Genomic DNA, 55,099 nt, shown 5'->3' on the forward strand with positions numbered 1-55,099 from the left:
CTTTTCCTCTGAGTTCTGATGCCGAGATTCTGACAGAACAGCAAATTCCTGAAGCTTGTGAATGCTGTCCCGTGATAACTGTTCCCTGCTGATGCGGGCTCGAAGGCTGTTATAGCTGTAGTAGTTGTTCAGGTATCCCGAAGAGGTGTCGCTGAGATGCTTTTTCAGAATCTCCGATGTGTTGCTGTTATTGTCTTTTCCGGGAGGATTCTGGGAGATATCGCAGGAATAGCCGACATTCATGCTCAGAATCCAGAGATCGGAGTATACATGATGCAAATCAGTCTCTATTTCGCTGTCGGGTTTTCTGAAAATTTCCCGCCCGCCGAGACCGTTCATATAGTTATTGAGGTTTTGGGAGCATTTGTAGGGATTGGTAAATTCCTGCATGGCACTAATGCGCACGGCTTCCGGAATCTCCTGGGCGGGATCCAGAGGATAGGCCGGAATCATAACGGCTAAAAGAAAACTGTCGAGAAGCATGGCAGTTACTCCTAAATCGGACTCATATCCTTACTGTCTTTCCAGCCTGATGCTCTCTGGATATATCTCAGTGGAGCATCTTCGGGGATTGATGTCTATGCCGCCTCTCCGGGTATAGCAGGCCCGGACATCCAGATGTTCAAGATCGGCATGGTTTTCCAGATCTGTAAAAATGCGTTCTGCGCAGTGCTCGTGAAATTCCCGGTGGTTTCTGTAAGAGATAATATATCTCAGCAGAGCTTCGTGATTAAGCTGTCTTCCGGTATAGGAAACAATAAGAGTGCCCCAGTCAGGCTGCCCAGTTACCAGACAGTTCGAGCGCAGGAGATGGGTTATCAGAGTTTCTGTTACAGTTTTTCCTGAGTCGTCCTGTTTTAGAAGATTCGGGTTAACCTCGTAGCAGTCTATCGGATCAGTATTCTGTGCCCGGGATCTGATTTCGTCCTCCAGAAGAATACCGGAGGGATACTGTACGGCTAGTTCCTGGGTAGGCTCTGCAGACAGGGGGAAAATTCGTACGGAGACTTCCTTCCCGGCCGCTTTTGAAAGATCCCGGCGGATTATTTCCTGAAAATCGGCCATGCAGGATACCACTGTCATGTTGAAACTGTTGAGATATAGCTTCAGTGACTTTGATTCTATAAGAAACGGTGAGTCCTGAGGAATTACGAATTCTCCCGTAAATACCTGGGGAAGCCCCAGAGGATCCAGACAGGAGAGTTCATAGAAATGCCAGAGATCGTATCCGGAAAACGGGACTCTGATATCCAGAGTGTTTCTGTTAAGAGCGCGGGATACGGGGCATAGAAGTGCGGGATTGTACGGAAAGTCCGCGGGGTTTTCCGGATCTAGACACCGATAGCGTTTTTCTCCATTCCGGAGGATCGGATTTCTGGAGATGTCAGGACGGATCTGCTGTCCGAGAGGTATGTTTGCAGGAAGTTTCTGGGGGAGGTTCATAACAAATAACGTCCGTGTTGTGCTTGATAATATGTATTCTAACAGGATTTTTCCTAAAAATGCCGATACCCCGGGAATACGCTTTTAAATTGCGCGGCTGTTCCCAATGGTGAATCTTCAATGTAGAAATCCTGAAGGGATTTGCTGATGTTCCAAGGACTGGGAACGGTCTTCGGAAGTATGGGAACAGCTGTCCCGGAATTGTGATTTTCAGGGTAGAATAGTCGCATCGGAATGTACATGCAATTTTAGGAGCGGTTTATGGATTTGATAAAGGTTATTGGTCTGGGAGTTGCCGGAAACTTTGCCGGACATCTGGAACAGGCTGGGGAACTGGAAAGCTTTAAGGATGTGAAAGTAGCCGATGCCCGGGCGCCGAAGGCTGTTTTTCCTTTTTATCTTCCGGCCCCCTCCGGCAGAATGTCGGATTCCTTTTTAAAGGTCTTTCCGTTGTCTTCATCAGAAATCCGGATACCGGCCGGAGAACTGGACGCGAACCTGCAGCCGGAACCCGAGGTCGGCGTTCTGACCCGCATTGAATACGACGGGGAACGGCAGGTAAGGACACTGATTCCGGAGTATTTTGGAGCCTATAATGACTGTTCAATTCGCCGTCCGGGAGCAGTAAAGATCAGTACTAAAAAGAATTGGGGGATTGCTACAAAGGGCTTTTCCTCGAACATGATCAGGATTGACTCTTTTTCTCCCGCAGGGAATATTGCCGGTTATCGGATAGCCTCTTTTCTGAAAAGAGATGGCAATCTTTATGAGTACGGGGTTGACAGTGCTGTTAACGACTATAGCTACATGTATGGGGAGCTGATGGCCTGGATTAGAGATCGGATGAACAACCAGAAGGATGAAGGACCGCAGGAGAACATTTCCGAGTATTTGAACCTGACTGGATACCCGGAGTATGCCCTGATTAGCATCGGAGCTACCAGATACACTTCCTTCGGTGAAAGAGAATATGTGCGACTGGGGGATGTCTGCTATGTGGTGCTCTATCCTCAAGGCATGTCCCACAGCGAGATTGCAGAGCTGGTGCGCACTGAAACCTGGGACAGATTTGACTGCATAAGCATGCTGAGACAGGTAGTTGTCCAGGGATAATTTTCAGTGGGAAAAGTAAAGCGGGCGGAACCGAAAAGCGTTACAGGATTCGATTCCGCCCGTTCTTGTTTAGGACCGGGAGGCGCTTCAGATGTTTCCGGCCTCGTGTCTCAGGATCTCTGCCCGATCTATCTGTTCCCAGGGGAATTCCTCTCTTCCGAAATGCCCGTAAGCAGCGGTTTTGAAGTAGAGGGGCCTTTTCAGCTTCAGCATTTCGATGATTCCGTAGGGTCTTAGATCAAAGTTATTGTTTACCAGGGCAATCAGCTTTTCTTCCGGAATGGTGCCGGTACCGAAGGTGTTGATGCTCAGAGAGACTGGTTTTGCTACTCCAATAGCATAGGAGATCTGGATCTCGCACCGGGAGGCCAGTCCGGCGGCTACGATATTCTTGGCTACGTAGCGGGCGGCATAGGCGGCACTTCTGTCAACCTTGGAGGGATCCTTTCCGGAAAATGCTCCGCCACCGTGTCTGGCGTATCCGCCGTAGGTGTCCACGATTATTTTGCGTCCGGTAAGACCGCAGTCTCCCATGGGGCCGCCGATTACAAAGCGTCCGGTGGGGTTTATGAGGAATCGGGTTTTTGGGGATATCCATTTGGCCGGAATGGTCTTTTTGATGATTTCCTCGATTACATATTCGTGAAGCTCTTTGTTGGCCACATCTTCGGAGTGCTGGGTTGACAGCACTACGGTATCAACCCCCTGAATAGAACCGTCATCGTTGTATACGAAGGTAACCTGGCTTTTTGCGTCCGGGCGTAGCCACTTTACAGCGCCCTCTTTTCTGAGCTTTGCCTGTCTCATCACCAACCTGTGGGCATAGGTTATGGGGGCGGGCATTAGAACATCGGTTTCGTTGCAGGCGTAGCCGAACATAAGGCCCTGGTCCCCGGCTCCCTGCTCTTTTGGATCTGCCCGGGATACCCCCTGATTGATGTCAGGAGACTGTTTCCCGATGGCGTTCAGTACGGCGCAGGAATTGCCGTCGAATCCCACCTCGGAACTGTTATAGCCGATATCGCAGACAATTTTGCGTACCAGGCTTTCGATATCCACCCAGGTAGAGGTGGTAATTTCCCCGCCTACCAGTACCATTCCGGTTTTTACAAATGTTTCGCACGCGACATGTGCTTCGGTGTCGCTTTTAAAAATTTCGTCAAGCACGGCATCGGAGATCTGGTCCGCAATTTTGTCGGGATGTCCTTCCGATACTGATTCTGAGGTAAATAATCTGGTCATAGCTTCTCCTGAAATTTGCCGGTGAGTCCGGATAATCCGGTACATTGTCGCCGGCATTAGTTTTTCTGCAGTGATTTTATCATGAAAAGCCCTGCTGCGGTTTTTCAGAAAAAGCCGCGCAAAACAGGCATTTCGGGAAGTAATACACAAAAACAGGGGATCTCCTGCAGGTCTTCTTTGAAAAAATAACGGAAATTTTCCGATAATTAACGCCGTGCCGTGCTGTGCGGCTTTACTGTGACGTTTTTGCCGGTTTCGGAGATTTCCGGAATTCAGAATTTCGTTTCGTAGCCGGTGTTGCTTTTTTTGCAATTGTTTCAAGGAGAATTGCCATGCCTTTTATTGATGTCAGGGTTGCCGGAAAGCTTTCCGATTCTCAGAAGGAGAACCTGAAAAGCGCCCTTGGAAAGGCCGTTTCAATTATTCATAAACCGGAAAGCTATCTAATGGTGGCGATTTCTGATGGGGCTGATCTCTGGTTTGCCGGCAAAAAGCAGCCGGACGGTGCTTTTGTGGCCGTCAGTCTTTATGGAAGTGCATCTTCTCAGAATTACTCCAGGATGACCGGGGAGATTACCAGGATTCTCACAGGCGACTACGGGGTTAACGGTGGGGCTCTGTATATTACCTATACTCCTGTTTCTGACTGGGGCTGGAACGGATCCAATTTCTGATGGTCAGGCCGTGAACCTTTTCTCCGCGGAACCGAATCTGGATCAGGGGTTGTTGTTTCGGGGGAGGGTGCCAATGCCTTTTTTGTGATCGCCGGCAGGCCGGCACTGCCGGCTTAAAGTTATTTCATGACCTGAAAAACATTATTGTTGAGGTTTTTCGGATATACTCTCATCCCGGGTTTGTTTTTTTTCCGCCGGAATTTGTTTCTATGTTTCGCCTCAGTGATTTACGCAACTATCGCCAGACAGTCATAATAGTGGTTATTATGACTGTTATCCTTATGGTGGTTTCTCTGGTGTTCCAGAACAAAATCCGTGAGGTCATGTACGGCGATGTAAAGGAAAATTTCGTAAGACAGTCGCTGATTGAAACCGAAGCAATTAATAAGAGTTTTGCCGGCATTGTGGATGCCATGAAATCGGTGGCTCTGACACTGGGGGACAGTAAGAACATCGGAGGCAGCAGTTCTATAAAGGCGTTGCAGAGCGTTACCGATGTTACCGGTTTTTCCACGGTGGGTGTTGTGGATATCCACGGAGTTACTCTGCACGGAGATATGGTGTCCCGTGATGTTTTTCAGAAAATTTCCGGAGCGTTTCAGGGTAATTCAGTGGTAACGATAGCTTCCTCCAATTCCGGAGGGAGCTATGACGTAATTTTTGCGGTGCCTGTATACAGCGGAGATTACATCAAGTACGTCATGTTTATTCGCTCTTCGGATGATGAGCTTATTGAGTATCTGAATCGGGGCAATAATTTCATTAAGACCGAACGAACGGTCATGACGTATCTGCTTTACAATCTTTCAGACGTGGTCTATGTTAATCATTCCACAGACGGCAGACTGCTACCCTACTTTACCTTCAATGTTCTCAGTCAGCGTTATCAGGTGACATCCCCTGCCGAGATGAAGAACATTATCGAACAGAACGTCAATGAGATCTACAATTACAAGGTGGATCGCTATCCCGAGCATTATCTTTCTATTACGCCTACCCAGTTTGACGGCTGGAGCTATGCCATGCTTATTCCTGTGGATGTGGTGAACAATAATCCTCGGATGGTTATGGGAATGTTTCTGGTGGTAGAGGTGGCCACCATTCTGGTGCTTCTCATTCTTCTTCTTAGCTATGAATTTACTGTCAACCAGAATCAGAAAAGAATTTACAAACTGGCATATCAGGACGAGGTTACCGGTCTGTTCAGCAAGGCCAGACTGCGGGAGGTGTTCGGAAAATTCATTGCCGGAAGCTTTGACGGAAAGGATCTGTTTCTTGTGAAGCTGGAAATGGTGAACCGCCAGTATATAACACGTCTCTACGGTTTTGAGGAAACAGAAAGAATTGAGCTTCATTCCGCGGAAATTTTCCGGCGGGTTACCGATCCCGATGTGTTTATTGCCCGGGTTCAGGATTATTTTGTAATTCTGTACCGTAACGCCGATATTCAGTATGTCAGGGATTATATCGGGGAGTTTTTGAAGGATCTGGAAACTATACCAGGGGTGGATTTTAAAGCTTATTTTGTTGCCGGAATCACCAATTGTGTTTTCGATGACGAAATTGTCAGCGAGGCCAGCGAGGATCGTCTGGACTATGATCTAGACAACTGCACCATTGCTATCACGCAGAAGGCCCTAAATATTCGGTGCCATACCATCACTGTTTATGATAAGGCAATGCGTCTTGAAATTATCAGATCCGAACAGATTGAACATGAGCTACAGCCGGCACTGGATCGAGGAGAGTTTCTGGTATACCTGCAACCGAAGTATGATCTCAAGAATAACCGTCTGTATGGTGCCGAGGCTCTGATAAGGTGGAACTACAAGTTTGAGGGGATCCGGCCGCCGTATCAGTTTATCCCCATTTTTGAGAGAAACGGTTCTATTGCACTAATAGATAATTTTGTCTTCAAAAAGGTGCTGGAATGTCAGCGGCGCTGGAAGGAACTGGGCTACCGGCAGATTCCGATTTCTGTGAACTGTTCTCAGGTTCAGTTCATGAATGCAAATCTGCTTACGGAACTCAAGCGGCAGATCCAGGGGGCTGAGGATCTGGTTCCCTATATTGATATTGAAATTACTGAAAGCGCCACTATTGACGATGTCAGACATGTGCAGGAGGTGCTGCGCGAAATCAAGAAGCTGGGCTTCAAGATCTCCATGGATGATTTCGGAACTGGTTATTCGTCACTTTCCAATCTCTCATTGATGCCATTTGACATAATTAAGATTGACAAGTCATTTGTCGATCGCATTGACGTTCGCAAAAAACGTTCCCAGAGCGTTCTGCTTATCAAGGATATAATTTCGATTGCGCATCACTTCAATATCCATACCCTGGTGGAGGGGATCGAAACCTACGAACAAAAGGAGATTCTCCGGGGACTGGGCTGCGAATACTGTCAGGGCTATTATTATGCCAAGCCCATGCCGCTGGAGGATTTTGAAAAGCTTCTGGCTCAGGATGAGTGTTTTATTGACAAGTGTGAAACAGAGGGGCAGAAGGCGTGAAGAACCCCAAAGAATTTGCTGCATATTATCAGATTCAGGCGATTATGCTCTCCCTGATTGTCATGGGACTGGCAATACTGATTCTGTTTTACTGCGATTTTAAGACCAAGGTGGTTATCGAGGATGCTCTGGCCTCGAAGCAAAAAGTGATGGTAATGCTGCTTGTTAATGGCTTCAGAGGAGACAGTTCATGGGCAGACGCTCATATTGACGGACTTCTTGATGCGGTGAATCATCTGGGACTGCAGTCCGAAATCCATGACAATGTCAATTACCAGAAGTGCGTCAATTACATTGACCGTTTTGTAGAGGCTACTCATGGCAAGGGAGGCCTTATCATGGCACCCAGTTATGAGTTCACTGTTTGTGTGAATGAGAAATCATTGCAGTATCCGCAGTATTTCTTCGCCGGGATTTTTGATGATCGGGTAGAGCAGAGACCGAATCTGTTTTCATACAGCGGCAAGATGCATAATATAAGGTACATTACTGGTATTCTTGCCGGATATGCCGTGGATTCACCGGAATTCGGCTTTATTGCTTCTGAGCGCAATCCTGAAACCTATCGTGATGTAAATGCCTTTGCCATGGGACTTCGCTATGTGCGTCCTGATGCCAGAGTGCACGTGGTAATGGCGAATACCTGGCATGATCACGAGCAGATTCAGGATGCTATCAGAAGGCTTTATCACCGCTATCCGCAGATTCAGGCCATTACCCACAGTATTGACACTGATGATGTGGATTTTTTCTGCTATCACGCCGGTATTCTCTGTATTTCCTACGGCAGTAACGGTGGCCACTATTACCGCGAGAATTCCCTGGCTGAGGCGTCATGGCGCTGGGGTGTCTATTACAAGCACTTTATTTCTTCCGTTAACGAGGGAATGTTCCAGTCCGGGAGTCAGTGGGTGGATTTTCAGTCCGGAAATACTGTAATCCGCCATGTAAACTATAAGCTGCTGCCAGATCGGGCCCTGACCGAAATGGACAAGATTGTTAATCTCATGGTGCAGTCCCGTTTTGACGTGTTTTCTGGCCCGATCTACGATAATAACGGAGAGCTTCGGGTGAAGCGCGGAGAAAAGCTGGATCCTCTGTATATCATGTACAGCATTGACTGGTTTGTGGAGGGGGTTGATGAGCTATGAAGTATGACAGACGGATTCTCTTCCTGTGTATAAATGCGGCGATATTCTCGGTGATGCTCTGGTTTATCATTGATGGCTACAGCTCCTCCATGGGCCATGGCGACGGCTATCGGGAAAGCTATTATTCCGACAGCGGTACCGAAAAGGTTTTGCTGATTCAGAAAGGGCTGTCGCAGATTGACAAAAAGAATTATCTGCATCTCAAGGGCTTTGTGGAATCAGCGCGAAATTTTCCGGCTCTTGAACTTGCCGTAGTGGAGAATGCTCAGCCAGACAATATTGTCAGAATTGTCAGTGAATATGTGTCCAAAGGCTTTCATCATATCTTTATTCACGGCTTCATTTATGATGTGGAGCTGGGGAATCTTTTTCGGGCCTATCCTGCGGTAACCTTCTTCATGTATGACGGAGATTCCCGGGAAAACAATGTTATAAACTACATTCCCCGCACCTACGAAATCAAGTATCTGCAAGGGCTTTTAGCAGGACGAATGACCAGAACCGGACACGTGGGTTACATTTCTGAAATTCATCATAACAACAAGGATCGTTCGGTAAACGCCTTTGCTCTAGGAGTTCAAAGAGTTAATCCCTTTGCCAAGGTTCATCTGGTATGGATAAAGGAAGATCATGCTTTGGGATCCAAGGCCGCTGAAATTCTGATAAAGGAAAACGGTGTTGATATTCTTAACGGTTCCCTGGACAACTGCCAGTGGTGCGAGATTGCCGAGAACGAGGGTATTATGTACTTTGGAGAATTCGGGGACAAGTCCAGCGCTATTCGCAATCTCCGGTTGGCGACATTCAATTACAATATGGGTGTGGTGTATTCTTTCTTCTTTTCTGCTATAAACAACGGCGAGAGAAAAATCTGGCATAATTACTGGTTTGATTACCGCCAGAAGGTGGTGGAATTTACGCAGCTTAACAGTAACGCGCCGGCAGAAAGCAAGATTGAAATCCGCAATGAAGTTGCTCATATGAAGGAAGGAGTTAACAGGATTTTTTACGGGCCGGTTTATTCAAACCGCATGCGTCTTATCATTCCGGCTGACAGTTCGATTTCCGACAGGTATCTCGAAGATATGCCCTTGTGGCTGAATCAGAATATTATTGAGACCGGAGTGCTGGAAGGGGAGGCTCCGGATTCGGAGCATGTTATAGAATATGATTACGATACCGCTATCAGACAGGTGCGGGAAATCGGAGAGCTTTACTATCAGTGACATGGATTATTTTAGGATTAGACAGCCATTTAAACCGTGCTTGAATCAGGATTTTAAATCAGGCGCTTAAATCATGCTACAATAGCGGGCATTGTTTCGGGACTTTTTCGGCAGGCCTTAAGGATGCTGCTTTTTTTATTTTTCAGGAGTTAACAGAGATGGCTACAAAGAAAGATATGGCCAATGCGATTCGCGCTCTCAGTATGGATGCAATTCAGAAGGCAAATTCCGGTCACCCAGGTGCTCCCATGGGTATGGCTGACATTGCGGAAGTGCTGTGGCATGATTTCCTCAATCACAATCCGGCCAATCCGAAGTGGTTTAACAGGGATCGCTTTGTGCTTTCCAATGGCCACGGATCCATGCTCCTGTATTCTCTTCTGCACCTTTCCGGGTACGATCTGTCTCTTGAGGATCTTAAGAATTTCAGACAGCTGAAATCACGTACTCCGGGGCATCCCGAATATGGCTATACTGATGGTGTTGAAACCACTACCGGTCCTCTGGGGCAGGGTATTACCAATGCTGTAGGTATGGCTTTGGCAGAAAAGGTTCTGGGGGCTCAGTTCAATCGTCCTGGCTATGAGGTAGTGAATCATTACACTTATGTGTTTATGGGGGATGGCTGCCTAATGGAAGGTGTTTCCCATGAGGCCTGTTCTCTTGCCGGCACACTGAAGCTCGGTAAGCTTATAGCGTTCTGGGATGACAACGGCATTTCTATTGACGGCAAGACTTCCGGTTGGTTTGCCGAGGACACTGCTTTGCGCTTCCAGGCCTACGGCTGGCACGTCCAGAAGGTTGACGGACACAATCCCGAGGCGGTTGCTGAGGCTGTCAGACAGGCGCAGAATGAAAAAGACAGACCTAGTATTATCTGCTGCAAGACTGTAATCGGGTTCGGTTCCCCGAACAAGGAAGGAACTCAGAAGTGTCACGGTTCTCCCCTGGGGGATGAGGAGATCCTGCTGGCAAAGCAGAAGCTGGGCTGGAACTATGGTCCCTTTGAAATCCCCGAGGATATCTATGCTGCCTGGAATGCCAGAGAATCCGGAGCTGCAAAGGAAAAAGCCTGGAATGACCTTTTTGCAGGATACAAAAAAGAATACCCGGAGCTGGCTTTAGAACTTGAAAGGCGCCTGGCTCGCCGGCTGCCAGCCGACTGGGCTGAAAAGTCTGCCGCCTATATAAGAGATTTGCAGGCGAACCCGGCAAAAGTGGCCACCAGAAAGGCCAGTCAGAATACCCTGAACGCCTTCGGGCCGTTGCTTCCAGAATTCTTGGGAGGCTCTGCAGATCTGGCCCCCAGTAATCTCACCATGTTTGATGGTTCTGTGTCCATCACTCCTGACAATGCCTCCGGGAACTACGTGCATTACGGGGTGCGTGAGTTTGGTATGAGCGCCATTATGAACGGTGTTTGGCTTCACGGCGGTTTTATTCCGTATGGCGCTACCTTCCTGATTTTTATGGAATATGCCAAGAATGCTGTCCGGATGAGTGCTCTTATGAAGCTGCCGGTAATTTATGTATTTACCCATGATTCCATTGGCCTTGGCGAGGATGGTCCTACCCATCAGCCGGTAGAGCAGATTTCCTCTCTGAGACTGACTCCGAACATCAATACCTGGCGGCCGTGTGATCAGGTCGAGTCCGCTGTCTGCTGGAAACTGGCCGTGGAATCTCAGGATCGTCCCAGTGCTCTTATTTTCTCAAGACAGGGACTGCCGCAGATGGAGCGTACTCCTGAGCAACTGGAAAATATAGCCAGAGGCGGCTATGTGCTTCGTGCCGGCTCTGCTGAACCGGATCTGATTATTATCGCCACAGGCTCTGAAGTGGAACTGGCCATGAAGGCCGCCGATGTAATTGAACAGGATGGCAGATCAGTTCGGGTAGTTTCCATGCCTTGCACCGAAATTTTTGATGCCCAGAGTGCAGAGTACCGCGAAAGCGTTCTTCCGGCGTCCTGTCGCAGAAGACTGGCAATTGAGGCCGGAGTTTCTTCATTCTGGTATCGTTATGTGGGGCTTGATGGCAGAGTTCTTGGAATGGATACCTATGGGGAATCTGCTCCGGCAGACAAGCTTTTCAAGTATTTCGGATTTACCGTGGAGAATGCTGTTTCTCTGGCTGACAGCATGTTTTAATAAGGCTGTTTTTCCGTATTTTTGCTGCCGATATACAGACTGGCAGCATTGTGAAGATTGTGCCGGTGTTCATCCGGAAATGTGAATTCTGTGCAGAAAGGGGATTGGGATAATCCCCTTTTTTTTTTTGGAAAATTCTGAAAATTTCTGTAATTCCCTTTTGTTGTCAAAACTCTTTTCGGGGTAATGGATAATTTCTTTGTGAGTAAAGACATGGCGGGCAAAATAGGGTAGAATAAACTCAGTCTGAATAAACCTGTGCCTGCGGAGTGTTCGCTTCTCGGGTGCGGTTTGGTTTTTATTTTATTCCGTTGAGGATCATACAATGTCTATTATCAAGATGGCTGATTTGGATCTGGCTGGAAAGCGGGTTCTTATTCGTGCAGATTTGAATGTACCTTTAAAGGATGGCAAGGTTGCTTCTGACAAGCGTATTACCGCTACGCTGCCGACCATCAAGCTCGCTCTCGAGAAGGGCGCTAAAGTCATGGTTACCTCCCATCTGGGCCGTCCTACCGAAGGCGAGTACAATGAGGAATTCTCCCTGAAGCCGGTAGTTGAGTACATGAAGGGACTCCTTGATGTTCCTGTGCGTCTGGTAAAGGACTATCTTGATACTCCTGTTGAAGTAAATCAGAACGAAGTTGTTGTTCTTGAAAACTGTCGTTTTAACAAGGGCGAAAAGAAGAATGACGAAGCTCTTGCCAAGAAGTATGCCGCTCTTTGTGATGTGTTTGTAATGGATGCCTTTGGTACCGCTCACCGTGCTCAGGGCACCACCTATGGAGCAGCTCAGTTTGCTCCTGTTGCTTGTGCCGGCCCGCTTCTGGCTGCTGAGCTTGAGGCTCTTGGCAAGGCTATGGACAATCCTGCTCATCCGATGGTTGCTATTGTTGGCGGTTCCAAGGTTTCCACCAAGCTGACTGTGCTGCACTCTCTTTCCAAGATTGCTGACCTCCTCATTGTTGGCGGCGGCATTGCTAATACCTTCATTGCTGCTCAGGGCAACAAGGTAGGCAAGTCTCTCTATGAGAACGATCTTGTTGACGAGGCTACACAGATCGCCAAGGAGACCAAGATTCCCGAGGTAGTTGATGTGGTTGTTGGTAAGGAATTCAGTGAAAGTGCCGCTGCCGAAACCAAGGATGTTAAGGATGTTCTCGATGATGATATGATTTTTGACCTGGGCCCGAAGACCATGGCTGAAATCTGCAACACAATCAAGAATGCTAAGACAATTCTCTGGAATGGCCCGGTAGGCGTATTTGAATTCGATCAGTTCGGCGAAGGCACCAAGGCTATGGCTGAAGCTATAGCCGAAAGTGAAGGCTTCTCCGTTGCCGGTGGCGGCGATACCATCAACGCTATTCAGAAGTATGGTGTTACTGACAAGATTTCCTACATTTCTACTGGCGGCGGCGCCTTCCTCGAGTTTGTTGAGGGCAAGAAGCTTCCTGCTGTGGAGATTCTTGAAAAGCGTGCAGCCGAAAAGGCCTGATTTTGTAGTGCAGTTCCACGGGAGGATTTATCCTCCCGCTTCGTTTTTGTTTAATATTTCATTTTTTGGGAAATTGTCGAAATGACTAAGATTTTAGATGTTGTTAAGCCTGGTGTAGTTGCCGGAAAAGATTTGAACAAGGTTTTCGAGGTTGCCAGAGAGAACGGTTTTGCTATTCCTGCTGTTAACTGTGTTGGTACTGATTCCATCAATGCTGTTATCGAAGCAGCTCGTACTGCCAAGGCTCCGGTGATCGTTCAGATCTCTAACGGCGGTGCTCAGTTTATTGCCGGTAAGGGTCTTAAGCTGGAAGGCCAGCAGGCTCAGGTTCTCGGCTCTATTTCTGCTGCTCTTCATGCCCGTAATGTTGCCGAGTATTACGGTGTACCGGTAATCATGCATACTGACCATTGTGCCAAGAAGCTTCTTCCCTGGATTGACGGCCTCCTGGATGCAGGTGAGAAGTACTATGCCGAGCACGGTGTACCGCTGTTCTCCTCTCACATGATCGACCTTTCCGAGGAGTCTCTCAAGGATAATGTTGATTTGTGCTGCAAGTATCTGGAGCGTATGGCCAAGATTGATATGACTCTCGAACTTGAGCTTGGCTGCACCGGCGGTGAAGAAGATGGCGTTGACAACTCCGGAAAGGACGAGTCTGCTCTCTACACCCAGCCTCAGGACGTTTACTACGCTTACGAGCGTCTGAGCAAGATCAGCCCTAATTTCACCATTGCCGCTTCCTTCGGCAATGTTCACGGTGTATACCAGGCCGGAAATGTTAAGCTGAAGCCCACCATTCTCCGTGATTCCCAGGCCTATGTTGCTGAGAAACTGGGCCTTCCTGCGGGCTCCAAGCCTTTAAGCTTTGTATTCCACGGCGGTTCTGGCTCTGCGGCTCAGGATATCCGTGATGCTGTAAGCTATGGTGTAGTTAAGATGAACATCGATACCGATACGCAGTGGGCTACCTGGAACGGCGTTCTTCAGTACTACAAGGATAAGGAAGCTTACCTCCAGGGACAGCTCGGCAATCCTGAAGGTGAACATGCTCCTAACAAGAAGTACTATGATCCTCGCGTATGGCTCAGAAAGGGACAGGAAAGCATGATTGCCCGTCTCCAGGAAGCCTTCGAAGAGCTGGGGTCTAAGAACTCTCTCTAATTTTGAAGCCGGTCCGGAGTTTTATTCAGGGGCCTTGCTGAGAAAGTAATAACGGACAAGGAAGCAGCGATGCTTCCTTTTTTCGTGCTCTTGATATTGATACATAAATTTTTTTTGGCAAAAATTTATGTAAACCCATGTCTCGAACAATCAGCTAATCCTTGCTACACCTGTTTTGTAAAAAGATAAGTTTTTTCCCGAATGGATTGTCTGCGAGTTTGCGGCTAGTTTCTGAGGAAAAAATAGCCTCCATTTTCTGTCGAACCTGATCATCAGCCAGCTGAAGGTTGGTGTAATTATTTGATTTCTGCTCCGAAATCCTGGCAAGAGATTCTTGCTTAACGTCCTTGCCGGTGTATCTATCTGGTTTTCCTGGATGGTGAATGAACTGTTACATTGATCATTGGTAATTCCTTATGGTTTTGATCGTTTGCTCCGTGGTATTTTTCGTTGTTTTGCCCTTTAAAGAGATTCCAGTATTGGGCCTGAGCAATGTGTACCGTGCGTGTTTAGCAGTGTTAGTTGTTAGAGTGCTGCTGAGCGATTTCATCTCGGAGCGGGGATTGAAAGGAATGTTTGCGGAGACTGAGTAGCAGTAGCGGTGTTTTGATTTTTATTTTTTGTGACTCACATATCAGAAACCTTTCGTTGTAAGCCGTGGCAAATATTGTATGATGTTAGGTGTTGACATATACTCATTCAATTTGATGAAGAGGTAGGTTCCCTTGGGTCTTTTTGGTTTTTGCGACCACAGCAAAATCAGTTATCGCAAGTTTATGCGTTTTCTGGTGGTCAGGTTTTTTCTCGGATTCTTGATTGGTCTTCTGGTATTGTGGGCAGGTCGCTTTTTTCTCATAAGAGATTTTATGGGAACCGGATTTAATGTTCTGTCTGCTTCTGAAAAGTTTGCCTTTTTCCGGGTGGGGCTTCTTTTTGATCTGAAGGCCATTGCCTTTGTTTATCTTCCGGCAGCGGTGCTGGCTCTCTTCTGCTTCAGAAGGACTGCTGCTGATCTTTATCAGAAATTTTTTTGGGTGTTTGACCTTCTGGGGCAGGGCTGTCTGGCCGCGCTGACGATGGTGAACTATTTCTATTTCAAAACCTATGACCGTCCCATTGATGCCTTTATCTTTTCTTTTGGCAATGAATCTCCCATAGCCGTGATAAATACTCTTGTTGAGGATTATCCGGTGTATTTGGGGATTAGCGGTTTTGTGGCCTTTCTGTTGATAAGCGCTCTTATTATCCGTTGGCTTCATCCCTGGATGTACATGAAATTAAGGAATACCATCGGACATGTCAGAATGGGGGTGCCGCTTCTTGCGACAGGAACTTTATTGTGCGCCTTCATTTTCATTTTCTTTCTCCGGGGATCCCTGGGAACCCTGCCGCTGCGCATGGAACATACGGCTGTATCCCGGAGTGCTCTTGTCAATATGGGAGTGAGCAACGGTCCGATAAATCTGTACTGGGCCTGGAAATGGTATATGAAGCAGGATGACATTCCCAGAGTGCATTATGAGGATTTGGCACAGGATTTCAGACAAGTAGGAATAGCGGAGATTAATACACTTGATCCTTTTGCAAACTTTAAGGTAACTCTTCCTCGTGATGAATATATTGCTGGTAATCCTCCGGATGTGGTACTGGCTATTATGGAGAGCTGGGGCCGACATATAATGATCACCAGCACCGGGAATTGGAATCCCTTAGGTGAGTTGGCCACTCATGTTAAGGGGGAGTCCGGAGATTATTTCTGGCTGAATTTCCTGTCAGGTGGAAACGGTACTATGGACAGCATATCACGATTGCTTTTCGGGGTGCCTTCCCAGTCTCTGTCAACTTCATCTTATTCGGGGGATAAGTTCATTACCAGCTTTATTGAGCATTACAAGCAGGCTGGCTACGAAATAGTGTTTGTTACCGGAGGCTCCCAGAGCTGGCGCAATATCGGTAATTTCCTTGGAAAACAGGGAGTGGATCGGGTTATTGACGAGGCGAGTCTTCTGGAGGATTACCCGAATGCCACATCTGGTACTTGGGGTGTGGATGACAGCTATACTTTTGACAAGGCTTTTAATGTTCTCAGCAAGGATCGGAGCACGGATGCCGCTGGAAAGCCGCGGCCCGTGTTTATGGTGATTCTGACCGTTACCAATCACCCGCCATACCGCATTCCGGATAATTCCGGCATCCTGCCACCGACTCTGACACCGGATGTGAGAGGCCGTTTCCCCTATACGAATACCGAGGTAATTTTCGGAACCTATAAATATTCCCTTAACGAGCTGGGTAAGTTCATTACCAGAATCAAAGATGATGAAGAACTCGGGGCCCGTACCATTATTGCTGCCACCGGAGACCACAATCTCAGGGGAATTGGCTATAGCCGGCATCCTGTGGAATCAGTGCTGGGCTACATGGTTCCCTTCTATCTCCATATCCCTGATGACTATAAGCTTTCTCGGGATATCTATGTTCCGGAGAGATGGGGTTCTCACAAGGATATTATGCCAACTTTAATGGCGCATTCACTGGCTGGAAGGAATGTCTACACGCTGGGATGCGATATGCTTCAGAACAGCAAGAACTGCAAATTCAGCTTTGCCTTTAACCGGGACATGGCGGTGCCTGCTTCCGGCAAGTATGCCTGTGTTCTCAGCGGCAATACCGGATACAGTTTTGCATCCATCGGTCTTATGGATCACTATATAGCGGTGTCTAACGATGTGAACACCCATCGCTGTGACAGGCTGCATGCCTATCGGAAGCTTCAGGAGGATTTGTTTTTCTTTCAGGTGCAGAACCAGGAGGAAACCGAGAAATGGCTGAATGATCTTAATCGGGTCTATAAGCCTGGAAAAAACTTGCAGTATTCCCAGGGAACCGCTATGAATCCGTCGCGGCCTATGAGCGAGGAGACCGCAACGGATTCCGGAATTCCCGAAGATAGTGCGCCAGCTTCCGGATCTACCGAAAAAGATGTTCCTGAGGAAGATGGTCAGGGGGCTGACCTCCTTTTTTGAGTCAGGTGTGTTTGAAGAGATCTCTGTCCGGTTTATTGATATGGAATACCGGATGGAGAGTTTTGAAATGCTATGTTTTTCGAATTAAAGTGGTGAATTGTTTATACGCCCTGTTTTATGGATGAAATGCCAAGCTTCGAATGTTATCTGGCTTTAAAATGTTTGTCTTGCTGACATTGTAAAAAAATAAAACTGAACTTTGCAGGTAAAGTTGAATTTGGAGGATTGAATCTGATATTTTAATTAATGATTTTACGATGTTTTATTTTGTGATGGGAATGTTTATAGGAATAATATTATTTTTAAAAACTATTTATTACGTTGATTCGGCAATTATTATTCGGAATTTTATTTTCCTAATCTCCAGTGAAGCCGACAATATAAAGCCGGATTGTTTGCTCCGGCTCTTATCTGATTTTTCCGCTGGCTAAAAACTGCTATCCGTTATTCAGGATGGCAGACAACACATTTCTGTCTTTCACCTAGCGGCTTAACTTCTCTTTCCGCCTCTCCGATATAGATCTGACGGGGCCTTCCGATACGTGAAGCGGGATCCTCGTTCATTTCGATCCAGTGGCTTATCCAGCCGACGGTACGGGCCAGTGCGAAAATTACGGTAAACATGTTGGTGGGAATGCCGATAGCATTCAGCACTATTCCAGAGTAGAAATCCACGTTCGGGTACAGCTTGTGTTCGATGAAGTAATCGTCGTGCAGTGCGATTTCTTCCAGCTTCATGGCAACGTCCAGGAGGGGGTGATTGCTGATATGAAGCTCGTTCAGAACCTCGTGACAGGTCTGCCGCATTACCTTGGCACGGGGATCATAGTTCTTGTAAACCCTATGGCCGAAGCCCATGAGGCGGAACGGATCGTTCTTGTCCTTGGCTTTGGCGATGTACTGCGGAATACGCTCGACGGTGCCGATGCGCTCCAGCATCCGGAGACAGGCCTCGTTAGCACCGCCGTGAGCGGGACCCCACAGTGAGGCAAGACCGGCAGCGATACAGGCGTAAGGGTTTGCTCCGGAGGACCCCGCAATGCGTACCGAGGAAGTGGAGGCGTTCTGCTCGTGGTCGGCGTGAAGAATGAAGATCCTGTCCAGGGCTCTTTCTATTACCGGATTGACTTCGTAGTCCTCGCACGGTGTGGCAAACATCATGTTCAGGAAGTTTCCGGCGTAGCTCAGGGAGTTCTTCGGGAACATGAACGGCTGTCCGATGGAATACTTGTACGACATGGCGGCCAGGGTTGGCATCTTGGCGATAAGGCGCATGGCGGTGAGCTCTCGCTGTTCCGGATCATAGATGTCCAGAGAGTCGTGATAGAACGCGGAAAGTGCGCCGGCAATGCCGCACATGATGGCCATCGGGTGGGAATCGCGACGGAAGGCTTTGAATAGCGAGTTGATCTGTTCGTGTACCAGAGTGTGGTGGGTGATGCGGTGCCTGAACTCGCGGTATTGCTCGTTGTCTGGAAGGTCGCCGTTCAGCAGCAGATAGCACACCTGAAGGTAGTCGCACTGGGTGGCTAGCTGGTCAATGGGATAGCCCCGGTAAAGGAGTACTCCCCGGGCTCCGTCAATAAAGGTAATGTGGGATTTGCATGATGCTGTAGAGACAAAGCCGGGATCGTAGGTAAAGTACCCGTGGGATCCAAGAGCTCTTATATCAATAACTTCAGGACCGAGAGTTCCTTTCAGCATGGGCAGCTCTATGGGATCCATACCCGGTATGGAAAGAATAGCTGTCTTCTGAGCAGTATCAGACATTTATAAAACTCCTTTGTAAAAAACAATTGAGAACCGTCATGTTTTTTCCGAGGCCGCAGTTGGACAAGGGGACTAACCTGACGATACCCTGCCAGTTACTTTGCTGCCAAATATCCGTCTTTTATCCGATTCGGAAATCGTGTTGCAGAGCGGGAGAACGCAGCACCTCCGTGTGGCAGGCCTACGGAGGTTTGGGGGCAGTGCCAGGCTCTGACAATCCTGAGTCTGTCAGGAACCGATCCCGCTCCCGGTATTGTACACTTACTGGCCGGTCTAAGCTAAGAGTCCTGTCCCAGTCGGGGAATATAAACACTACAACGTCTGAAAAGAGCATTCTCAGACTGTGTTCTCAGGCAGCGGATTCCGGTGTAATCAGGGAGCTCCTAGGCATTTTTTCTTTGATAATCTCCCCGTCCCGGTGCAGTATTTTACACTTTGTCTCCTGAAAATAGAATTAAAATTAAGCGTTCATAGTCATGGAACGCAGGAGACATATAAGAATTCCCTGAAGTTCAGGGAAGTCTGACTTCATTTCCAATCCTGGATCTCCGGCAGAACCGAAGAGCCGGTTTCTGGCGATTTGTTATAATATCCGATATGTCGTCTGTGGGAGCGGACGACAGTACAGGATCAGGAAAGGGGACAGCATGGGGCAGCTTCATGAAATACCATTCAGCATACCGGCTGAGCTGGAATTTGTTCCGGGTGGAAATAATATTCCGGAACCTTCAGAGCTTGAGCAGGAGATTCCGGAGCTTTTCAGGCTTAGAGGGCGTTTTCCCGATCTTGCGGGGCGGTGTTCCCGGGAGATTGCGGCCGAAGGAAAACACTTCGATGCGCTTCTGGAGCTGGTGCTTCTCCAGCGGGAAGAAATCCTGAGGCTGGAAAGACTTCTGATCCAGGAAAGGATTTCAGGAAGGATTTTTCCCCGTACCTGCACCTTCGGAGGCAGCGGTTTCGGCATTTCCAATGAGGAACTGGAAAAGGTATCCGGGGAAGTGTTTTCCGGAAAGCTGGGAGACTGCTACCGGGTCAGGCTGTATTTCCCGGAACAGGGGAATGCTGTTTATGCTTATGCGGTGCTGGATGATGCGGATGCTGGGGGTGCTGGAATAGTCCGGCATTTTTCTTTCATAAGACTGCGTCCTGAGGATGAGGATGCCATTGTGGAAATGGTATTTGCCCGGGAACGGGATTTTCTCAGAAAGCGTAGCGATGCCCGGGTACGGGAGCAGGAGCAGTGTCAGTAGTTTTATAAGGTGCAGAAATGCTCCTGGCGGAATAATTCCCGGAAAATGTATTATTTTCAGTGGTGCTACTGCTCATTTTTTAACTCTGATTCTGTAGAGAAAACCCTGCTTGCAGGGAATTCAGTTATAATTTTTTGTCATTTGCTTTTCGGTAATTCTGATTACGGGAAATAATCAGGCATCGTGCCGGGAATTCGGACAGGATGTCAGCATCTGGGGCCTTTCAGATCCCGGTTTCGCTGTATCAGGATGTGTTACAGGCAGGTCTGGTGTGAAAAGAAAAATCTACAGTCCTATTTTTCTTTCGATGGGGCTCAGCTACGCGTTTTCATCGGGACGGCATCGCTTTGCGTCCGTAATCGCTTTTTTTTCCATGCTGGGAATCATGCTGGGGGTTGCGGCTCTCATTATTGTGGTTTCGGTAATGAACGGACTTGAGGGGGATCTCAAGGAGCGAGTGCTTTCCGAGGTGCCGCATCTGGTGATTACCGGATCTTCCGGGACCATTCCCGAAAATACCGATATGAGCGGAGTGTTACGCATTCCCGGGGTAACTGCAGCCATGCCGGAGATTTCCGAAGAGGTGCTGATTCAGGGAGAAAACACCCTTACCGGAGCTCACCTCTATGGTATTTCTCCTGATAAGTACCCGGTTCATGACATTCTGCGTATTGATGCCGGATCCGAAGCTTTTTCCAGTTTGGAACCCCGGAGCTTCGAGGTGATTTTGGGCTCGCTGCTGGCCAATGCGCTCTCTGTAATGCCCGGAGATCGGGTGCGGATTATTTCCACCTCTGGTGTGCGTTATACACCGTTTGGTCGTGAGCCGGTACAGCGTCTTTTTACCGTTTCCGGGGTTTACAATCTGGGTGTCTCCTCTTCCGGCAGTGCTCCCATGATTCTGGCGAATATGGAGGATGTCAGAAAACTTGTCAGATATCCCCGGGATTCTGTTTCCGGGTTTCGGCTGTGGCTGAGCGATCCCTACGAGGTGGGGCAGGTACGTCAGGCAGTCGAGAAACTGGGATTTAAAATAGCTGCGGACTGGCGTGAAACCGAAGGGGAATTTTTTCAGAGTGTTGCCATGGAGAAGTTCATGATGACGCTGATGCTGGCACTTATTGTTGTGGTGGCAGGCTTCAATATGCTTTCTGCTCTTATTATGGTGGTGGCCGGAAAGCTTCAGGAAATAGCTATCCTGAGAACAATGGGAATGCCCTCCCGAACCATTATGGGAATTTTTGTGGTTGAGGGGGCGGTTTCCGGTATTGTCGGCACCTGTCTTGGAACCGGACTGGGCATGTTTCTGGCAACCCATATAGGAGCCACCCTGCGGCTTACTGGACTTTATAAGTATTTCTGGGCCATGGCCGGCATCCCGGTACGGGTGGACGCTTTTTCCGTGCTGGTAATAGCCATAAGCGCTGTTACGATGAGTTTTCTGGTAACTCTTTATCCGGCATTCCGGGCTTCCCGCACCCGTCCGGTGGAGTTTCTAAGGTATGAATAATCAGCAGGGGAATCGCGGGACAGAAGAACAAAGGAATCAGTCATAATGGACAGTAAAAAGCTTTTGGAGGTTTCTGCTCTTACCCGGGTGTATCGGGAAGGCGACATTGAAACCAATGTGCTCCGGGGAGTGGATTTCAGCCTTGACGCTCACGAAATGACGGCGGTGGTGGGGGCATCCGGATCCGGAAAGAGCACGCTTCTTCATATCCTGGGAACACTCGATGCCCCAACCTCCGGAAAAGTGCTGTTCAGGGGACAGGATTTGTTTCGAATGAACCATGCCGCGTTGTCATCATTTAGGAACCGGCATTTGGGGTTTGTGTATCAGTTCCATCATCTTCTGGCAGACTTTTCGGCATTTGAGAATGTGTCCATGCCGCTTCTTATTGCCGGAGTGCCGCGGAACGAGATTACCGAAAGAGTCACTGTGCTCCTGGAAAGGGTTGGACTCAAGGATCGCATGCATCACCGCAGCTCTGAACTGTCTGGGGGGGAAAGACAGAGAGTAGCCATTGCACGGGCCATTGTGAACAAGCCGGATCTTCTTCTGGCCGACGAACCAACCGGAAATCTGGATCATAGAAGCGCTGGCAGCGTGTTCGACTTGCTTCTGGAACTGCGTGAGGAGTCCGGGTGTGCCATGATGGTGGTAACACACGACCGGGATCTGGCCTCCCGGTTTGAAAGAGTGCTGACCATGAGAGACGGGGTTATTCAGTGATATGAACAAGCTGCTTCCTGCCTTAATCGGGCTCAGATTCTCCTCCTCCGGAAAAAAGACCATGATGTCCGGCTTTATCAGCAGGGCTTCCGGAATCGGCGTTGCCATCGGAGTAATAGCCATTCTGGTAGGGCTTTCTGCTATGAACGGTTTTGAGAGAGAGCTCCGGTATCGGGTTCTGGGTGTTATTCCGGCGGCGGAAATATATCCTGCAGAAGGGGAATATATCTTGAATGCGTCTATAAAAGCCGCTGTTTTGGAAGAAAGTCCCGCGGTGGAGGCAGCGGCCCCGGAAATTGTTATTAATGGACTGGTTTCCTATAACGGCATCTACAAGGGGGTGCAGGTTCGGGCCGTGAATCCGGCGCGGGAACTTCGGGTACTCAGGCTGAGTCCGTTCATAAAAGAGGGGAGCTTTTTGGAATCAGGGAACGGAGATTTTAAAACGGAGATCAGTGGTAAACATAGCGGGATTGTGCTGGGAAGCCGGATTGCCAGGAAACTCGGAGTTAATATCGGCGATACCGTGGATTTCCTGACTGCTGGACAGAGCTCGGAGGATTCCCGGGAGGCAAGCGGTCCCAAGGCTCTGAATTCGGTACCTTTCCGGGTGGCGGGAATTTTGGAGATCGGGGGCCAGCTAGATGCCGCTGTGGCGTTTATAAACATTGATGCCGCCAGGAAATTTCTCAATCTTCCAGAGGATGCCGCCAATAACATTGCCTATAGAACCGCGAATATTTTCGAGGCAGGGACCGAATGTCTTGAAGGAGCCAGATATCTGGCGGACAGGGAGTCTGCAGGGTCTCTGTATGTTCGGAGCTGGATGTCTGTGCAGGGACGCCTTTACAACGATATTCAGATGATAAGATCCATTCTTTATCTGGCGCTGTTTCTGGTGATATCAGTGGCCTGTTTCAATATTGTTTCCAGTTTGATAATGGCCATAAACGACAAACGCTCCGAGGTTGCCATCCTCCTGTCCATGGGGTATTCCAGAATGGCGGTAATTCAGACCTTTGCGGTTCAGGGGGCTGTCAGCGGCTGTGCTGGAGCGGCTATAGGAATTGTCCTGGGAATCCCTGCTGCGATATATCTCTCTGAAATTGTGACAGGTATTGAGACTTTATTCGGATTTCATGTACTGAACCAGAATGTGTATTTTATAGGCTTTGTGCCCACGGAATTTCATTGGTCGGATGCTGCAGCTGTAGCTGGAATTGCGGTATTTATGAGTTTTGCGGCTACGGTGATTCCAGCCGTAATGGCATCAGGAATCAAGCCGGCCCTGGAGCTTTCTGGGAAATAGCTTTTCCAAAAATCCAGATTCGCCAGTTTTTTTGCGCTTTTAGTTCCCTTTTTTCAAATCTTGCTGGTCATAACAAGGAGTTTATATGGAGCCTTATTCTGCCGGTTTTTTATCACTACTGCCACCGGTATTAGCGGTAATTTTGGCTCTTAAAACCAAGGAAGTGTACTCGTCCCTTATTTTCGGCATAATGTCAGGAGCGCTGATTTATTCCTTTATGTCCGGAGGAGATTCTCTGATTCGTCCGATAGAGGTATCAGTAGAGATCCTGAGTGCAAAATTCGATTTAAAGATTGCGATTTTCTGTGCTCTTCTGGGAGCTCTGATCAGTGTCATTAATGCTTCCGGTGGGATCCGGGAATACGGAAACTGGGCCCGTAAAAAATTACAGACACGAAGAAAGGCTCTGTTCTCTACCATGTTTTTGGGGATAGTGATATTCATTGACGATTATTTTAACTGTCTTACAGTAGGTACCGTCATGAAGCCAGTGACTGATGCCCAGAAGATTTCCCGGGAAAAGCTGGCTTTTATTATTGATAGCACGGCGGCCCCGATCTGCATCATTGCTCCGATTTCCTCCTGGGCTGTGGCGGTAAGCTCAAATCTGACCACTGAAGCTTCGTCAGAAACGCCTTTTATGATATTCATATCCTGCATTCCCTGGAATTTCTATGCCATATTTTGTCTTTGTTTCGTGCTTCTTGTTATAGCATTGGACTTTGATTTCGGTCCCATGCGCCGGGCTGAGCAGCGCCATCAGGAAAGCCTGGAAGAACAGGCAGGTCGTGAGGATTCCCATGTTCTTCAGGATAACGGAGTCAAAGCCAAGGCTTCCGGGACGATCAGCGATATCCTGATACCGATATGCAGTCTGATAACAGCCACGGCACTTGCCATGCTGTATACCGGTGGATTTTGGAAAGATGGCGAGGCTTTTCATTCGGCAGTTCAGGCTATGGGGGCATCGGATCCCTCGTTTTCCCTGATTCTCGGAGCTTTGGTTGGGCTTCTGGCAGCGTTTTTAAAATACATTCCGAAGAGGATCTCCACCATGGATGATTTTATGAAGAATGCTGTCAGGGGAGCTCAGAACATGTTGCCGGCTATTATTATTCTGATGCTGGCATGGACTCTTTCCGGAGTTACCAGAGAGCTTCTGGAGGCCCCGAAATTTATTGGCTCTCTGATTTCTGCTGATAATGGGATGGTAGCGGCGTTACTGCCTGCGTTTGCGTTTATTCTCTCCGGATTTCTTTCGTTTGCCGTAGGTACCGCCTGGGGGACTTTCGGCATTCTGATTCCCATTATTATCAGTGTATTCGAGGCAGTTTTTCCGGGAAATTCCGAATATCTTTATATAGTCCTTTCCGCCACTCTGGCCGGATCGGTGTTCGGTGATCACTGTTCCCCCATTTCGGATACTACCATTCTTTCTTCTGCCGGTGCCGGGTGTGAGCATGTCAACCATGTAGGCACTCAGCTTCCCTACAGTATTTTTATTGCTGCAGTGAGCCTTTTGGGATATTTGATGGCAGGATTTACCAGGAGTCTTTCTGCCAGTCTGATTTTCTCTCTGGCGGTGCTTCTGGGAGGCCTTCTCATGATAAGAAGCCGGGTGCAGCGAAAAGCTCAGACTGAGAATGCGGAAAAAGCCTAAAGGGGTATTTATTCCAGTTTTTTTGAAGTTCTCAGTAATGCCAGGAGAGCGGCCCAAAGGATAAGAGTGAAAAAAGGACGGGATTCGATTTAAAATTCCGTCCTTATCAATCTCCGTTAAGTGCCGGTTTTTCGCAAGCTACACTACGTTCCTGAACTTACGGCGATGCGGCTTTATGGAGTCGACCCCGTATGTTTTTACCTTCCACTCTTCATATTCTGTAAAGTTTCCGGCGTAGAAGGTGACTTGCCCGTCATCCTGGTAGTCAATGATGTGGGTAGCGATACGGTCAAGGAACCAGCGGTCATGTGAGATAACCATGGCGGATCCCGGGAATTCCAGAAGAGCGTTTTCCAGTGCTCGCAGCGTTTCTACGTCCAGATCGTTGGTAGGTTCGTCCAGGAGTAGCAGATTACCGCCTACCTGGAGGAGCTTGGCCAGCTGCAGCCGGCCTCTTTCACCGCCAGACAGGTCGCCGACTCTTTTCTGCTGGTCGGTACCTTTGAAATTGAAGCGGCCAATGTAGGATCTGGCCGGAATTTCATAGCTGCCGACCTTCAGGATATCCTGACCGTTTGAAATTTCTTCGAACACGGTTTTGGAATTGTCCATTTTGTCGCGGAACTGCTCCACATAAGCCAGTTTGACAGTGCTGCCCAGTTCAATGGTACCGGAATCAGGCTTTTCCTGACCGGTTATCATTCTGAAGAGGGTGGATTTGCCAGCGCCGTTGGGCCCGATAATGCCGACAATGGCACCCTTGGGAATTGAAAATGACAGGTTGTCAATAAGAGTACGGTCGCCGTAGCTCTTGGTAACGCCAGTTACCTCCAGTACTTTGTCACCTAGTCTGTCCCCAGGCGGAATGAAGAGTTCGTTTGTTTCATTGCGCTTCTGGTACTCGGCGCTGTTTAGCTCTTCAAAGCGTGCCAAACGAGCCTTGGATTTGGCATGACGTCCTTTGGGGTTTTGTTTGACCCATTCCAGTTCCCTGGCAATGGACTTCTGCCGTGCTGATTCCTGACTCTCCTCCTGTTTCAGGCGGTTTTCCTTCTGTTCCAGCCAGGAGGAATAATTTCCCTGCCAGGGAATGCCTTCACCGCGGTCCAGCTCAAGAATCCATCCGGCAACGTTATCCAGAAAATAGCGGTCATGGGTTACGGCTACCACGGTTCCGGGGTACTGGTGCAGGAAATCCTCCAGCCAGGCAATGGATTCTGCATCCAGATGGTTGGTGGGTTCATCAAGAAGTAACATGTCGGGCTGCTCCAGAAGCAGACGGCAGAGAGCTACCCGGCGCCGTTCGCCGCCGGAAAGCACCTTGATCTGAGTGTCACCGTCCGGGAGTCTCAGGGCATCGGCAGCCTTTTCAATCTGGTTGTCCATGTTATGTCCGTCACCTGCCTGGATAATGGCTTCCAGATCAGCCTGTTCCTTGGCCAGGGCATCAAAATCAGCATCCGGTTCGGCATAGGCAGCATAGATTTCGTCAAGCCGTTTCAGAGCTTGGGATACTTCACCCAGAGCCTCTTCCACGGTTTCGCGCACGGTCTTTTCGGGATCGAGACGTGGTTCCTGCGGCAGATAGCCGATTTTGATTCCTGGTTGCGGTCTGGCTTCGCCCTCTATTTCGGTATCAATGCCGGCCATAATTTTTAAAAGAGTGGATTTTCCCGCACCGTTAAGACCCAGCACTCCGATCTTGGCGCCAGGAAAGAAAGACAGGGAAATATTTTTCAGAATGAACCTTTTTGGGGGAACGATTTTTCCCACTCGGTTCATGGTGTAGATAAACTGTGCCATGGCAGTCCTGCAAGTAAAAAAACAAATACCCAAAAGTTTCTAAAGGATAGCACATTAGTGGGGCCCGTTAAAGTGAAAACGCCGTTATCGGGCAATAAAAAAGCCCCCATAAGGAGGCTTGAGATCTATGATTCCGGGTTCCCGGATTTTAACCTTACTGCTGCAGGCTAAGGTTCAGGAAACCGTTTATGATGAGGTAGTATCCGAATACGAATACTCCGGTGAGAACAGTCAGTACCAGCCCTCCCCAATAAAGCACATAGTGATGGAGAGGTGTCGGCTTGATCAGCAGATCATGGAGACTGTGATAGATACGGTGCAGACCGTGCCAGAGACACCCGGAGATAATCACGAATATTGCCAGAGCTCCCCACCAGTGGCTTATCAGGTTGAAGTAATGGAAGCAGTTGACACCGAGTCCCTGAAGCAGCATGAGGATCAGAAGAGAAGGAAGTGCCATACCCACAACCATACCACCGGCACCAAAAAGTCCCCAGTATACCGGTTCATCAGAGCGACGAATTTTAGACGACATTTAAATATCTCCTTAAACCAATGTGAGAACCAAAATGATGACGAGAGTTGCGGCTGCAGTAGCCCCCCAGAGGCCGAACACATAGAACTTGTCGGGAATAAGTCTGGTATCATCTGGTTTTTTGGTAAAGAACATCCGCATAGCCTTCGGCATTAGATTGTACCAGGTAAAGGCATGGAATACCACTGCTACCAGCGCAATCAGATTCAGGATAAAGGCAATCGGATTGCTGAGCACGGCAGTAACTGCAGCATCGGCCCCCTTGATAGCAAAGAAGGGCAGGGCGGTGATTACCAGAAGCTCCAGAGCAACAAACACGGCCAGGAAGGCGGTTCCTTCACGAAGCATGTATGCCACATAGAAGCTCCAGTCGGCCCACCAGGTTCTTTTAACCGGACGATTGTACGGTTTGCGGTAGGATTTTACGTTGTTATCCATCTCAGTTACTCCGGCTTAAACATTTTGATTACGTAGTCGATGGCACTCTGCTTCTTGCCAAGCTGAATGGCAGAGGCCGGATCCACGCCCTTAGGGCATACCTTGGAGCAGGCACCCACAAAAGTACAGCTCCAGACACCTTCCTCAGCACTCATGTGAGCAAGACGCTCCTTGGTACCGGCATCACGGGTATCAACGTTGTAACGGTACGCCAGGGTAAGAGCTGCCGGGCCAATGAATTCCGGATTGATCTTGTACTGCGGACAAGCAGCGTAGCAGCAACCGCAGTTGATGCACATGGCGAACTGACGGTAAAGCTCCATCTGCTGCGGTGTCTGAATATAGCTCTCGGTAAGAGGCTTATTGGCATCCTTTTCCGAAGGAATGATGTAGGGCTTGATGCGCTCAATCTTTTCAATCATATCGGAGATGTCTACCACGAGATCGCGTTCGATGGGGAAGTTTGCCAGAGGCTCTACCTTCAGGGTCTTGGTTTCATCATAGTCCCTGAGAAAGGTCTGACAGGCCAGGCCCGGAACACCGTTAATCATCATCCCGCAGGAACCGCATACAGCCATGCGGCAGGACCAGCGGAAACTGAGGTCCGGAGCCAGGAAATCCTTGATGTAGTTCAGGGCTTCCAAAAGCGAGGTTTCATGATGGAAAGGGACATCGAAATCCTGAAAATGCGGTTCGGTGTCTGTTTCAGGGCGATACCGTAAAACAGAAATCTTCATAGTCTTTTCAGCCATTATTTGTCCTCCTGAGTGGCGGCAGCTTCGGCACTTTCTGCGGCAGCCTGAGGCTGTTCCGGTGCCTGGGCAGCCTTAGCCTTGTTCTTTTCAGCTTCCTCTGCTGCTGCACCGTAAACACGCTGAGCAGGCTGGAAACGGGTAATCTTCACATCGCTGTACTCAATCTTGGGAGCTGCAGCGCCATCTTCGCTGATGAAAGCCAGAGTGTGCTTGAGGAAGTTCTTGTCATCGCGGTTCTTGTAGGCTCCGTCCGGGCCGTCAAGACGCTGATGGGAACCGCGGGATTCCTTTCTGTTGATAGCGGAATGAGCCATGCACTCTGCCACCTGGAGAGTGTATCCGAGCTCAATAGCATTCAGGAATTCGGTGTTGAATACACGGCCCTGGGTGTCATTGATCTTGATGTTACGGTAACGCTCCTTGAGTCCGGTAAGAACATCAATAGTCTTCTGCATTGATTCCTCTTCACGGTAAATGCCGACACCTTCCTCCATGGAGTCGCCCATTTCGTGCCGGATCTTGGATACGGATTCGGTACCGTTGCCGTTAAAGAGCTCGGTTGCCTTTTTAACAGCTTCCTCGGCCTGCTTCACGAGATATTCTTCGTTGCCGTATTCCTGAGTCTTGGCAAACTTAGCGGCTTCTTCGCCGGCAACCTTGCCGAATACGATGGTTTCTACCAAGGAGTTGGAACCGAGACGGTTGGCGCCGTGAATGCCAACGGAAGCGCATTCGCCTGCGGCATAAAGCCCGGGTTTTCTGGTGGCTGTCTTGCCGTCAGTTTCGATGCCGCCCATGGTGTAGTGAACAACAGGACGCACCGGTACCGGATCCTTGGCAGGATCAACACCGGCATATGCCTTGGCCAGTTCGCAGATAAGAGGGAGACGTTCCTCGAGGTAGGCAGCACCCAGATGCCTCATATCGAGGTATACGGCATCGCCCAGCGGCATCTTGATGGTGCGTCCCTTCTTTTGTTCGTTCCAGAAGGCCTGAGATACCTTGTCGCGGGGGCCGAGTTCCATGTACTTGTTCTTAGGCTGTCCTACAGGAGTTTCCGGTCCGAGACCGTAATCCTGGAGATAGCGGTAGCCTTCCTTGTTTACGAGAATACCGCCTTCGCCGCGGCAGCCTTCGGTCATCAGGAGGCCGCAGCCCAGAAGCCCGGTAGGGTGGTACTGCACGAATTCCATGTCTCTGAGAGGCACGCCGTGCCGATATGCCAGAGCCATGCCGTCACCAGTTACAATGCCGCCGTTGGTATTGAAGCTGTAGGCACGTCCGGCACCACCGGTGGCGATAATGACAGATTTGGCCAGAATGGTTCTGCAGACGCCATTCTGAATGTCATAGGTTACCACGCCTCTGATCTGTCCGTCTTCCTCTAGGAGATCGAATACGAAATGCTCATCAAAACGCTGGATGGAGGGATATTTGACTGAAGTCTGAAACAGAGTGTGCAGCATGTGGAATCCGCTACGGTCTGCAGCGAACCAGGTGCGAGGTACCTTCATGCCGCCGAAACGTCTGACGTTGACTTCGCCGGTGGGCTTGCGGCTCCACGGACAGCCCCAGTGCTCCAGCTGATACAGTTCCTTGGTGGTATTGGCAACAAAATAATCAACTACATCCTGTTCGCAGAGCCAGTCGCCACCGGCAACAGTATCTTCAAAATGTTTCTGGAGGGAATCATCATCACGTACCACACCTGCAGCGCCGCCTTCTGCTGCAACAGTGTGTGAACGCATCGGATAAACCTTGGAAATGAGGGCAATCTTTACGGTTGGATCCAGCTCTGCTACAGCAATGGCTGCACGCAGACCAGTACCGCCCGCACCGACAATGGCGACATCGGTCTTTACTATGTCCACAGTGTTCTCCTGAATAAAAAAGAAAAATATGAAAAAAGAAACGACACGGATTAAGGGCCGTCAAACTGCCGATTATCATATCAAAAAAATGATAAAAATTCTTGCATGAGGGGCTTGAACTTATGAATTTTAGATCGCAGGCAGAAAAGAGACGTCTGTTACATGAATATTTTTCTGAAAATGTCGGGATTTTCTGCGGTATTTCTACCGGTTTTTCACAAATTCTGGAGAGACTATCAGAGAATAATGGATTTCTCCTCTGTTGCAGACTGTCCCTGTCGACCACAAAACCGAGCTCCGGAAAATTTTTTATGTCAGCATTCTTGAAATTATATTCCGTAATCTTCCGGTATAGGGCATATCATTGCTAGAAGGCAGTATTACCGAATTGTTTCCGGTTGTGTGCATACTGGAATTATTGATCTTCATAAAGGTGCGGAAGTGAGTCAATAATGACAATTCTGATACCACGATTATTAGAGACGGGATTTTGAATTCCAGAGAAAACCGGATTACGGCCAGAAGTGTTTTTTGACAGAAAATCATTAAACAGGAAGCACTGTCCAAGGTCAGCGCTTCCGGAATGATGACGGGCTAAAAGCTTCCGGTTTTACTTTTTCCGGGAGGATTTTGCTTTTCTGGGACGTTTCTGAGTTTCCCGTTTTTCGGAAACTGAGGATTTTTTCTGCTCCTGAGTTTTCGGGCTTTCAGAGATATCGGAATCGTCTGTGGTGTCAGACTGCTGAGATGCTTCTTCTGCACTCGCTGGCGCGGTGACTGGGGCACCGTTATTCTTGAGAATAGTATCGTCTGAAGAACCTTCATTAGTATTTGTGGAAAACTCTTCAGCAGGGCGGTTTTTCGTGTCCTCTTCTGAGTCAGTGCCTGAATTTTTCTCATCGTCGGAAGAATCTTTTGGAATGGGATTTTCTTCTTCAGATTCAGGGCTCTTTGTGTTTTTTTCGAAAGAGTTGCCTCCGTTCTGCTGTTCCTGAGGTGTTTGGGTTGCGGTGCTGTTGGCAGAGGTGTTAGCAGTGGTGCCGTCATTTTCAGAAGCGGTGTCAGCCTCTCCGTTTTCGGAAATATATCCCATGAGTGTTCCCATCTTTACTGGCGATCCTGACTTTTGTTCCGGAGACAGGGTTACGGAATTATTTCCGAAAACTGTAATGACAGTGGATCCAAGTTTGAAGAAGCCAATTTCCTGTCCTTTGGCATACGATGGTGCTGTGTCGTCAGGGAAGTCGGTGATTTGAACCCGGCGTTCCTTGTTCGGAGAAATTATTCCCACTCCGGTGATGCCGATGCTGCCTACAATAGTAGCACCGACAAAGACGAGAGCCATCGGTCCGGCCGGGGTGTCGAACAGGGTTACTGCTCTTTCGTTTTTGGTGAACAGTCCTTCAATCCTTTCCACATAGTCGGGATTTACCGAATAGTATTTTCCGGGAATATAAATAATGCGGCGCAGGGTTCCGGCTATAGGCATATGGATGCGGTGATAGTTGGAAGGGGCCAGGTATATAGTCTCGAAATTTCCGTCCTCAAACATTGCAGACACCCGTTCATCTCCCCCCAGAAGGGTTCTCAGGGAGTAATCCTGTCCCTTGGCGGCTATGAGGCGGCCGTAGGTGATGTAGCCGTATTCCGCAATGGTGCCGTCAACGGGAGCTACAATGACGTTCTGGCCTCTGGCCAGCGGTCGCTGCCCAGCCTTTAAAGGTCTGGTAAAAAACTCGTTGAAGGTTTTATAGTCTTCCGGATTTTCCTTTTCGGCTTCCTTCATATCAATGTTGTAAATACTGATGAAGGTTTCGATAACAAAAGTGGTGACATCTCCCATTTCCTTCTCGGCCAGGAAGCCAGCGAGGCGTGTGATAAGATGCTTGGGGGTGAGTCGGTGCAGTAAGGTTTTCAGTGTTTTAAGCATAGTGTTCTAAGAGGTTGGTCAGCCCCTGCTCCTTGTTAATGATTTCAGAGCATTTTACCCCGGGAAAAATAAAAAAAACGTGTTCGAGCGAATATTCGGGCCATAAAGTTCTGCTGGTTCATTAGAAAGCAGGCTGGCAGAAATGTCGGTAATTTAATCGTTTAGCGCTCCGGTGCGGGACAGGTCTTTGTCGCGTGCGGAGAAGCGTGTTATTTTCTGCTGTTGCGTTTTCCAGGAGTTCTGTAGGCGTCAGGCATGTTATCAGTCATTGATTCCAGAATCCGGTGATAGTTTTCATAACGGAAATCTGCAATTCTTCCCTGGCTTACTGCTTCCCTGACGGCACATCCCGGGTCGTCCTTATGCCGGCAGTCCCGGAAGCGGCATGAAGCAGCTGCGGAGGCAATTTCCCGGTAGCATTTTGTCAGATCCTCTCTGGACAGGTGCCAGAGGGCGAACTCCCGCACGCCAGGAGAGTCGATAATGACACCACCGTTTTCGAAATGGTAAAGACGGGAGCCGGTAGTGGTGTGCTGCCCCAGATTTGAGTTTTCGGAAACCGTTCCGGTTTCAGCCCGGGCCCCTGGAATCAGAACGTTAAGAATTGATGATTTTCCTACACCTGACTGTCCTGCCAGTATTGATGTTTCCTGAGACAGGCGCTCCTTTAGGGAGTTTATCCCGAATCCGGTACTTGCGGAGACAGTCATGGTTTCGTATCCGATTTCGCGGTAAACAGAGAGAATTCGATCAAGTGTGCCTTTTTCGTTTTCCGTAAAGAGGTCGTGCTTGTTGACTACAATGAGTGTTGGGATTTTTGAATATTCGGCCGCTGCAACATAGCGATCTATGATATTGGTGGAAAATTCGGGCTGCTTTGCCGTGACGGTAACGATCAGGGAAATGTTGGCGGCTACCGGCCGGAGTCCGTCATAGTAGTCGGGCCTGGAGAGAAGTGCGGTACGCGGCAGGACTGTTTCCACAAGGCCGAAGGCTTTTTCATCAGAAGTGAGTGGCGGCCGGAAGAGTACCTTATCTCCGGTAACAATGCTTTCTATTGTTCTTCGTATATAAACCCTGAAGAGAATGCGAGAGTCATTGTTTTCCACCAGGGCTGTCTTTCCGTAACGGCTGACCACGGTTCCCTCTGCAACGGCGCCGAGCTCACCCTGTATTTCCGGGATGTCGTTGTCCTGATTACAGCACAGCTTGGCTACTCTTCGGGCAACATTGCGTTTCTGGCTCATGGTAAGTTTGTTCTTGCTCATGCTTGTTCTGTTTTTCCTGTTATGTGTCCTATTGTTCTAGTTACGCTCTGTCTTTGCTATTTCCCGGAATTATAAGGTAAAAATGCTGTCGGGAAATGCGAAAGCTACGGATTCGCAGTTAAAAAGGGGCTCAGTTTCAGGAATGTCCCCGATTTTTTAGATGGTGTTGAGGCCAAGACTTCAAAAAATTCAGTGAAATCAGTGCTAATAGCTCACAAAATGGCCGGTTTTGGTTAAAAAAACATCAAAATTTGAAAAAATTGCATTTTTTTTAAAAAAGTGTTTGTCAAAGCAGGAAAGACCTGTATAATGCACCTCGTTGACTGCGGGAGTAGCTCAGTTGGTAGAGCACAACCTTGCCATGGTTGGGGTCGCGAGTTCGAACCTCGTTTCCCGCTCCAGTCAATTTTCACGTAGTTTTGGGCGGGAGTAGCTCAGTTGGTAGAGCACAACCTTGCCATGGTTGGGGTCGCGAGTTCGAACCTCGTTTCCCGCTCCAAAGCGAATCTATGAATCATGTCTGTTAAATTCTTTTCTTTTCAATCCTTTGATCTTTCTTTTGATTCTGTTGGCATGGGGCTGACTACGGACAGTGTTCTTTTTGCATCCTGGTGCGGCTATTTTATTCCCCGAACCCGGTCTGAGCGCATTCTTGATGCAGGAACTGGTACTGGAGTTCTTGCTTTGATAATGGCTCAGCGGAGAAAAGGAGCGGAAATTACCGGCATTGATATTGAGCCACGGGCGGTGTGTACTGCAGCAGAGAATTTTGCACGTTCGCCATGGAGCTCGCGTCTTCAGGCCAGAGCTGAAGATATCAGGACATTTGATATCGGAAGCGGGCCCCGGTTTTCCATTATTATTTCCAATCCGCCATATTTCAAGAAAGCACTGCCGTTACGGTCTGCTGCGCGGGAGTTAGCCCGAGCGGAGCAGGCCTGGAGCGCAGAAGCGTTCTGGCTCATGGTTGAGAGGGTTCTGGAGCCGGAGGGCTGGGTTTCCGTGGTTATCCCCCCTGAACGGCTGCCGGAATACCGAAATGCTGCCAGATCCTCTGGGTTTTCGGTTTTGCGGAGCACACTGGTATCATCTTTTCCTTGCCGGACTCCGTATATTGGCTTTTATCTTTTTGGAAGAGAACGGAATGATTATTCCGGTATTTTTCCAGGGGGTAATATTAGAATCGGAGAAGGGCCGGATTTTCAGGATGGCTTCAGTATCCGGGAGGTTCCAGGTCAGTATTCAGCCTATTATTTTAAGCTTACCGGAGATCTCTATCTTTTCGGCAGGGAGCCCGTGTTTTACCGCCAGTAGTTTCCATACTCCTGTTGAATACTCTAAAAAACGCCGCTTTGCTAGCAAATTCCGCCCGCGGTCATTGAAAGAATAAGGAAACGTCTATATATAGAGCAGTGGCGGATTCCGTCCTCGGGCTTGCCCGGTCGTGACGGGACAAGGCAGGGGACGATCGTGTAAAATGTTCCTGTGCGGTTGTGATACCCCATATTATTGTTAATACCATAAAGAATAAAAACCCATGATACAGTCACTTTTAACTAAGATTTTTGGAAGCAGCAATGAAAGAACTGTGAGAAAGCTGCAGAAGAAGGTTGTGGAAATCAATGCCCTTGAACCCAAGTTCAAGGCGCTCCGAGATGATGAATTTAAGACGTATACTCAGCAGTATATCGATCGGGTGGCCAAGGGAGAGACCCTGGAGAGCATTCTTCCTGAGGCCTTTGCCCTGGTGCGGGAGGCTTCTAGCAGAGTTCTGGGACTTCGGCCGTTTGACGTGCAGCTTATGGGCGGCATGGTTCTTAACGATGCCCGGATTGCCGAAATGAAAACTGGTGAAGGAAAGACCCTGACGGCACTTCTGCCTTCCTATCTTAACGCTCTTACCAAGAGAGGCGTTCATGTTGTTACCGTAAACGATTATCTGGCCACCCGCGACAGCAACTGGAGCCGTCCGATGTTTGAATTCTTGGGTATGACCGTGGGCTGCAACATTCCGGGTATGGATGCGGAAGCCAAGAGAGCTGCCTATGCCTGCGACGTTACTTATGGTACCAACAATGAATTTGGCTTTGACTATCTCCGCGACAACATGGCATACACTCCGGCTCAGAGAGTGCAGCGTCCCCTTCATTACGCCCTGGTGGATGAGGTGGACTCCGTGCTTATTGACGAAGCCCGTACCCCGCTCATTATTTCCGGTCCGTCCGCCGATTCATCAGAGCTTTATATCAAGGTTGATGCTATCATTCCGGAGCTGGTTGAGCAGGAGAAGGAGGATTCAGAGGATTATCACGGAAGCGGCGACTATACCAAGGATCTCAAGTTTCGGCAGACCTATCTTACCGAACATGGTCAGGAACATGTGGAAGAGCTTCTGGTAAAAGCTGGACTTCTGGCAGAGGATGATTCTCTGTTCTCATCGGCCAACATCGCTCTTCTTCATCATGTAATGGCAGCTCTGAGAGCTCATGTGCTGTTTACCAGGGATGTGGACTACATTGTCAAGAATGACGAAGTAATCATTGTTGACGAGCACACCGGACGCACCATGCCTGGAAGACGCTGGTCCGACGGACTGCATCAGGCAGTGGAGGCCAAGGAGCATGTTAAGATCCAGTCGGAAAATCAGACTCTGGCCTCTATTACCTTCCAGAACTATTTCCGCATGTATGAAAAGCTGGCCGGCATGACAGGTACTGCCGATACTGAGGCTGCGGAGTTCAATCAGATATACGGGCTTAACACTGTTGTGCTGCCCACCAATAAACCGATGATCCGCAAGGATTTGCCGGATCTGATTTATCTGACCGAACAGGAGAAGTACGAAGCCATAGTGACAGATATTCAGGAATCTGTAAAGGCTGGCCGTCCCGTGCTGGTTGGTACCATCTCCATTGAAAATTCCGAAAAGCTCTCGGCCTTTCTGGACAAGGTAAATATTCCTCATCAGGTTCTTAATGCCAAATTCCACGCCCGGGAGGCGCAGATTATTGCCCAGGCTGGTCGCCCTGGAACCGTAACCATTGCTACCAATATGGCAGGCCGTGGTACCGATATTGTACTGGGCGGTTCCCTCCAGGCCGATCTGGATGCCCTTGAGAATCCGACTCCGGACCAGATTGAAAAGGTTAAAAGTGAATGGCAGGAACGTCATAATGCCGTAGTTAAGGCAGGCGGTCTTCATATTATCGGCACCGAGCGTCATGAATCCAGACGTATCGATAATCAGCTCCGCGGCCGTTCCGGCCGTCAGGGAGATCCCGGGTCATCCAGATTCTACCTGTCAATGGAAGACAATCTGATGAAGATTTTCGGGTCCGACAAGATTAAGAATGTCATGCGCCGGCTTGGTATGGAAAACGGACAGTCTCTGGAGCACCCGATTGTCTCCCGGGCTATTCAGAATGCCCAGCGCAAGGTGGAAACACGCAACTTTGATATGCGTAAGAACCTGCTGGAATATGATGATGTAGCCAACGAGCAGAGAAAGGTCATTTATGAAGAGCGCAATGCCCTTCTGGATAACAAAGTGGGCATCGAGGCCGTAGACGAGATTATGACTGATGTTCTTAACAGTACCATCAGCCGTTTTATTCAGCCGAATTCCCTTATCGAAACCTGGGATGTGAAGGGCCTTATGGCAGAGCTCAGAAACGTCTATCTGCTGGATCTGCCTATTGATGAATGGCTGGCCAAGGATGAGAAACTTTATGAGGATCCTCTGCGTGAAAGAATTGTAAAGAGTGCCCTCGATGCTTTTGAAGAGAAGAAGAAGCTTATTGGTGATGCTCAGGCGCTGTCCCTGGTTCACAACATCATGCTACAGTGTCTGGATGCTCTTTGGAAGGAACACCTGGCCGCTATGGATTATCTGCGCCAGGGTATTGGTCTCCGGGGGTATGCTCAGAAGAATCCGAAATACGAGTATAAGCTGGAAGCCTTTAATATGTTCAGCCAGCTTCTGGAGAACTTTAAGAATCAGGTGGTCAGCGTGCTATGCAGAATTCAGATTCAGATCCAGACACCTGAGGAACTGGAGCAGCAGAGACGGGAACAGGCTGAACTGGCCGAACAGCGTTTTAATGACGAGGCTCACAAGGTTGCTGAAGAAAAGGCCAGTGCCGGCGGAAACGAGATGGATCCCCGAACCATGCCCAAGGTAGGCCGGAATGATCCCTGTCCCTGCGGCAGCGGCAAGAAGTACAAGGAGTGTCACGGCCGGCTTCTTAAGTAAAAATCAGTTGACTTAACGTCCGGTTACTGCGTGAGCCGGATAATTATGGAAGGGGTATGAACTGCAGTCATGCCCTTTTTTAATACCTGATGTAATACAGATTAAGGAATTCGAAGGATTTTACAGGCCTTTATTTAGTGCCGAAGTGAAAAGGGGAGTAAAGACTATTGATAATAGACGGTTGAGATGCGTGTTTCGTCAAGTATATAAACAGGGCCGTGTAGAGTGGTAGCACTCAGCTGATATTTATCAATTATTATTTTCATGCCGGGAAACTAAAAAGCCGGTACATGGTACCGGCTGGTCTTCAGGTGCAATATTTCCAAGACTTTTATCACCCGGGCTGTTCAGCTTGTGTACCGTACGCGCCGCGGGATTAGCCGTTCTAGGAAACGGCCGGATTCTGGAATTGTCTTTGCATTCTGATTTTATCTGATTACCTCAGTGGCAGTAAATTCAATCTTCTTGGGCTTGGTTACCATGCGGGTTTCCTTGTCAAGATATGCGTTGTAACTGTCTTTGCCTGTCCACGTATCCGCTACATCCATGTAAGTGAACCCGCCATCCTGGTTATCAAAGCCCAGCTGACCGAAAGAGCTTGACCCCCAGCAGTAGGTATCAGTTCCCTCAGCAGAATTGCTGTTTTTACCGGATTTTTTGACAGCGGCGCATACAGATCTTTTGCCCACGGACACATCAACAACTCCGGTAAGATCTGGCATTACCGTATTAACAACCCAGTACGATTCATCCTTTTTAGAAGGAATCCAGTTTAAAGGTTCCTCCGGATTATCTGATCCTATGCCAAAGACGCCGTAGAAGTTGTTACCAGTGAATGCATATAGATTACCCTTATCGCTCAGTACAAAGGAAACTTTATCTTCAATATTGATATCAAGCTTGGCAATTTTCTCTCCGTTAAAGGAAGTTATGGAATCTGTTATTCTCCAATAATCTGTGTTGTCAGCTGTGCCATGGTTGTAGGATCCCCACAGCTCTCCGTCATTATCCCTTTCTACAATTAGCTGGGAATCATACTGAGCGATGCCAAAGTGGGTGACGTTGATGAGATCAAATCCGTCTTCGGTATTGCCACCGGAGGTGAAACGTTTGATTTTGGTTACCGGCTGCCCGTAGAGGAAGTGGAACTCTCCGGAATCTTCAGTGACCTTCCAGGTCCAGTTATGGGTACCATCGGGATCCATCAGGGTTTGATCCTTATAGAATGTCTTGTCGGCATATTTCATTAGCCAATCTTCCTGGTACTGCATCCAGTTATGAGATATAAGCCCCCTGGTATCATCACCCCAGCAGTATACATTATACCTGTCGTCCGCGGAGGTGTTCTCTGTCAGAGCGCAGAATGTTCCTTCACCTGCAGTAAGCTCCTTGACACTGGACACGGTGGTCGGAAACTCAACCTTCACCGGAGTTGGAACAGCCGTGACAATATCGGTCATGTCGATACCGTCACGTGACATATTTCCTTCCTGAACCTTAACTTCCAGATTCGGATGTCTGTCACCAAGCTGCAATGCAGTGTTTTCGCCCCAGCAATAAACTTCTCCCGATTTGGTCAGTGCGCAGGAAACGTTGTGGGCCATTGTGAGACTTTCAATTTTGCCAAGATAATCACTGTCGATTTCCTGCTGTCCCTTGAGAACTTTCTGGGCGTACATGGTCCGGTTTCTGACGGTGCCATTTCCGGTTTGACCATACCAGTTGTTGCCCCAGCACCAGACATTGCCATCGAAGGTTACTGCACAGACGTGGGTGTTGCCTCCGTCAATGGTCTTGACGTTGGACAGGTACTCGTTTTCTGAGGTCTTTACCTTGATCAGTTTTGCGCTGAAATTGTCCTTGACTTTAGCTCCATCTTCAACATACTCTCCATCTTCGTCAACAGGGAATATAGATGGATCCCCCAGATTGGCCCAGGAATTGTTGCCCCAGCAGTATACGTTGTGATTTTTGCTGACACCACACTTAAATTCATCAGAATTATGATCGCCTAACTTGGTGAGGGACGAAATTGCTTCGTCGCCGTAAGTTTTTAGTGCGTCCGCAACGTCGGAAAGATTGCCATCAGTGGTATCTTCCACAATCTGTTTCACATCATCTTTGATGGTGTCGTGAGAGCTATCTACGATTTCCGCTCCCGACTGTGCGGTGGTACGCTCTTCAAGCTGCTCAGCACTGGCAGGAAGAAGTCCGCTTCTTGCCATAACCTCGCTGGTTACCAAAGCAGCCTTGGATTCCTCAGTAACTTTGTCAGGATCGTTGTAATCGCTTTTTGCAATCTGGGGGTTCACACCAAGAGATTCAGTAATTTCACTGAATACACCATCGTAGGTTTCTGCCGATACAGTTTCAATATCAACCGCCTGATCTGTCAGTGTGGTATACGGTGTTATGCGGGGCTGCTGCTTCTCATTCATTGTGGTCTTGCCAGTCTTGTCGGTGCTTACAAAGAATGTAGATGAGAGAACTACAGGACTTGAAAGAGGTCGGGCATTTCCCAGTATGACACTGTGGGTGTCTGCGGTGGAGAAGACGATAACACGAAGGGGAATGTTCTTAGAACATGTTTTAGTGATCATGCATTCGTGGGGGGTGCCTTTCAGGAATTCACTGCTCACATTGCTGCTGATCTTGAACTGCCCTTTGTCGTCAGTTACAGATACCGGCTCGTTTTCATCGCACTTGAAGTTGCGGTTCAGATCGGTACAGACCTTGGCATTGACAAGATAGCCATCAATAACCTGGCCGGAAAGTTCAATTGCATTTTCTCCTTCAGCATTACCTTCGTTGGAGTCATGGTGGCTATGACCTCCACCTCCAAGCCGGTGATAGTAATTGCAGCAACCAAAGACGCCAGAGTCGTCATTCTGAAAGCGTAATTGTTTAATTTCATAATCATACCCATATCCTTGAATGAATATAACAATCTGATCTAAATCACATAATTAATGATTTAATCCCTATACAGCTATCATTATCAGTTTATGATTTTTTTTTGACTATGTTTCACTATGTTTACAGTATTTAATTTGTGATTAATCTTCTAAAGAATCCAGTATATTCAGCTATAAAAATCACTTATGCGATTACCCAGTTTCAGAATCTCTTTTTTTGCATCGTTTGGCAATCCTGAAGCATTATTAGCTGCTGATGATTCCGGTATTTCATAGTTTCCATCAGTACCGAGGAAGCGTTCGGAGAGCTTGTAGCGGTTATACTGAGTAACGGACTGCGCTGACTTGTTACGGAGTTGTCAGCGAACTGTTTCTGCTGAATATGGCAAAGCTCACTTCCTACGTGAGAGTATAAGAACTATCTTGATTGTATGCAGGTTGCATCATAAATACGAGAGGTTTAGCATGATTATTATCAGGGAAGCGTGGCCAATCTCCAGAAAGTGTGTAACACTATCCCAGAATGCCCCAAATGTGCCCTGTTGCTTTTTGGTTACGCTTGTAAGACTTTTTGAATGCGACTTCCAGAGAAAAATGTGTCATGAGCTACCCAAAAAAACTTTCCGTTATTGTTTCTCATCATTCCTTTCTTTATTTTCTTCTATAGAAAATCAGCAAGAATGGTGTTTACAAAGGAAGTGCCTTTGGGGGTGAGAGTGAGGGAGTTTTGGGAAATGGTAACAAGACCGTCTTCTGCAAAGCTCTGGAGTCTTTCCCGGAGTGCTGAAAAGGGGAGACCTGTAGCGTTTTCGAATTCTCTCGCGGTGATGGCTTCAAATAGTCTGAGCCGGTTTAGCAGGTATTCAAACAGGAATTCCTCCTGGTTAACGGTACGGATTTCCTGGAAACAGTTTTTTTCGGGATCGATGACGCCCCTGATATAGTCATCAGGGTTTTTCAGTCGTGCCTTTCTGACTATTTTGCCGTTTCTGGTAACCTTGCTATGAGCTCCTGCTCCGATGGCCAGGTAATCTCCGAATTTCCAGTAGTTGCTGTTATGTACGCAGGGATTTCCACGCGAGAAAGCGCTGACCTCGTAATGGGTGTATCCGGCCTCTTTCAGAAGCCGGAAGCCTTCAATACAGGTATCCTCAATTACTTCATCAGCAGGCAGTGCCGGAGGATTCTGTCCGAAAGGTGTGTCTTCCTCCAGTGTCAGCTGATACCAGGAGAGGTGCGGGGGATTAAATGACAGAGCTTCTGAAAGATCTGCCAGGGCTTCCGCTGTGCTCTGTCCTGGAAGAGAGTGCATGAGATCGATATTGAAGTTGAGGAAGGTATCTCTGGCGAGAGCAATGGCACTGAGGGCCTTTTCCCTGTTGTGAATACGGCAAAGTCGTTTGAGAAAAGTGTCGTTAAGACTCTGAATACCAAGACTCAGCCGGTTAACTCCCGCCTCCCGATAGTTCTTCAGTGTGTCTGGGGTTACCGTCCCTGGGTTGGCCTCCATTGATATTTCAATATCGGAAGCGGTATTAAGCAGATTTCTAGCCGTGCTGATAATCCTCTTGATTTCTTCCGGAGGGAACAGTGAGGGAGTGCCGCCGCCTAGGTAGATGCTGACGAGTTTCCGGTCTCCGGCCTCTTTAGCTTCGGTTTCGAGCTCCTGGAGCAACGCTTCGGTATAGGCGGCAAAATATTGCCGGCGAACGCTAGCTGCAGCCGGCGCCTGGAAGGAGTTAAAGTCGCAGTAAGGACATTTTCTGATGCACCAGGGGAGATGGACGTACAGGCTCAGAGGCGGTGGAAGAAGAAAGCTCATCAGGATTATTCTTCTCCGTATATTTCCCGTAAAGCTTCTCTGAGTTTCGTCAGGGCCTGTCCCCGGTGACTTAGACGGTTTTTGACGTCCGGTTCCAGCTCAGCGGCTGTTTTTCCGAGAACAGGAATCAGAAATGAAGGATCATAGCCGAAGCCGTTCTGCCCTCTTTTTTCAGTAATGATGCGTCCCTTCCAGAAAGCCTGACAGATAAGCGGAGTAGGATCGGCAGCAGATCTCATAAAGGCCAGCACACACCAGTAGCGGGCAGTCCTTTCGTTTTCAGGAAAGCGTGCCACCTCGCGGAGCAGCTTGTCCAGATTTTCCTCATCGCTGGCATGTTCTCCTGAGTACCGGGAGGAAAAAACTCCCGGCTGTCCGTCAAGACAGTCAACGGCTATTCCTGAATCGTCAGCAAGGGCTGGAAGTCCGGTATGTCTGGCGGCGTTACGAGCCTTGATAATGGCATTTTCTACAAAGGTAGTTCCGTTTTCCGCCGGAGATGCCACATCAAAATCGCTTTCGGGAACAACTGTTACAGGGAAATCTGAAAACAGGCGCTGAAATTCACGGACCTTTCCGGGATTTCTGGTGGCCAGGACAATTTTTGAGTACATGGGATAATTCTCCTTTAATGTCAATATCAGAACCGCTGATAACCGTTTTGCGGTTCTGCCTCATAGAATGATTGCTGTTTTCCGGGCAGCTGGATTTTTCGATCCGTTTCCAGTTCACGGAATCTGGTACTGGCATTTTTGACAGCCAGTTGCACAATTTCCAGTGGAGACGGTTTGTAAAAGGAGAATCCCAAGAGCTCCGGAAGAGTCTTTTCCAGCGCTATGGAGAACGCTAGAAACTGGGCTATGGTCGCGCCCATGGGCAGAGCCAATTCAGCCCCCAGAAGTTTTTGGGTTCTGAGGGAAAAATAGAGATGAATCATTCCGGCGGTTTCCAGGTGGATTTCCGCCCAGTGGGATTCCTGAAACGAGGCCTCTCCGATAATATATGGTTCGGCATCATGGCGGCGGCGCAGTTCTTCTTCCTTTTTGCCGACAATGGCAAAATTTGGGGTGGTAAATGAAATGGTCAGGGGAAGCCATGGAGATTTCCGGAGTTCTCCTGGGTATCTGGCAGCATTTCTGCCAGCCATGGCCCCGTCCTTTAGCGAGCGTTCCAGCGGGGTGTTCTGGGCGGCCACTGAACCGGCGGCGAAGATATGCGGTACTTTGGTCTGTCTGGTGTTAGGATCTGCCGGAATGGCACCGAATATATCGGGACTGATACCGGCGTTTTCAGTATGAAGTTTTGAGAAGCTTGGGATTCTTCCAGCGGCAGCCAGAATGTAGTCCGTTCTGATGTATCCTTCTTTACCGAACTGATCCAGATAGTAAATGGTTACCCCGTTATCGTCAGAGGAGATTTCTGTTATCTCGCTGTTCATGAACATGACAACACTTTTGCCAATGCATTTTTCGGCGATTTCGCTGATTTTGATATCTGTAAAATGCCAGAGATGCCGCTGGCCGAAGATAACAGTTTTTACCCCAAGTCTGGTAAGAATCTGCCCTAGCTCCAGAGCGGTGCTGCCGGCCCCCAGGATGGCGATTGATTTCGGGAGTGCCTGAAGCTCAAACAGATCCTCACAGGTTATAGCCCGGGAGCCAGCCGGCTGAATACATGATGGGATATAGGGGCGGGATCCCGTGGCGATTACAAAGGTTTCGGCGGTTATTCTGATGCCTGTGTCAGGAACCAGGAGATGCTTCTGGTCTTCAAATGAGGCGTGGCCGTATATTTTGTCCTGTTCTGCTATGGCCGAAAAGTTTTTCATGTACTTTTCGCTGCAGTTTCGGCGTCTCTCCCGAAGATCCTGAAGAATAGTGGAAAACTTCAGTCTGATGGAATGATCCATACCGTACATGGTTATCGGGGTATCATCCTGCAGTACTGAGGAGGATTGTTCTTCAATAATAGCCCGCAAAATGTCAAGAGGCAGATATCCGGATCTGAAAATCGCGGGCAACTTGAAATCCGGGTCAATGATAACGGCGGAAACTCCATGTTTTTTTGCTTCTTCGTAGGCCTTGAGTCCGGCGCTACCTGCACCGATGATTGCCGTTTGAACTCTGATTTCTTTCATAAGGACTCCTCTGCGCTAATTAGAATTATAAGGGAAAATGGCTGGGACGGTGTATTTTGCTATAATTCCCCGTCGGAGGATTCGTCATGAACGGCAAAGAGGCGGAAGATTATATTATCAGAACGGAAGAGCCCTTCAGAATGGAGCTTCTGGACTTAGTTGGTGGAGCGGTATTTGATCTGGATGGGACTTTGGTGGATTCCATGCCATTTCATATTGCGGCATGGCAGGAAACCCTTCGGGAATATGACCTTGCTGTTTCACCAGAGTGGCTTATGAATCACGGCGGCATTCCTTCGTATGTCATAGCAGAAATGCTTACCGCGGAAAGATCTTCGCCGGCGGGTGAAACGGTGTTCCCGAATCCGCGTGAGCTGGCTCGGATTAAAACCGCAAATTACCGGCGGAGAATTCATGAAATTCGGGTGTTTCCGGAGATGCTGGCGGTTCTCGGGTATCTTAAAGACAGAGGAGTGCCTATAGCCGTTGGTACCGGAACCCAGCGTGAGAATGCGGAGACCATAATTTCAGAGACCGTGCTTTGTGATTATATATGTACAGTGGTTTCGGAGGCTGATATTAGAAAACCCAAGCCGGATCCGGAGACGTTTCTTATGGCGGCAGAAAGAATTGGAGTCCCGCCGGAGAGCTGTGCAGTCTTCGAGGACAGCCCCACAGGAATTGCCGCAGCTCTTAAAGGTAATTTCCGGACGGTACAGGTAGTAGCGGGATTGCCGCGGGCTGTCATAAACTTCAGACAGCCTGGCAACCTGGGGGGAATCAGTCAGTCTGTCGGGGTGCTGTGATGAGAATCCCCGGAAGTGCGATCGGAAATCCCCGGTTTGCCGGGACGGTAAGAAGACCTTCCGGTTTTTGGTTTTGAAGACGTAACCTGGGTGATGGTTGAAATCTTAGCCTTGTATATCAGCTGTTGCGTTCCCCGGGAGTCAGTAAGTAGCAGACTGTACTGATCGTGGGAAGTTACCACGCCTTCGAGTTTAATGCCGCTGATGAGGAATACAGCTACAGGGATTTTCTTTTCTTTTAGCCAGTTAAGAGCAGATTCCTGACCGTTTCCAATTGAAAACGCTTGTCCCAGGGATGTAAATTTGGAATTATCTGTCATTTTTTTCTTCTTTTAATACTTTTAAACAGAAAATATAGTCATTAACAGTATAGTTAAAATTCCGCGTGCGGGATTAACGAACCTTAAAAACTCCGCGTGATTTTAATGCACTGAAAACCATAAAGCAATCAGTTAAGCGTCATTTGTTAAACTTTTGTAAACCCCGTCGATTTTTTAGTGTTTACAGTTCCGAAAACCTCAGTTCTGCTGTTATTTGTGCTGGGAACATCTTCTGTTCCCGTGTATTCTACATCAGATATCCTATTGATACATAGCCGTTTACTCGCATCCGGCCGTTTTCATGGGGATTTACCTGATTGTTTTTAAAAATATGAGGTACTAGTCTTCTTCGCAGAGAGTAGCGTGATAATGCATTGATAAGGTTGTAGCAGGAGGTGTCGGAAACGGTAACAATATCTTCCTGTGCCAGTATCGATGCCATAATGGCAGCATCCTTATTGCTGGCCTCCACGCGACTAAGACCTGTCGACAGTACAGCCTCGGCTATGAGGAGGTCGCTTTTTCCCAGATCCAGATTTCTCAGAGCCTTGCTGATTTTGGAGTCCTTGGTGCCGTCAGCCAGAAGCGGCAAGAGTTCAGCATGCGGAAAAAGCCGCTGAATAAATGGTAGTACCGGTTCGAAATGTCTGGCAAACATGGTGTCTTCCCGGCTGGCTTCGCGGAATACCGGATTCATGGCGGCTATGGTTAGGAGATCCATGGAGGGCAGGATATTTTCAAATACGGGATTATCGGCGGGAGGACAGAAGATGAGCCCGCTGGGAGTCATGTTGCCGTAGTTTCCCAAAAGAACAATTCTGTCTGTTTTAAGCTGGTTAAGAGACAGACTTAGTCTGGCGAATATTTCTGAAAACATGGGGGCGGTTTTAGGAGTTAGTACGTCTGGAACGACTGCAGCTCTGATTTTTTCGGAAACATACACTGGCGAATAATCCGAAAGCAATTCTGTAATCCAGTCTTCCAGACTTTTATTGGCAGGAATCTCAATCCTGTGATTGTTATTGCTATTGGCAGTCATTTCGAATCCTCCCTCAGAAAATTATAGTGGCGGCTGTTTGTTAAGCAATATGTTAAAGGAGGCTTTTTTAAAGTTATCACGTTTTGTGGCAAGGAACACCTTTGGCATCAGGAGATTTTTGCAGGGAGAGGCTGAGTTTTTAAGGATGTTGGTTACGGGAATAGTATCGAATGGCTGATATTTTCCTGAAATGTAAAAAAAATCTGATTTTGTGTTGACAATGGATTTCAGAACCGTATAATAGCACCCGTCGGCCAGGTAGCTCAGTTGGTAGAGCAGAGGACTGAAAATCCTCGTGTGGGCGGTTCGATCCCGTCCCTGGCCACCATCTCTATACATCATACATCTCTTTTCTCTTGTTCTTTTTCGTTCCCTTGATTGTATCCTTTGTAAGTTTTTGTTTCTAGTGTTCTGTTTTGCAGGTATCATTTTTCTGTGGAACTGTTCTCCATTTTAAACTGTTTGTTTTTTAATCACTATAAGTTAACAATGAAAAAATTTTTAAAATTGTTTGACATGAAAGCTATGCTTCCTGTAGAATGCACCTCCGTAGCCTGATGCCCAGGTAGCTCAGTCGGTAGAGCAGAGGACTGAAAATCCTCGTGTGGGCGGTTCGATCCCGTCCCTGGGCACCATCTCTTTATTGCCGGCTTAGCTCAGTTGGTAGAGCAGCTGATTTGTAATCAGTTGGTCATCAGTTCGAATCCGTTAGCCGGCACCATCTGGTTGCTTCTGCATTTTCTGTTTCTTTCTTACAGTTTTTTGTTCGGTCAGCTTTTTTGCTGGCAGTTGCTCCTAACTTTTGATTATTTTGTCTGATATCTGCATTACGTAATCCGAGTGTCAAAGTGTTACTTCTTGATATGGAATGAACACTCTGGAGTAGGTTATATGTATATGCCTTGTAAGAACACTGATTCCTGAAAGCATCATGTATGTTGAGTTCGATATTTCAGGGCGGTGGTGTATGGTTCATTTGTAGTATTGAAATTAAAATTATTTTGGTGTGGCGGCTCTTGTTCCGGGTCTTACGAATGAATGGATCTTTCCGGTAAGTAATTCTGCGCCGTTCTGTGAAATATGGTTCCCGGCAATATATTTCAGGTGATGCCGTATTTTTAATTCGTGCAGTGAAATTGTTTACAAATCCTATGTTTGATGTGATGATTGTATCGCGGAATCCCGCCGAGGTGGTTCAGACGTGATACCGTGCCGGTGTGTTCTCGGCATTTATAAAGATGGGTAAGGCCGGAATTTTTGAAGTCAGCCGGTGGCAGGATTATTCCGGAAAGACGGGATTCTTCTGTGGGGAATTTTACAGTTTTCGGGCAGGTTAACGGTGCCGGAAACAGTAATGATTTAGATATTTCCGGAAATCGGAAATCTATGCATTATGGAGAGGTGTGTTTTTTGGATATTAAACACACCTTCTGAAAAAAGTTATTATGGTGTGAGAATGATTGAAAAAGATACCAGTACTGTCAGACAGAAAAGAGAGGGAGCAAAAGTCCAGGGCGGAAAAGCAGGCAAAAAGAGTGCCGTCACGACTTCCCGGGGAAAATCGGTTAAGTCTTCATCCGTAAGATCTGCTAAAAGAGCACAGCTGGCACCGCAGCTCGGCGGATCGACCATTAAAGGATTTTCACCTTTGAGCAGCATTCCGCCAACGCATGATCCTGTGAAAACTCCGGATAGCAGCGAGGCACTAAGGATTCTCGAGGCTCCTGTTCCCCAAAGGGAAGAAAATGTCCTGACACTGGAAAAAGCTCCTGAAAATGCTGTTCCGGTTTCGGAAAAGACTCCAGCTTCCAAAAACAGAAAGGGGAAGACATCAGCCAGGTCAGCCCGTAAAAGTAGCAATGCGCCAGAGATATCTGCTGACGTAACGGCAGCCGAAAGCAAGACGGAAAAGCATCCTGTGCCATATAGCCGGGAGGTAGCAGGTTCGCTTCCGGAATCTCATTCCGCGGAGTCCTTGTTTGAGACTGATGACGCTTGTGACAGTGAAGAAATGGATGATCTTCTTAACGATATGCTGCGAACCCCGGCTTCTGGCAGGATGGCTCCCGCCCGTAATGCGGGAATTCCGGTTCGCCCCGACTTTGAATCAGGTGATTCTGATCTGGTTTTGGATGATGCCGGTTCCGCTCTGTCCAGGGATCAGAAAATACTGAAGGCTGCCAGGCTGGTGCCTCTTCTCAGGGATTCAGATGCTTCCGGCGCTGTTCCAGAGCTTGGGAAGACTTACATTTCCGCTGTTATGAATAAGCTTCGCTCATCTCTGACAATGAGGGAGATGAAGATGATTACTCCCGAAATGATAGCGGAAGCGATCAGAAAGTCTGTAGCTTCAGAAAGCATGAGTTTCCATGAATGTGATCCCCGGCATTGCATTCTGTTGCCGGATAATGAGGTCAGACAGGTGTCCGGAAGCGTTCTGTTTGATTATGAACCGGATCCGGAAGATCGGAAGTTTGTGGCGTACTTTGTCAGGGTGATTCTGGAGGATGGTTCAAAATATAATTTGTCCAATCCATCAGGGATTCCGCTGTTTCACGGAGATGAGGTTGCGGGCATATTTGACACCCGCAACGGCATTTTCTATGTGGGCCGGGTAACCGAATACCATAACAGCGTTGTAGGACGTGTCATGAAACGCCGTAACGGAAGCGTTCTTGCGGCTGATGATCCCCGCTTTGGGAACTGCACCTTTGTGTTTGATTCCGAAGAGGCTCTCGGCGAGGCGGTTATGGGATCTGTGGTGGTCTGCGATATTGTTTCCAGAAATCCCGATAGTGTCTTCAGAATTAAAACCTCCAGGGTTCTGGGTGAACTGGGGCAGCTGGATGTGCAGATCCAGCTGGCAGTGCTGAGAAGTGGTATTCCTCATGAGTTCGGAAAACGGGTACAGGAACAGCTCGTAAATATTCCGGAAGAGGTTCCTGAGAGCGACAAGCGAAACCGGCGTGATATTCGGGAGCTGCCTCTGGTAACTATTGACGGCGAGGATGCGCGGGATTTTGACGATGCTGTGTACTGTCGCCGGGAGGATGACGGTTTCCGGCTTTGGGTGGCTATTGCCGACGTATCATATTATGTAAGGCCGGATACCCCTTTGGATGCGGAGGCCGCCAAAAGAGGTAATTCTGTTTACTTCCCCAACTATGTGGTGCCGATGCTCCCGGAGAAGCTGTCCAACGGTTTGTGTTCCCTGAATCCTCACGTGGACAGACTGTGTTTCGTATGCGAGGTGTTTGTTTCAGGAACCGGCGAACTGGGAGATTTTTCATTTTATCAGGCGGTAATGCGGTCTCATGCCCGACTCACCTATACCGATGTGGCTGGAATTCTTGCCGGCAGGGAACCTGACGGGGAATTCCGTTCTCTTGTTTCCCATATTAGGGATCTTCATGCCCTGTACCGGGTTTTAAAGGATGCCAGAATCAGACGCGGTACGGTAGATTTTGAGAGTGAGGAGGTGCGTTTTGTTTTTGACGAGAATCTGAATCTCACCAACATTGTTCCTTTGGTTCGCAATGATGCTCATATGCTGATAGAGGAGTGTATGATTGCTGCTAATATCTGTGCGGCCAGAATGGTGGACAATGCTCACGGCAGTACGCTGTATAGGGTGCATTCTGTACCGTCGCTTTCAAAGCTGGCTGCTTTCAGAGCCTTTATCACTCCTTTGGGATACCGGCTGGATGGTGGAGATTCGCCGCAGCCTTCGGATTATGCCCGGCTGGCAGAGAGCTTTAAGGATAGCCCGAACAGAAAGGTTCTCAATGTCATGATGCTGCGTTCCATGTCCTTGGCTGAGTATTCACCGGTTAATCAGGGGCATTTCGGATTGGCGCTGAGCCACTATGCTCACTTTACTTCGCCAATTCGTCGTTATCCGGATCTGCAGCTGCACCGTGAGTTAAAGCATCTTCTTTTGGGTGAGGCAGGAGTGAAGTCGGGAGCACGGGAATACCGTAATCCAGAGCTTCTCAAAATTGCAGACCAGTGTAATCTTACCGAGAGAAGAGCGGATCAGATAACCGGAGAGGTGGCCAGAACTCTGAAGGCCCGTTTTATGGAGCAGTTTATCGGAAAGACTCTTCCGGGAGTAATTTCCAACGTGGAAGCATTCGGTATTTTTGTGGTAATCGAACGGTTCCATGTGGATGGTATGGTTCACATTTCCAGGATGAATGTTGCGGACTACCTGATATATGACCGTAATTCCTGCACGCTTGTCGGGGATAATACCGGTATCAGATTCCGTATCGGGGACCCGGTACAGGTAAGAATTGACGAAGTGGACGTGGATGCCGGAAAAATCGGGATGAGCCTGGTACTAAAAAATCAGAAGAAAGGAAAGAAATCCGGTAAAAAAACTAGCAGTCAGGAACAGTCTGAGGAACTGACTGTAATTCCGGAATTAGTGGATTCCGGACTGCCGGGAGAGGAGGTAAACCGCAGGATCATCAGTTCTTTGAGAACCTGGAGCGGAAAGGAGAGTACCGATAGAGAGGCTACTGTTCTCAGTGCTGGCGGTTCCGGGATGTCTGCAGGAAGGTCTGTGGAAAAAGCTGTGGTTTCTGAAAAGGCGGGGGCTTCTGAATTTTCTGCGGAGTCTTCCAACGGCAAATCTCCAAAATCCGGAAAGTCTCGGAAGAAGTCTGTAAAGGGAGGGAATCCCGGAAATGCAGTTTCCGGCGAGGCTGACGGGAATTCTTTGGAGAATCTTATGAATGCCAATCCTGAGTTCCGGGAGCTTTATTCCGGATATCTCAAGGAGAAGGAAGCTCTGAGCATTCAGGAGGAGAATCTGAAAAAGCTGCAGGATAAGGTTGAGAAAATGCGTCAGGAGCTGATCAGGCATTTTGTGAGCACGGTGCTGTAATTAACTGTAAGGCTTCTGTATCATGAACGGCCGGGAGCTGTAATTGGCAGAGCCGGAAATTTCGGAGAGATTCCCTGTTTGCGGCTAGGAGCCTCCGTTCTTTTTTGTGTTTATTTGTAAAGGAGTGTTATATGAGCAGCAAACAGGAATATGTATACGGCATTCATGCAGTAAAAGCTCTTCTTGAAACTGAACCGGAGCGAATTATCGAAGGCTATGCGCTGCGAGGCCGTAATGATGCCCGCCTTCAGGAAATTATTGCAGCATTTGAAAGGTACGATCTTACTGTAACCGAGGTTACCAGAAAGGCTCTTGACGAAAAGGTATTTGGCGGTACTCATCAGGGTATAGTCGTCCGTGTCAAGCCTCTAAAGGAAAGAGGGGATAATGAGCTTAAGGATTTTTTGGATGGAGTGGCTTCTCCATTTCTCCTGATACTGGATAATGTTACCGATCCGCATAATCTTGGAGCCTGTCTCCGGAATTGCGACGGTGCCGGAGTTGATGCGGTTATTGTACCCAGGGATAACAGCGCTCCCCTGTCGGGTATTGCCAAAAAGGTGGCCTCGGGGGCGGCGGAGACGGTTCCGGTATTCTACGTGACGAATCTGGCCAGAACAATGAGAGAGCTCAAGGAGCGAAATATTTTTATAGTTGGGACTGCCGGTGAGACTGACAAGGTGCTTTACGAGGCCGATCTTACAGGACCGCTAGCAGTGGTTATGGGGGCTGAAGATACAGGAATGCGGAGGCTTACCAGAGAGAATTGTGATGCTCTCGTAAAGATTCCGATGTATGGCAAGGTTACCAGTCTTAATGTCTCAGTAGCTACCGGGGTGGTTCTTTTTGAGGCTGTGCGGCAGCGACTGGTATCTCGGAAGTAGTTGTGTGCGGCCCTTACAGAGAATGATTTGTGACTGCACGCAAATTATTCTTGCATTTGAGGACAGGTATCCTTATAATCCGCACGTCGGTCAATCTGTAATTGGTTCCTTGCCTTAAAAGCAGACCGAGCTTAAGAGGCTGTATCCGTAAGGAGCATGACAAATGCGTCATTATGAAATCGTAATAATGGTTCATCCAGACCAGAGCGAACAGGTTCCGGGAATGGTTGAACGTTATGTTGGCATTATCGAAAAAGCCGGTGGAAAGATCACCCGTAAGGAAGACTGGGGTCGCCGTCAGCTTGCTTATCCCATTGAAAAGCTTCACAAGGCTCATTATGTGTTAATCAACGCTGATACCGATCAGAAGGTTGTTGACGAGCTTTCTAACCTTTTCCGTTACAACGATGCAGTTATTCGCTGCCTCATTACCCGTACTAAGGAAGCTGTAACCGAGCCTTCTCCGATGTTCAAGGCCCGTGAGGAACGTCATAGCCGTGAGGATCGTGATGGCCGTGATGCTGAAGAAGCTGTTCAGACCAGTGAGGCTGAATCAGCAGTTGAAAGTGAAGAAACTCAGGAATAAGGAGCAAGTCCATGGCACATTTTTACCATCGTCGTAAGTTCTGCCGTTTTACTGCAGATGGCGTAACCGAGATCGATTATAAGGATCTGAACACTCTTAAGAGCTATGTGACTGAATCCTACAAGATCGTTCCGAGCCGTATTACTGGCACCCGTGCTAAATACCAGCGTCAGCTGGCCGTAGCTATTAAGCGTGCACGTTACTTGGCTCTTCTCCCGTATACTGATCTTCATGCCTCCAAGCAGGGTGGCAAGTAATCGGTTTGGCGTGAAGGCCTAACTCTGTTTTGTTTTTATTCGAGGAAAGGTAATGGAAGTTATTCTTCTTGATAAGATTGCCCATCTTGGCGGACTGGGTGATCAGGTTAAGGTTAAGAGCGGTTTTGCTCGTAACTATCTCATCCCTCAGAAAAAGGCTGTGATGGCTACTGAGGCTAACAAGCAAAAGTTTGAAGAGCAGCGTGCTGAGCTGGAGGCAAAGATTGCCAAGGAACTGGCTGATGCCCAGGCCCGTTGCGACAAGATTGATGCTCTTGAAAACATTGTTATTGAAGCTAAGGCTGGTGATGAGGGTAAGCTTTTCGGTTCAGTAGGAACTCGCGATATTGCTGAGGCTCTCCAGAATGCCGGTGTTGAGGTTCATAAGAGCGAAATTCGTCTTTCTGAAGGTGTTCTCCGCTCTACTGGTGAGTATGAGATTGCAGTTTCTCTGCATCCTGATGTTAAGACCAAGATTAAGCTCAATATTGTTCCTGCCAAGTAATGTTCTGAAAGGCAGCAGACAGTAGAATATGAAGAAGGGGAAGTTCGGGCTTCCCCTTTTTTTGTCTGGTATGCGGTATCGGTTTTCTGATTCATGTTGATGGAGTTATCAGAGTTATATCCCGTCCCGTATACTCTCAATACCCCATCTCCGGGAAATTGTCTTTCTTTGGTGCGTTCGCTTTCGTATATTTTTTCTCCATGAGACGACGTTTGTTAGGTGAATACTGGTATTAAGGAGATGTCATATAGTATTGAACAGGATCAGTTTCGCTGAATAGATTACAGGCAATTATACAGGCAGCTTCGGAAGCTTGTGTTCCAGAATGGTTTGGTTCCCTTTATAGTATTAGGTCTTAAACCGTCTTTTTAAGGCTTCAGGGATTCTTGACAAAAGTGCTGGTGAATCCGTACCATATCGCACACAAAAATCGTGATGTGCTGAAGGAATTTGCAATGGAAGCGAAGATCACAAATAACAATCTTCCTGCTAATCAGCACGATACTGACACTTCCAAACTGGACAACCTTTACTCGTTAATCGAAAAACTTACATCAACCATTCAAGAGCAGACCTCAACCATTCAGAAGCAGACTGAAGCCTTTCAAAATCAAGCCAAAAAAGTTGAAGAACAGGAGAATAGGATCAGCGAGCTCCTGG

General features: G+C 48.3%; 40 protein-coding genes, 5 tRNA genes and 1 pseudogene. 29 read left to right on the top strand and 17 right to left on the bottom strand.

All coding sequences use genetic code 11. From position 1 onward, the window contains the following. Together F557_RS22580 and queF are read right to left on the bottom strand one after the other, a co-directional pair. On the bottom strand, window positions 1-483 hold a 483-nt coding region (locus tag F557_RS22580; protein ID WP_026297744.1), incomplete at its 3' end, for a hypothetical protein. Between the two features lie 30 nt (window positions 484-513). Continuing rightward, window positions 514-1,443: an NADPH-dependent 7-cyano-7-deazaguanine reductase QueF gene (queF, locus tag F557_RS0104185; RefSeq protein WP_019000996.1), complete on the bottom strand. Its 930-nt coding sequence runs from the start codon at window positions 1,441-1,443 to the stop codon at window positions 514-516. Between the two features lie 261 nt (window positions 1,444-1,704). Between queF and F557_RS0104190 the strand changes: the two genes are divergently transcribed. Next, window positions 1,705-2,556, top strand: a complete 852-nt coding sequence (locus F557_RS0104190; RefSeq protein ID WP_019000997.1) for a DUF5718 family protein — start codon at window positions 1,705-1,707, stop codon at window positions 2,554-2,556. Window positions 2,557-2,643: 87 nt separating this feature from the next. Here F557_RS0104190 and metK read toward each other — a convergent pair whose 3' ends face one another. After that, a complete protein-coding gene (gene metK / locus F557_RS0104195) occupies window positions 2,644-3,798 on the bottom strand; it encodes a methionine adenosyltransferase (RefSeq protein ID WP_026297746.1) in 1,155 nt (384 codons plus the stop codon). Window positions 3,799-4,130: 332 nt separating this feature from the next. On the opposite strand from metK, the gene F557_RS0104200 reads away from it, so the two are divergent. From F557_RS0104200 to F557_RS0104240, 8 genes are all read left to right on the top strand, one after another. After that, on the top strand, window positions 4,131-4,472 hold the full coding sequence (locus F557_RS0104200) for a phenylpyruvate tautomerase MIF-related protein (protein WP_026297747.1): 342 nt from the start codon (window positions 4,131-4,133) through the stop codon (window positions 4,470-4,472). 209 nt (window positions 4,473-4,681) lie between these two features. Next, window positions 4,682-6,988, top strand: coding sequence for a bifunctional diguanylate cyclase/phosphodiesterase (locus F557_RS0104205; protein ID WP_019001000.1), 2,307 nt, complete (start codon window positions 4,682-4,684; stop codon window positions 6,986-6,988). Beyond that, the gene (locus F557_RS0104210) at window positions 6,985-8,139 is read left to right on the top strand and encodes a BMP family lipoprotein (RefSeq protein ID WP_019001001.1); all 1,155 of its coding nucleotides are present in this window, start codon (window positions 6,985-6,987) and stop codon (window positions 8,137-8,139) included. The genes F557_RS0104205 and F557_RS0104210 overlap by 4 nt, the downstream gene beginning before the upstream one ends. Next, on the top strand, window positions 8,136-9,365 hold the full coding sequence (locus tag F557_RS0104215; protein ID WP_019001002.1) for a BMP family ABC transporter substrate-binding protein: 1,230 nt from the start codon (window positions 8,136-8,138) through the stop codon (window positions 9,363-9,365). The genes F557_RS0104210 and F557_RS0104215 overlap by 4 nt, the downstream gene beginning before the upstream one ends. A gap of 158 nt (window positions 9,366-9,523) precedes the next feature. Continuing rightward, window positions 9,524-11,515: a transketolase gene (gene tkt, locus F557_RS0104220; RefSeq protein WP_019001003.1), complete on the top strand. Its 1,992-nt coding sequence runs from the start codon at window positions 9,524-9,526 to the stop codon at window positions 11,513-11,515. Between the two features lie 325 nt (window positions 11,516-11,840). After that, the gene (locus F557_RS0104230; RefSeq protein ID WP_019001005.1) at window positions 11,841-13,013 is read left to right on the top strand and encodes a phosphoglycerate kinase; all 1,173 of its coding nucleotides are present in this window, start codon (window positions 11,841-11,843) and stop codon (window positions 13,011-13,013) included. 81 nt (window positions 13,014-13,094) lie between these two features. Further along, entirely contained in the window at window positions 13,095-14,177 is a 1,083-nt protein-coding gene (gene fbaA / locus F557_RS0104235) for a class II fructose-bisphosphate aldolase (protein ID WP_026297748.1), read from the top strand. A gap of 725 nt (window positions 14,178-14,902) precedes the next feature. Beyond that, a complete protein-coding gene (locus tag F557_RS0104240) occupies window positions 14,903-17,203 on the top strand; it encodes an LTA synthase family protein (RefSeq protein ID WP_157617743.1) in 2,301 nt (766 codons plus the stop codon). Window positions 17,204-17,647: 444 nt separating this feature from the next. Here F557_RS0104240 and gltA read toward each other — a convergent pair whose 3' ends face one another. After that, entirely contained in the window at window positions 17,648-18,973 is a 1,326-nt protein-coding gene (gltA, locus tag F557_RS0104250) for a citrate synthase (protein WP_019001009.1), read from the bottom strand. A 647-nt stretch (window positions 18,974-19,620) separates the two neighbouring features. On the opposite strand from gltA, the gene F557_RS0104255 reads away from it, so the two are divergent. The 5 genes from F557_RS0104255 to F557_RS0104280 all read left to right on the top strand — a co-directional run bounded on the left by F557_RS0104255 (window position 19,621) and on the right by F557_RS0104280 (window position 25,425). After that, window positions 19,621-20,223, top strand: a complete 603-nt coding sequence (locus tag F557_RS0104255; RefSeq protein ID WP_019001010.1) for a hypothetical protein — start codon at window positions 19,621-19,623, stop codon at window positions 20,221-20,223. 271 nt (window positions 20,224-20,494) lie between these two features. Next, window positions 20,495-21,733: a lipoprotein-releasing ABC transporter permease subunit gene (locus tag F557_RS0104265; RefSeq protein WP_019001012.1), complete on the top strand. Its 1,239-nt coding sequence runs from the start codon at window positions 20,495-20,497 to the stop codon at window positions 21,731-21,733. A 45-nt stretch (window positions 21,734-21,778) separates the two neighbouring features. Next, complete coding sequence (gene lolD / locus F557_RS0104270; RefSeq protein ID WP_019001013.1) at window positions 21,779-22,456, top strand: lipoprotein-releasing ABC transporter ATP-binding protein LolD; 678 nt, start codon at window positions 21,779-21,781, stop codon at window positions 22,454-22,456. A 1-nt stretch (window position 22,457) separates the two neighbouring features. Then, entirely contained in the window at window positions 22,458-23,765 is a 1,308-nt protein-coding gene (locus F557_RS0104275; protein ID WP_019001014.1) for an ABC transporter permease, read from the top strand. An 85-nt stretch (window positions 23,766-23,850) separates the two neighbouring features. Continuing rightward, window positions 23,851-25,425 carry a Na+/H+ antiporter NhaC family protein gene (locus F557_RS0104280; RefSeq protein WP_019001015.1) on the top strand — a complete coding sequence of 525 codons (1,575 nt, stop codon included), beginning with the start codon at window positions 23,851-23,853 and terminating at the stop codon, window positions 25,423-25,425. 138 nt (window positions 25,426-25,563) lie between these two features. On the opposite strand, the gene ettA is transcribed toward F557_RS0104280, so the two are convergent. The 7 genes from ettA to rsgA form a co-directional block, all read right to left on the bottom strand. Beyond that, window positions 25,564-27,228 (bottom strand): energy-dependent translational throttle protein EttA, encoded by a 1,665-nt coding sequence (gene ettA / locus F557_RS0104285; RefSeq protein WP_019001016.1) that lies wholly within the window; start codon window positions 27,226-27,228, stop codon window positions 25,564-25,566. 154 nt (window positions 27,229-27,382) lie between these two features. Next, window positions 27,383-27,763 carry a fumarate reductase subunit FrdD gene (gene frdD, locus F557_RS0104290; protein WP_019001017.1) on the bottom strand — a complete coding sequence of 127 codons (381 nt, stop codon included), beginning with the start codon at window positions 27,761-27,763 and terminating at the stop codon, window positions 27,383-27,385. 12 nt (window positions 27,764-27,775) lie between these two features. Beyond that, window positions 27,776-28,201: a succinate dehydrogenase/fumarate reductase transmembrane subunit gene (locus tag F557_RS0104295; protein ID WP_019001018.1), complete on the bottom strand. Its 426-nt coding sequence runs from the start codon at window positions 28,199-28,201 to the stop codon at window positions 27,776-27,778. 5 nt (window positions 28,202-28,206) lie between these two features. Further along, the gene (locus F557_RS0104300) at window positions 28,207-28,953 is read right to left on the bottom strand and encodes a succinate dehydrogenase/fumarate reductase iron-sulfur subunit (RefSeq protein WP_019001019.1); all 747 of its coding nucleotides are present in this window, start codon (window positions 28,951-28,953) and stop codon (window positions 28,207-28,209) included. Then, entirely contained in the window at window positions 28,953-30,827 is a 1,875-nt protein-coding gene (gene frdA, locus F557_RS0104305) for a fumarate reductase (quinol) flavoprotein subunit (protein ID WP_019001020.1), read from the bottom strand. Before frdA ends, F557_RS0104300 begins: the two co-directional genes overlap by 1 nt. Before the next feature lie 610 nt (window positions 30,828-31,437). Next, window positions 31,438-32,757 carry an archaetidylserine decarboxylase gene (asd, locus tag F557_RS21705; protein ID WP_019001022.1) on the bottom strand — a complete coding sequence of 440 codons (1,320 nt, stop codon included), beginning with the start codon at window positions 32,755-32,757 and terminating at the stop codon, window positions 31,438-31,440. Between the two features lie 209 nt (window positions 32,758-32,966). Beyond that, the gene (gene rsgA, locus F557_RS0104320) at window positions 32,967-34,025 is read right to left on the bottom strand and encodes a small ribosomal subunit biogenesis GTPase RsgA (protein WP_019001023.1); all 1,059 of its coding nucleotides are present in this window, start codon (window positions 34,023-34,025) and stop codon (window positions 32,967-32,969) included. Between the two features lie 325 nt (window positions 34,026-34,350). Between rsgA and F557_RS0104330 the strand changes: the two genes are divergently transcribed. From F557_RS0104330 to secA, 4 genes are all read left to right on the top strand, one after another. Continuing rightward, window positions 34,351-34,426, top strand: a tRNA-Gly gene (locus F557_RS0104330). A gap of 22 nt (window positions 34,427-34,448) precedes the next feature. Further along, window positions 34,449-34,524, top strand: a tRNA-Gly gene (locus F557_RS0104335). Between the two features lie 17 nt (window positions 34,525-34,541). Continuing rightward, window positions 34,542-35,339 carry a tRNA1(Val) (adenine(37)-N6)-methyltransferase gene (locus F557_RS20980; protein WP_019001024.1) on the top strand — a complete coding sequence of 266 codons (798 nt, stop codon included), beginning with the start codon at window positions 34,542-34,544 and terminating at the stop codon, window positions 35,337-35,339. Window positions 35,340-35,562: 223 nt separating this feature from the next. After that, window positions 35,563-38,277, top strand: coding sequence for a preprotein translocase subunit SecA (gene secA, locus F557_RS0104345; RefSeq protein ID WP_019001025.1), 2,715 nt, complete (start codon window positions 35,563-35,565; stop codon window positions 38,275-38,277). Between the two features lie 428 nt (window positions 38,278-38,705). On the opposite strand, the gene F557_RS0104350 is transcribed toward secA, so the two are convergent. Continuing rightward, window positions 38,706-40,877 carry an RCC1 domain-containing protein gene (locus tag F557_RS0104350; RefSeq protein ID WP_084761435.1) on the bottom strand — a complete coding sequence of 724 codons (2,172 nt, stop codon included), beginning with the start codon at window positions 40,875-40,877 and terminating at the stop codon, window positions 38,706-38,708. A 6-nt stretch (window positions 40,878-40,883) separates the two neighbouring features. Here F557_RS0104350 and F557_RS0104355 point away from each other — a divergent pair, with 6 nt between their 5' ends. After that, window positions 40,884-41,177: a hypothetical protein gene (locus F557_RS0104355; protein ID WP_084761438.1), complete on the top strand. Its 294-nt coding sequence runs from the start codon at window positions 40,884-40,886 to the stop codon at window positions 41,175-41,177. Window positions 41,178-41,853: 676 nt separating this feature from the next. Here the strand turns inward: F557_RS0104355 and hemW are convergent. The 3 genes from hemW to F557_RS0104370 are packed head-to-tail and all read right to left on the bottom strand — an operon-like array spanning window position 41,854 to window position 45,151. Then, window positions 41,854-43,014: a radical SAM family heme chaperone HemW gene (hemW, locus tag F557_RS0104360; RefSeq protein WP_019001028.1), complete on the bottom strand. Its 1,161-nt coding sequence runs from the start codon at window positions 43,012-43,014 to the stop codon at window positions 41,854-41,856. 5 nt (window positions 43,015-43,019) lie between these two features. Next, window positions 43,020-43,628: an RdgB/HAM1 family non-canonical purine NTP pyrophosphatase gene (gene rdgB, locus F557_RS0104365; protein WP_019001029.1), complete on the bottom strand. Its 609-nt coding sequence runs from the start codon at window positions 43,626-43,628 to the stop codon at window positions 43,020-43,022. Between the two features lie 26 nt (window positions 43,629-43,654). Next, window positions 43,655-45,151 (bottom strand): FAD-dependent oxidoreductase, encoded by a 1,497-nt coding sequence (locus F557_RS0104370; RefSeq protein ID WP_019001030.1) that lies wholly within the window; start codon window positions 45,149-45,151, stop codon window positions 43,655-43,657. 86 nt (window positions 45,152-45,237) lie between these two features. Here F557_RS0104370 and F557_RS18775 point away from each other — a divergent pair, with 86 nt between their 5' ends. Continuing rightward, complete coding sequence (locus tag F557_RS18775; protein WP_019001031.1) at window positions 45,238-45,957, top strand: HAD family hydrolase; 720 nt, start codon at window positions 45,238-45,240, stop codon at window positions 45,955-45,957. On the opposite strand, the gene hfq is transcribed toward F557_RS18775, so the two are convergent. Both hfq and F557_RS0104385 read right to left on the bottom strand, forming a co-directional pair. Further along, a complete protein-coding gene (gene hfq / locus F557_RS18780; protein WP_019001032.1) occupies window positions 45,936-46,277 on the bottom strand; it encodes an RNA chaperone Hfq in 342 nt (113 codons plus the stop codon). The genes F557_RS18775 and hfq overlap by 22 nt on opposite strands. A 247-nt stretch (window positions 46,278-46,524) precedes the next feature. Beyond that, window positions 46,525-47,316: a class III extradiol ring-cleavage dioxygenase family protein gene (locus F557_RS0104385; RefSeq protein ID WP_019001033.1), complete on the bottom strand. Its 792-nt coding sequence runs from the start codon at window positions 47,314-47,316 to the stop codon at window positions 46,525-46,527. A 252-nt stretch (window positions 47,317-47,568) separates the two neighbouring features. Here F557_RS0104385 and F557_RS0104390 point away from each other — a divergent pair. The 9 genes and pseudogenes from F557_RS0104390 to F557_RS22585 all read left to right on the top strand — a co-directional run. Continuing rightward, window positions 47,569-47,644, top strand: a tRNA-Phe gene (locus F557_RS0104390). A 231-nt stretch (window positions 47,645-47,875) separates the two neighbouring features. Beyond that, window positions 47,876-47,951, top strand: a tRNA-Phe gene (locus F557_RS0104395). A 10-nt stretch (window positions 47,952-47,961) separates the two neighbouring features. After that, window positions 47,962-48,037 (top strand) — tRNA-Thr (locus F557_RS0104400). 735 nt (window positions 48,038-48,772) lie between these two features. After that, window positions 48,773-52,207 (top strand): ribonuclease R, encoded by a 3,435-nt coding sequence (gene rnr / locus F557_RS20985; protein ID WP_019001035.1) that lies wholly within the window; start codon window positions 48,773-48,775, stop codon window positions 52,205-52,207. 131 nt (window positions 52,208-52,338) lie between these two features. Continuing rightward, window positions 52,339-53,091: a 23S rRNA (guanosine(2251)-2'-O)-methyltransferase RlmB gene (rlmB, locus tag F557_RS0104415; RefSeq protein WP_019001036.1), complete on the top strand. Its 753-nt coding sequence runs from the start codon at window positions 52,339-52,341 to the stop codon at window positions 53,089-53,091. 163 nt (window positions 53,092-53,254) lie between these two features. Beyond that, a complete protein-coding gene (gene rpsF / locus F557_RS0104420) occupies window positions 53,255-53,677 on the top strand; it encodes a 30S ribosomal protein S6 (RefSeq protein ID WP_019001037.1) in 423 nt (140 codons plus the stop codon). Between the two features lie 11 nt (window positions 53,678-53,688). Then, window positions 53,689-53,934: a 30S ribosomal protein S18 gene (gene rpsR, locus F557_RS0104425; RefSeq protein WP_019001038.1), complete on the top strand. Its 246-nt coding sequence runs from the start codon at window positions 53,689-53,691 to the stop codon at window positions 53,932-53,934. A gap of 52 nt (window positions 53,935-53,986) precedes the next feature. Further along, window positions 53,987-54,439: a 50S ribosomal protein L9 gene (rplI, locus tag F557_RS0104430; protein WP_019001039.1), complete on the top strand. Its 453-nt coding sequence runs from the start codon at window positions 53,987-53,989 to the stop codon at window positions 54,437-54,439. Window positions 54,440-54,894: 455 nt separating this feature from the next. Continuing rightward, a pseudogene (locus tag F557_RS22585) lies at window positions 54,895-55,099 on the top strand (hypothetical protein); the annotation flags it as partial.

This window comes from Succinimonas amylolytica DSM 2873 (genome assembly GCF_000378405.1).
Taxonomy (GTDB): domain Bacteria; phylum Pseudomonadota; class Gammaproteobacteria; order Enterobacterales; family Succinivibrionaceae; genus Succinimonas; species Succinimonas amylolytica.

Bases quoted from the DNA above. Each gene is read 5' to 3' on its own strand.
- queF (WP_019000996.1), bottom strand. From the start codon at position 1,443: ATGAACCTCCCCCAGAAACTTCCTGCAAACATACCTCTCGGACAGCAG.
- F557_RS0104190 (WP_019000997.1), top strand. From the start codon at position 1,705: ATGGATTTGATAAAGGTTATTGGTCTGGGAGTTGCCGGAAACTTTGCC.
- metK (WP_026297746.1), bottom strand. From the start codon at position 3,798: ATGACCAGATTATTTACCTCAGAATCAGTATCGGAAGGACATCCCGAC.
- F557_RS0104200 (WP_026297747.1), top strand. From the start codon at position 4,131: ATGCCTTTTATTGATGTCAGGGTTGCCGGAAAGCTTTCCGATTCTCAG.
- F557_RS0104205 (WP_019001000.1), top strand. From the start codon at position 4,682: ATGTTTCGCCTCAGTGATTTACGCAACTATCGCCAGACAGTCATAATA.
- F557_RS0104215 (WP_019001002.1), top strand. From the start codon at position 8,136: ATGAAGTATGACAGACGGATTCTCTTCCTGTGTATAAATGCGGCGATA.
- tkt (WP_019001003.1), top strand. From the start codon at position 9,524: ATGGCTACAAAGAAAGATATGGCCAATGCGATTCGCGCTCTCAGTATG.
- F557_RS0104230 (WP_019001005.1), top strand. From the start codon at position 11,841: ATGTCTATTATCAAGATGGCTGATTTGGATCTGGCTGGAAAGCGGGTT.
- fbaA (WP_026297748.1), top strand. From the start codon at position 13,095: ATGACTAAGATTTTAGATGTTGTTAAGCCTGGTGTAGTTGCCGGAAAA.
- gltA (WP_019001009.1), bottom strand. From the start codon at position 18,973: ATGTCTGATACTGCTCAGAAGACAGCTATTCTTTCCATACCGGGTATG.
- F557_RS0104255 (WP_019001010.1), top strand. From the start codon at position 19,621: ATGGGGCAGCTTCATGAAATACCATTCAGCATACCGGCTGAGCTGGAA.
- lolD (WP_019001013.1), top strand. From the start codon at position 21,779: ATGGACAGTAAAAAGCTTTTGGAGGTTTCTGCTCTTACCCGGGTGTAT.
- F557_RS0104275 (WP_019001014.1), top strand. From the start codon at position 22,458: ATGAACAAGCTGCTTCCTGCCTTAATCGGGCTCAGATTCTCCTCCTCC.
- F557_RS0104280 (WP_019001015.1), top strand. From the start codon at position 23,851: ATGGAGCCTTATTCTGCCGGTTTTTTATCACTACTGCCACCGGTATTA.
- ettA (WP_019001016.1), bottom strand. From the start codon at position 27,228: ATGGCACAGTTTATCTACACCATGAACCGAGTGGGAAAAATCGTTCCC.
- frdD (WP_019001017.1), bottom strand. From the start codon at position 27,763: ATGTCGTCTAAAATTCGTCGCTCTGATGAACCGGTATACTGGGGACTT.
- F557_RS0104295 (WP_019001018.1), bottom strand. From the start codon at position 28,201: ATGGATAACAACGTAAAATCCTACCGCAAACCGTACAATCGTCCGGTT.
- F557_RS0104300 (WP_019001019.1), bottom strand. From the start codon at position 28,953: ATGGCTGAAAAGACTATGAAGATTTCTGTTTTACGGTATCGCCCTGAA.
- asd (WP_019001022.1), bottom strand. From the start codon at position 32,757: ATGCTTAAAACACTGAAAACCTTACTGCACCGACTCACCCCCAAGCAT.
- rsgA (WP_019001023.1), bottom strand. From the start codon at position 34,025: ATGAGCAAGAACAAACTTACCATGAGCCAGAAACGCAATGTTGCCCGA.
- F557_RS20980 (WP_019001024.1), top strand. From the start codon at position 34,542: ATGTCTGTTAAATTCTTTTCTTTTCAATCCTTTGATCTTTCTTTTGAT.
- secA (WP_019001025.1), top strand. From the start codon at position 35,563: ATGATACAGTCACTTTTAACTAAGATTTTTGGAAGCAGCAATGAAAGA.
- F557_RS0104350 (WP_084761435.1), bottom strand. From the start codon at position 40,877: ATGATCACTAAAACATGTTCTAAGAACATTCCCCTTCGTGTTATCGTC.
- hemW (WP_019001028.1), bottom strand. From the start codon at position 43,014: ATGAGCTTTCTTCTTCCACCGCCTCTGAGCCTGTACGTCCATCTCCCC.
- rdgB (WP_019001029.1), bottom strand. From the start codon at position 43,628: ATGTACTCAAAAATTGTCCTGGCCACCAGAAATCCCGGAAAGGTCCGT.
- F557_RS0104370 (WP_019001030.1), bottom strand. From the start codon at position 45,151: ATGAAAGAAATCAGAGTTCAAACGGCAATCATCGGTGCAGGTAGCGCC.
- F557_RS18775 (WP_019001031.1), top strand. From the start codon at position 45,238: ATGAACGGCAAAGAGGCGGAAGATTATATTATCAGAACGGAAGAGCCC.
- hfq (WP_019001032.1), bottom strand. From the start codon at position 46,277: ATGACAGATAATTCCAAATTTACATCCCTGGGACAAGCGTTTTCAATT.
- F557_RS0104385 (WP_019001033.1), bottom strand. From the start codon at position 47,316: ATGACTGCCAATAGCAATAACAATCACAGGATTGAGATTCCTGCCAAT.
- rnr (WP_019001035.1), top strand. From the start codon at position 48,773: ATGATTGAAAAAGATACCAGTACTGTCAGACAGAAAAGAGAGGGAGCA.
- rlmB (WP_019001036.1), top strand. From the start codon at position 52,339: ATGAGCAGCAAACAGGAATATGTATACGGCATTCATGCAGTAAAAGCT.
- rpsF (WP_019001037.1), top strand. From the start codon at position 53,255: ATGCGTCATTATGAAATCGTAATAATGGTTCATCCAGACCAGAGCGAA.
- rpsR (WP_019001038.1), top strand. From the start codon at position 53,689: ATGGCACATTTTTACCATCGTCGTAAGTTCTGCCGTTTTACTGCAGAT.
- rplI (WP_019001039.1), top strand. From the start codon at position 53,987: ATGGAAGTTATTCTTCTTGATAAGATTGCCCATCTTGGCGGACTGGGT.